Raw genomic sequence first — 57,671 nt, 5'->3', positions numbered from 1 at the left:
CTATTGGTCGGGAGGACGCACTTGGGGAGTCCCATCACGATTGTCACAGCGATATCACGCTGATCTTGCCACGGCGGATGCACGAGGGTTCAATGCAGCGTATCTGCGTTTTGTGGCGTCGGCTAAGATCAAGAGGTTGCAGCACTGGGACTGGATCGTGGCGCAGAATGAGTGGTTTGGGAAACGAGCCGCAGATCAGCTTGCCAGGCAGTGCCGGAAGGGTGATCGTCCCACTGTCGTGTTCGCCTACAGCTATGCGGCCAAGTCGATCTTTCAGCGGGCAAAGCGCGATGGTTGCATCACGCTGCTGGGACAGATTGATCCAGGTCCCGTCGAGATGCGATTGGTGAGGCAATTGCATGAGCGGGCGGGATGCGAGCCACTGCGAGAACCGCCGCAAAGTTACTGGGACAATTGGCGTGTGGAGTGTGATCTGGCCGATGGTATCATCGTTAATTCGCCGTGGTCACGTGATGCGATGATCCAAAGTGGAGTGTCAGCGGGCAAGATCCTCATCGTTCCACTTGCCTATGAACCCGAGAGGCGTCCAGTGGCGCGAGAGCGGGAGTATGCGGGGGAGTTCACTGAGACGAATCCACTGAGAATTCTGTTTTTGGGCCAGGTCAACCGTCGAAAAGGGGCCGCGGAACTACTCGGGGCTATTCAGGCCATGGAAGCGGACCCGGTTCAATGGACGATTGTTGGCCCCGGGGATGAAGACTTGCTCGCACAGTTTCGGCAGACGCCGCGGACGAATGTGGTGGGCCCGGTAACCCGGTCCCAGGCTGCCGAGTATTATCAGAAAGCCGATGTGTTCATTTTGCCCACCCATTCTGATGGGTATGCGTTGACGCAACTGGAAGCCGCTTCGTACGGGTTGCCATTGATCACATCGAGGTTTTGTGGTGAAGTGGTTACCGAGGGGCAAAACGGGATCTTGATCAATCGCATTCATGCCGAGGAGATTGTCAGGTCCGTGCAGTACTTACTTACGAACCCCGTGGAGCTGACTCGAATGGCGAGGAACCAGCTTCATTCGGAATTTCTGGCGATACCGGACCTGGTGGATCGAATGCGGGATGCGGCAGATCGAGCCTCTGAGATGGCTCGTCAATCCACGGAGGAGATTTCGTGACAACCTACATCGAAGCTCTTTTTCATCAAAGCTTTGCTTACTACGCGGTCGTAGCGTTGTTCGTGGTGCTGTTGGCGGAGGCCGCCTCGAAAAGCCGCGAGCTTCGTTGGCTCTATGCCTGCTTCGTGTATCTAACAATTTGTCTGTGGTACCTCATCGATCCGGTCTATCGCAGTGGAGAATACGCTTATGTTTCGAATGAGGACTTTACTCTCGCTTTCGTCCAGGTAGGGATTTTCCTGGTCGTCTTTCGGGGCTTGTTCGAGCTTGTGTTGCCGCCCACTCCGACGCGCAGTCTACGAGCTTTTGATCCACGGATGCTCGACCATGCCGGCGTCACGAAGGTAGTGGTCATCGCTTGGTTGGCACTGCTCGCTATCGGCATGTACCGTGTGAATTTTCAGTTTCGAGCCGCGCTCTTTCCCATTGAGGGACGACATATTTGGGGAACACACATGTGGGCTCGGCCTCGCATTGGAGGCGCGTTTAGCTTCCTCGTTTCCGTGGCCGACTATACGTACATGTTCATCTGTTCGATGTTTGGCATGATCGCTGTGGCGACGCTACGCCCGAACGTTCGCCGTTGGATGATTGCCCTGATGCTGTTGACCTGGCCGATGTTTGTACTGGAAGGAAGTCGGCACAAAGTGCTCATCGTTGCGATGCCAGCAGCGTTCTCGCTGCTGCTACTGAAGTCTTGGAGCCGGCAGAAACAAATCACATTCGTCGTGGTCTCCCTGTTGGTGGTCAATTTCTTGATGCTGATTGCGGTGACCTACCGCAATGTGGGTTACGCGGAATATTTCACGAGCGAACGTGATCGCAAGATGACCCACTTTGGATTGAACATGACTGAGGAGCTTATGTACTTGAATCGGTACCAGCAGCATGGCGCGATGGACGTAGAGTGGGGGTACAACTACTTCGCCAATGCTGTCAATCTCGTGCCGCGTGTGCTGTGGCCAGGGAAGCCTCAGGTGGGAATGAAATACGCTGCCTTGCGGGTGGGAATGTATCGGGGCCAAACAGCGGCAACGATCTCGCATGGAATTATAGGTCAAGGGGTAACGAATTTTGGCCGCTGGCTCGGGCCGGCGGCGCCAGCAATCATCTTGCTCGCTTTCGGTTATTGGGTATGTCGGCTTCCTGAACAAGGGATGCCGTTTCTACGAGCTTGCCTTGTGTTGGCTTGCTTTACAGCACTACCAAACTTCGGCCGCGATATTACCTTATTCACGTTCTGGCCGGTTATTTTCGGGACTTTGGGCATTTTTGCATATGAGCGATATTTTGCAGACCCAAGAGTATTCGCATCGCCCGTGGAGCATTCTAGAGAACACGTAGTTTGAAGAATAATCAAGGTTGAATCCGTGAAGATCACCGTACTATTTGAGCGTCTCGGTCCCTATCATGCGGCCCGCCTGAATGCCGCGGCCAGCTGTTGCCAGCTGACTGCGATCGAAGTTCAGCGGACCGATGAAATTTATGCGTGGGATGAGCTGGATCAGGTTGGCTTTTCCCGCGCGTCCATCTACAAGTCCTCAGGTGAACGACGTGGTTTTTCTGATTTGAGACAGCGAGTGGAAGAGAGCTTGGCTTTAACCAAACCTGACGCTGTCGCTATTCACGGATGGTCGGAGCCAGCCGCTCTGCTGGCGCTGCGTTGGTGCCGAGCCAACCGCGTTCCCGCAATCGTGATGTCAGAATCGAGCGAGCGAGATGCACCACGCAATCAGGTCGGTGAGTTGATCAAACGCCGGGTGGTTGGCCAGTTTTCTGCAGGTCTCGTCGGTGGTCATGAACATCAGGAGTATCTTAGCAAGCTGGGACTTCCGGTCAGGCAGTGTGTTCTGGGGTACGACGTGGTGGACAATGCCTACTTTGAATCAGAAGCGGCTCTGGCCCGCCGAGACGCTGAGCGGATACGCCATCAATTAAATCTACCTCGTCGCTACTTTCTCGCATCCTGTCGGTTTATCGAGAAGAAGAACGTAGAACGTCTGATCGGTGCCTATTCCCAGTATCATTCTGCATGTGGCGATGCTACGTGGGACTTAGTCATACTTGGTGATGGGCCGTTGTGCGATCGGATCCATGGGATGGTCGACACTTACGAACTTGCGGAATACGTCCACCTCCCTGGTTTTCGCCAATACGCGGAGTTGCCGGCTTACTACGCAATGGCTGGTGCATTCGTGCACGCTAGCACGATTGAACAGTGGGGGCTTGTTGTTAATGAAGCAATGGCATGTGGGTTGCCAGTCATTGTTTCCAATCGATGTGGTTGTTCAGACGAACTGGTAGATGGCTCCAATGGCTGGACGTTTGACCCCTTCGATGTTGAACAATTGTCTGCGTGTTTTAGGGAATTGACAGAACTGTCAGACCAGGAACTGAACCGGCTTGGAAACACCAGCTTTCGAAGAATCCAGAAGTGGTCGCCCATGCATTTTGCCAACGGGCTCACTGGGGCGGCGAGGATTGCAATCGGGCAAAGCCGGGAGGACTGGTCATGGAAAGATGACAGGGCACTGCTTGTACTGGCATGGAAGCGGCGAAATCAGTTGAAGAATCAAGTAGCCATCTAGAGGAGTGGATGTTATGAAAACCTGGAGTGCCGCTAATGACTAGTAGAGATCAATCAAGTGTCAGGGATCACTTCAATGAACGGGCGCCCACCTATGCAAATTTATTTGACACCAAAACGAAATCAGGAGCCTCATTTGGCTTCCAGAAGCGATCTGAGGTCGTAACTGAAATTGTGTCAGAGCGAACGGGCGCAATGATGGACTGCGCGACTGGGACCGGCGACATCACTGCCGCCGTTATGCAAGCATGTGATTTCAGTCGTGTTCACGTTAATGATTTCTCGCCAGACATGATGCGGCGAACCAAGAGCCGAATCGAGCAAGCAGACGGAGTCACGGCGTCCTGTTCAGACATATTCTCGATTCGCGATGAGATTGGCGATGAGAAGTTTGATGTTATACTATGCCTCGGATTGATTGCTCACACAGGGCGAGTTGAAGAGCTTCTCTCACTTTTGAAGTCTTGCGTGCAAAGGGATGGTGTTATTATATTGCAATCCAGCCTGCTAGACCACGTTGGGCTCAACGTAGTGAAATGGTCGACCAGTGCACGTCACGAACGCAGGTTTGGATATCGCCAATCGTTCTATCGACTTTCCGAACTGTTGTCGGCCGCTACTCAGGCGAATCTAAGAACTGTCAGTATAACGCGTTACAGTGTTGGTCTTCCGTTTGGGGATCGGCTGTTTCCTAGATTTAATCATTTTATCGAGCAGCAGGGACAGCGTCTCGCATCCTGGTGTGGTGCAGAGGCAATCATTGTGCTTGAGCGAGAAATCTAGAGCTGAGATGGTCAACTTCAAATAATGCGCGTCACCTTTCTTACACTCTCAGCTTCTCGGCGAGCAGGCGGATTATTTTTTAGTGTGAAGTCACTAGCGAAGTCGTTGCAGATTGGTGGCGTTGATACAAGCGTACTGGCCCCGAGGGATTCTGATACTACTGAGGATTTAAGCACATGGTCGCCGATTCGTGTTACTGCAGTGGATCCGATGGGACCCGTGTCATTCGGTTATTCATCTGATTTCTATTCTCAGCTGAATCTGCTCTCACCTGATCTTATGCACGTACACGGTTTGTGGATGCATCATTCGTGGGCCTGTCAATGGTATTCTCAATCAAGAGGAGTTCCTTACGTCGTTTCGCCGCGAGGCATGTTGGATCCTTGGGCTTTGCGGCAGGGGCGGTGGAAGAAGCGGGTCGCGGGTTGGTGGTTTGGCCAACGTGTGCTCGATCAGGCGGGGTGTTTGCACGCGCTTAATGAATCCGAGCTGCAGTCGATGCGGGCGTTCGGGTGTCGCAATCCCATCTGTGTGATCCCCAATGGGATCGATCTTCCTGAGCTTGATGGGGCGTTGTCGGTCAAACCTGCGAGTTGGCGAGAGCAGACAGCCGACCGCAAGGTGCTGCTCTATATCGGCCGAATCCATCCTAAGAAGGGATTGGAAAACCTGCTGCGAGCATGGGCGATGCTGGATCGTTCTTTGCGCGAGGCCTGGGTATTGCCGATCGTGGGATGGGACCAAGGCGGGCATGAAGCAGAACTTCGAGAGCTGGCCGAGACGCTCGGCGTGAGCGACAGTGTGTTGTTCCTGGGACCACGTTTCGGCGACGACAAGGATCGCTTACTCCGCGCAGCAGATGGTTTCGTGCATACATCATTTTCCGAAGGGTTGCCCATGGCCATTTTAGAAGCGTGGGCGTATCAGTTACCTGTTGTGATGACGCCTCAATGCAATCTGCCGATTGGTTTCGCACGCCAAGCAGCGATTTCTGTCACGACGGATGTGGATGCAGTCCGCGTCGGCATTGAGGAGTTGATGCGGATGACCGACCGTGGTCGCGAGTCGATGGGCGAGGCGGGGCGACGGTTGGTCGAAGAGGAATTTTCATGGCCGAAGATTGCTCGAGAGACGCAGTCGGTTTACCAATGGCTGTTGGGCGGCGACCGGCCCGATTGCGTGAGTGAAGTTTGACGATGTCGATTGAGCTTTCCAACTATCGAACAGATTTTGATCGCGGGGCAGGGCGAACGCGGCAGTTTGCTTGGCTGGTAGTTCAGTTTCTTTTCTTTTCTCTGCCGTGTCCGCTGCCCTCGCGCGTGCGGGTTTTGTTGTTGCGTTGTTTTGGTGCGGCGGTGGGACATGGCGTTGTGATCCGCTCCGGCGTGAAGGTTTCGTTCCCGTGGCGGTTGGAGGTCGGAGATCACACCTGGATCGGAGAGGATGTCATGATTCTATCCCTCGCTCAGGTAACGATTGGTTCGAGCTGCTGCATCTCCCAGCGTGCTTTTTTGTGTACGGGGTCGCATCGGTTCGATCGTCCAGGGTTTGACTTGGTAACCAAGCCAATTGAAATCTGTAATGGTTCCTGGGTCGCTGCTCAGGCATTTGTCGCCCCCGGGGTGACGGTTGGCAGAGATAGCATGTGTATGGCGGGCAGCATTGTGCTGAAGGATGTCATGCCTGGCACGGTTGTGTGCGGGAATCCGGCGACGGTCCGTTCTCGCGATTGAGTCGCCTAACCGAAAAGAGGGCTGACCCTTCGGAGGCGAGTCATTTAATTTGATCCACAACAGGCTCACCGGAGAGGGGCGGACCCCTGTTCGGATAGCCTTTCGGAGAAGCTGAGAAACGATGAAAATCTCCGTTATCACCGCGGTTTACAATCGCGCAGACACGATTGCTGGGGCTATCGATTCTGTGCTCGGGCAACAGAATGTTGACTTGGAGTACATCGTCGTCGATGGCAAGTCGACCGACTCGACAGCCGATGTTGTCGCAAGCTATGGAGGCCGCATCACGCGGTCGATTTGCGAACCGGATGCGGGGATCTACGATGCGTTAAACAAGGGCATTGCGGCTGCATCCGGGGACGCGATCGGGTTTTTGCATGCCGATGATTGCTTTGCCGACGATCAGGTGTTGAGTCGGGTGGTAGAGATGCTGGCCGACGAACGCATCGATGGCGTGTACGGGGACCTCGTGTACGTTGATGCCGGATCACTCGAGCGGGTGCGTCGCAAATGGGTATCCGGGCCGTACAAAGTCGCCAAGTTTCGTCGCGGTTGGATGCCACCCCATCCAACCGTTTATTTTCGCAAACAATGCTACGAACAGTTTGGCGTTTTCAATGATCATATGAAGACGGCAGCGGACTATGAATTGTTGGTGCGGATGATGGTCAAGCATCAGGTACCGATGGGGTATCTTCCTCAGGTTATGGTGAAGATGCGAGTCGGTGGTGCGAGCAACGCGAGTCTCCGCAACCGGATGCATGCCAATGCGGATGACCGGAACGCTTGGGTGATCAACGGGCTGCCTTCCCCGTGGGGGCTGCGCCTAACCAAGCCGTTGAGGAAGTTGCCTCAGTTTCTGCGATAGGGCGTTTCTTGCCGACTATTGGATTGTATCGACGGTTCGTCCGGTCGATTGGGGCCGAGCGGTCAGGACACGATACTCTGGACGGTTCCAATTCTCGTGGAAGGCCAGAGCAGACGTGTCATCTGGGTGCCAGACGAATACACCGGGGCCCCAGCTGCTCTGCCCCACGCCGGTGTATCCTTCCGAACGCAGGTGGGTGACGAGCCGCGTGGTGGGTTCGCCGTTGTAAGCCCCGCCCTGGACAGAAGCAAATAGCTCACCGCTCCGGTAGTTGTACTCGGTCGTCGCGGCGCAGAATGCGTTGAAGTCGGCGGACTGAATCGCGGGTAGAATCTGCGTCGTCAAAATATCGGCCAGGGCAGCTCGTTGGCCGGCGCCAACAGTGGGCAACGCGTCAAATTTGGCCTGCTCTTGGTCGCCACTGACCGTGCCTGTTTGGCCAGGATCGGCGACGGGCAACAACAGACTGACACGCCATGCCGGCGGCATTTCCAGCCGCGTGTCGAGCGTGTTGAGCAGTGAGTTGCCGCGTGAAGGTGTCAGTCCTTCTGCGATAAAACCGCCAGCAAGGTATCCGTGGGTACCGACTGCTGAGCGTCTGCCGCGGTCTGCGGCCCGCAGCCAGATTTCGCCATCAGCCAGCGATATGCCTGCCGTGTCGGCCACCCATTGCGGTGACGGTGTGTCCGGTGATACTCGCAGAATGGACTCGGCAATGGCCAGAGAGAGCTGTGTGCCACTGCCCAGGCCCGTGTGTGACGGTGCAGCATCCATGATTTCGACATGGACGGGCGGAAGTCGCGCCGGTGAGTCGATCTGATGGGCGATTCTCTGAGCGATCGCAGTGGCTCGCTGCAGATGACCCCGGCTTCCCTGCTCGCAGCCGTCCGCGCTCGCTGTGCACGAGAACTCGCTCGCCCTTCGCGCGGTGACAATCGTGTTCGGGCGGTCGATCATCACGCCGCAGCCACCAAAGGGTGCCGCGACATCGAGTAGCCCAAAATGCAAACGTGCGCCGGTCGTGATGCGAACGTGATTCGTCATCGTGGATTCTCGCCGGGAGCCGTCAGCTCTTGCTCGATGTAGTTCCGCACCAGTTCGAAGGCTGCGAACTCGTCCGGCCCAGCTGTCTTTTCAACGGGGGTGCGGAGCCGTTGCAGATCGTCTTGGATTTGTGACGGAGGGATCATGTGGATACGGGTCGCCAAAATTGCGGCTTCGATGACAGCATGTTTCGCACGATTGAAACCGAAGAAGGGACGGACCACTCCTTCGTCGATGCAGTCCGCGATCAGTTCATGTCGCGGTGGCGTGCCACCGTACTGATTGACCTCGATGGCGAACCAACGATGACAATCGAGCAGGCGGACGTGATTGGTCGAAACGCTCTCGATCGCGCAGGTAAGCCCTGCTGGGTCGACGTGACCTATCGCAGCCCGAGCGAGCAGCAAGACGTCATCGGTCACATGAATGACAGCTCTGCCTGTGGCTAACAAGTTTTGGCAGGTGCGCGAACCTTCGTAAGGACGAAGACAGAACGAGGGCAGAGTTTCGTTGGCTGCCGGTGGACGAACGATTGGCCCCATCGGAGCAATATTGACTTGGCCGTCGGGACCGATGGTGGTGACGATCGATTCCAGGATCACTGGGTTGCCTCACCGGTGCTCTGATGAGATCTCGCCGGCAAGGTGCGGGGACTGGCAATCGAAAGCGTCGGCAGGGGGGCCGGTTTGTTGGTGTCGTTTACCGTCGCAGAGTGTTTGTTCACGTCCGCCGCCCATTGGCGTTGGAAATAGCCCGAGGGCGACATCCAGGCAACCGGGCGACCGGTTCCGACGCTGGCACCGAGCACACGCCGGGCTCGCTCGTGGTGTCGATCGACCAAGCCAAAGAAGTTTCTAAACAGATCGTGTCCATGCTCAGTGAGCAACGATTCAGGATGGAACTGGACACCGTGAACGCAGCGAGCGTGGTCGGAGATTCCCATCACGATGGATGTGGATGCGTCCGCAGGGGTAGTTGTTGCGGTGATGTCGAGGGAAACGGGTAGCGTTGCCGCATCGACACACAGGGAATGATATCGCCCCACAGCCATGAGCTGTGGCAGGCCATGGAAGATGCCCGTCGAGTTGTGTTCGATGGAGGAGGCGATAGCGTGGACAGGTGGCGAGACAACCACATCGCCACCGTACGCCGCTGCGATCGTCTGGTGCCCTAAGCAGATGCCGAGGATGGGGATTTCGCCCGCCAGGGTGCGGACGACATCGAGGCAGCACCCCGCCTGCTCAGGCCGGTGAGGTCCCGGTGAGAGCACGATCGCTTCGGGTTGCAATTGGTAGCACTGATCCGCTGTGATTTCGTCGCTGCGGATCACTCGCGTTGCCTTGCCAGCGATCCGCAAGTACCGAGCGACATTGTGTACGAACGAGTCGTAGTTATCGAGAAGCAGGATCACAGCGATTTGCTCTCAGCGGCGTGGTTTGGCGAACTTGATCTTTTCGATCAGCTTGACGACTTGATCGCCGTCCTTGTAACCACTGACCGCTGTGATGGCGCGGATCACATACTCGTATCGCAGGTTGTAGTCCGTATCGATCTCGACCTCTGGTCCTTCACCCGCTTCTTCTGCAATGGGGCCTGCCGACGCCATTTGTCCAACGATGGTGCCGCGCAGTTTGTCAAAACCTTCCGGGCCGGTGCCCATTTGGATGTCATTGAGTTTCATCCCAGCGAGGTTTCCGGTGTCGTCAGCGAGGAGCCGCAGTTCCAAGGGCAAGTCCGTGGGGTCAATCGTCGCGTTGGACGTTCCCGCCAACGGCATCTTGATGCTGAAGTCACCTTCGAGTTCAACGACTTTGAACGTCATGACAAAGAAAATCAGGAGCAAGAACACGATATCAATCATGCTCGTCATGTTCAGTTCGCTCTTTTCGGGAGCGGGTGGGTTGCGGATTTTCATGACTTGTCCTCTTTCACGCGGAGTGCGAAGTTGACGAGCTTCGAGTCCTGGCAGACACGCACGATTTCCTGGATTTCGCCAGCCGCACAATCTTTGTGTCCCCGAATCACCACATTGGCATCGGCGGGTGTTTTGCCTTCGCCGCGAATGACCGCGAGTTCCCGATCGAGCCCCAGACGCAGCGTTTCGGCTGTGTAGTCATCTCCGCCGAGGTAGACACGACCATCGGCGGCAACGTGGAGGATAATCGGAGCCTCGAGAGGGGCTTCGGGCGGTTTGACCAATTGGCTGTTGGGCAGCACGACGTGATCATTGGCTTCGGTTTGGGCGAAGTTGATCAGCACCATGAAGAACGCAATGAGCTGGAACGTCATGTCGATCATCGGCGTCATGTCACCTTCGGCCATGTCGACCGGCTTTCGTTTGACCCGCACGCTTAACGTCCCCCGGTATTGGGTGTCGCATCTTCAAAACGACTCATCAGGTTCTCGCTTTCGACGCCCACCTCGAGCAATAGGCGTGCGACGCGGTTGCGAAGGATGTTGTAGGCAGCGATTGCCGGGATGGCGATGAACAAGCCGACGAGGGTCGTGAACAACGCCGTCGAAATCCCCTCGGCGAGCGCGGACGGCTCAGGGGTTGTTCCGCCGTTGGCAATCACTTGGAAAGACGCGATCATCCCCTGCACGGTACCGAACAAGCCGATCATGGGGCTGAGGTTGCCAATCAATGCCATGTAGCTGAGACGGTGCTCGAGCTTCATGCTTTCTTCTTCACCGACTTCTTGCATGGCCTCGATCGCCTTGGGATAGCCGCGGGAAAGTTTGGCGAGGCCTGCTGCGAGCACCTGTCCGAGTACCGATTCATCGTTCTTGGCAAGGTCATAGGCGCCTTGATTGTCGTTCTCATCGAGACGCTGACCAAACTCCTCGACCAAGTCGTGCGGGCACAGGGTGTCGCGGCGGGCGGCCAGCATATTCATGACGAATAGAGAAACGAGTGTCACCGAGAGGGCGAGAAAGACGATCACATAGGGGATACCCAGAGACTTGATGAACCAAGCGAGCAGGGATTGGTTTTTGTCCTGAGACGCCTCGGCATTGTTACCTCCAGCGGCTCCACCGGCGGCGCCCGGAGCGTTCCCTGCGCCAGCGTCATTGGCTGCGTCCGCGGCATCCTCAGCCGGTTCCTCAGCGGCCGGTGCGGGGGCTTCCGCATCGGCGTCACCGAATTCGGCCGCGGCGTCGTCTTGGGCGGTTGCGAGCGAGAGTGAGAGTGGACTGGTCAAGAACACGCCCATCGCCAAAACTACGAGCCAGGATCGGAGATTCCTGCTAGAGAAAGCGTCGCTAAATGTCGCGGAAATGAATTTCATCGAGAGGCCTTCAGGTGAACCGGTTGAAATCGAGGCATTGGATCGGTGATCCAGGATAAGCAGGGAGGGAAGTGGCGTCCGCTTTGTGGGGCCACTACTGATAGAATAATCGACAACATGCTCGCTGGCATCACCCTGGAGCAGGCATTTTCGGGACATCACCATGACACAGGACTGGCAGGACACGGACGAATGGGACGATGACGACTACGATGAGTTTATTCAACGTGAGTTCCCCGAGAGGGGTGACCCAAGCCACGGTCTACCCGCTATCTGGAAATGGACTGCTTGGATCCTATTGCTCGTGACAATTCTCTTCTGGGCGCTGTTGGGATGAACTGTCGGGATGATTGATGCCCAAGCGGGATTTGGATGGAGTGAGTTGACATGAGCAACAACGCAGAGAACCCGATAATGACTGAGTCGTCGGCAAACGAAACGCCCGCACATGTGGTTCTCTATCAACCGGAAATCCCCCAAAACACGGGCAACATTGGCCGTACCTGTGTGGCAGTCGGTGCCAAATTGTGGATCGTCCAACCCGCAGCTTTCTCATTCGAAGAGAAACGCTTGCGGCGAGCCGGGCTGGACTACTGGCAGCATCTCGATATCGAGATGGTGCCGGATTGGCAGGCACTGACCGAGCGGCTCGATCCGGCGCGTTTTTACTTTCTTTCCCGGTTCGCGAAACGAACCTTGTGGGATGCACCCCTGCAGCGGGGAGATGTCTTCGTCTTCGGTCGCGAGACGAGCGGATTACCCGACTGGATTCTCGATCCGGACGATGAGCGAGCCATTGGATTGCCCACCCGGCCGGTCGTCCGCAGTCTGAATCTTGCCACCACGGCCGGCATTGTGCTTTTTGAACATCAACGCCGATTGGCTGTCGGTAATTGAAAAATGCAAAATGCTGCGAAGCATTTTGCATTTCTCTATTTCAACTTTTCAACCCAATGCGGGCGCCCGTTCGTCAACGCTCGCCCATTAGGTAACCCTGGGAAGCATCTTCTGGAGAGCAAGACCCCCGCCGTTGGCTGATGTTGACTCTTTACTGCGTGGCAGCCTGGGAGAGTTTCTCCATGACGCCTTCGAGGTTGAAGCTCGCTGGCGGCTGACGCGGTGGGAAGTCCTTGAAGGTCTCCAAGAACGCTCCTGCATACTGCTGGGCCGGCACGATCAAGAACGCGTGATCGAGCAACCAGTCGTAGTAGGTATTGGAGGTAACGTCGGCGGACTCGTAGGGGTCGGCCCGGAGATCGAACATTTTGGGAAGTCGCAGTGGGGTGAACGGTTCGGACCAAATTCGCAGCGTCCCTCTGGCTCGTTGCTCGAGAAAGACCATTTTCCAGTTCTCAAAACGAATGCCAACAAGCTGGGTATCGTCATTGAAGTAGAAGAAGGAATTTCGTGGTGATTCATCGGCCTCGCCGGTGAGGTAGGGCAGGATATTGTAGCCATCCAAGTGAACCTTGAAGGTCTTGCCGTCGGCCTCGTGGCCCTTGAGCAATTGTTCCTTCACATCGGGGTTGCCAGCAGCCGAGACCAGGGTTGGCAGCCAGTCGAGGCCACTGACGATTTCATTGGAGACACTGCCGGCTTCGATCTTGCCGGGCCAGCGGATCATGCATGGCACACGGAAGGCACCTTCCCAGTTAGATGCCTTTTCATTGCGAAACGGGCTGTTCGCTGCATCGGGCCAGGTGTTTTTATGGGGGCCATTGTCGGTCGTGTAGATCACGATCGTGTTATCGTCGACCTTCAAATCCTCGAGTTTCTTGAGAATTGTTCCGACCAACGCATCGTGCTCGATCATGCCGTCGGCATATTCGGTGCGAGAAGTCAGTCCTGGTTCGTCGCGGTGCGAGTCTTTCACGTGCGTTCGGAAGTGCATCCGCGTCGAGTTGTACCAAACGAAGAACGGCTTTTCTGCTTTGACCTGGCGGTCCATGAAGTCCATGGCGGCCGAGGCGGTTTCCTCGTCGACCGTTTCCATGCGTTTCTTCGTCAGCGGACCGGTATCTTCAATTTTCCCATCGGCACTGGACTTGATGACGCCGCGCGGGCCAAATTTCTTGGCAAACTCAGGGTCCTTGGGATAGTTGCGGTTCTCAGGCTCTTCCTCAGCATTGAGGTGATAGAGGTTGCCGAGGAACTCATCGAACCCGTGATTGGTCGGAAGGAACTTGTCGAGGTCACCGAGGTGGTTCTTCCCGAATTGTCCGGTAGCGTAACCGAGAGGTTTGAGCAGTTGGGCAATGGTCGGGTCTTCGGCTTGCAAACCCACGTCGGAACCAGGCAAACCAACCTTGGACATCCCAGTGCGATAGGTGCATTGCCCGGTAATGAAGGTGGATCGTCCTGCCGTGCAGCTCTGCTCGGCATAATAATCGGTGAAGATCATTCCGTTGTTGGCGATGCTGTCGATATTCGGTGTCTGATAACCGACAAGACCTTTTGTGTATGCGGAAATGTTGGATTGGCCAATATCATCGCCGAAGATGACTAGGATATTGGGCTTGTCGGCCGCCTGAGCGACCGAAGTGGTGACCAAACTAAGAAGTATGGCCGGTAGTAGGTGACGAACCGTCATCCTAAGTCCTCCAAGAGAAGTGAAACCGAGAGTACGGCTCTCGCGAGAAGTAAAGGTGTGCCTTTAGCGAGAGCTTGCGGCCGATTGTAGTTCCATCCCCAGGGTGTTGCCACCAATCGAGCGAATCGCCTGGCATTCTTTTCCCAGATTCTGTCTTTCGCCAAGCCGATCGAACGATTTTGCAGTCATGGTTCGTCGCCGGGTGGATTCAGGGCCGCAAGTAGCAAGTAGGGCCGGTTCCTACCGGCCGCCGCCCGGGCGTGCACCGACCGACGAATGCTGAACGCCTCGATGTCGTCGTCGGCTTGAAGGAGTCGATCTGCGGGCGCATGTGGCCGGTGGGAAGATCCGTAGTCCGTAGGGCCGGTTCCTACCGGCCGTCTTCTGGGCGTGCACCGGCCGGGGAATGCTGAACGCCTCGCTGTCGTCGTCGGCTTGAAGGAGCCGGTCTGCGGGCGCATGTGGCCGGTGGGAACCGGCCCTACGATCGGTAGTCCGTCGGGCCGGTTCCTACCGGCCGTCTTCTGAGCGTGTACCGACCGAGGAATGCTGAACGCCTCGATGTCGTCGTCGGCTTGAAGGAGTCGATCTGCGGGCGCATGTGGCCGGTGGGAACCGGCCCTACGATTGGTAGTCCGTAGGGCCGGTTCCTACCGGCCGTCTTCTGGGCGTGAACCGGCCGACGCATGGTGAACGCCTCGATGTCGTCGTCGGCTTGTAGGAGTCGGTCTGCGGGCGCATGTGGCCGGTGGGAACCGGCCCTACGATCCGTAGTCCGTAGGGCCGGTTCCTACCGGCCGTCTTCTGGGCGTGAACCGGCCGACGCATGGTGAACGCCTCGCTGTCGTCGTCGGCTTGTAGGAGTCGGTCTGCGGGCGCATGTGGCCGGTGGGAACCGGCCCTACGATCCGTAGTCCGTAGGGCCGGTTCCTACCGGCCGTCTTCTGAGCGTGAACCGGCCGAGGAATGCTGAACGCCTTGATGTCGTCGGCGGCTTGAAGGAGTCGATCTGCGGGCGCGTGTGGCCGGTGGGAACCGGCCCTACGATTGGTAGTCCGTAGGGCCGGTTCCTACCGGCCGTCTTTTGGGCGTGAACCGGCCGACGGATGTTGAACGCCTCGCTGTCGTCGTCGGCTTGAAGGAGTCGATCTGTGGGCGCATGTGGCCGGTGGGAACCGGCCCTACGATTGGTAGTCCGTCGGGCCGGTTCCTACCGGCCGCCGCCTGGGCGTGCACCGGCCGACGCATGGTGAACGCCTTGATGTCGTCGGCGGCTTGTAGGAGCCGGTCTGCGGGCGCATGTGGCCGGTGGGAACCGGCCCTACGATTGAGGCATAAAAAAAACCGGCAGGCAGTCTCCATCGAGACGACCTACCGGTCCAATTCGGTCTCAGCCGCGCGGCGGCAAATGGAGCCGCTGGGAGAAACGCGTGAGTCTCGGCGTGCTACTGCACATGCCTTGGATTGACTCAGGCGTACCCTGAAAATGATCCCTCTGCCGATGTGATGGGCTGATCCCTGACAAGCCTCACAAGGCTTGCTAAGTGCATTTTAGGCATGTCGCCGTTTGCTGCAAGATTAATCGGGGGTTTTCCTGGTGCGAGTTGAGCGAAATTCAGACGGAATTCCAACTTCCAAACGATGCCTTCTCGTGTGACAAACACCCAAGTGTGTGGGGGCAGGTAGGTCAGATGCGGATCCGTTGACCGTTCTCGCTGCTCTGTTCGGCCGCTCGGAGGATTGCTGAGGCTTGAAAGGCTTCGTCGAGTCCACTCAGGTTTCGCACGAGGCTGGTGACGGCGCGGTGGAATTGGGCCAGCATTTTCTCGCCCAGCGGCGATTCGCTCTCGAGAGATTCTTGGTGGCGGCCGGCATCATCGAACCAGACCAGGGTGCCAGGCAGATCGACAAACGCGACCCCATGGTCGCAACAGACCTGCATCGCGGCTGGCGGCCGAAAACCGATCGCTTCCTGCCATTTCGCGGGGATGTAGTTCCCGCAGCTGACTTGCGCAGTCGCGGTGTGATCTTCCTCCTTCTGATCTGGCGACTGGCCCCGCGAAGGGTTTTGGAGGGGGCCCGTGAACCGCAGACTCAGGGCGCGGTAATCCCAGGGGCTGGTCGGATAGCAGTTGGCCGACATCACACTTTCAGCCTGACCGCCGACAACATAGGTACACCAATCGATCAGTTCGATGAGTTGGTTTCGCATCGTAGCCTCCGCTTCGACATGGCCATGCGATGCGTTTTGGCCGCGTTCGGAACCGCTGCGCTCGAGGTGCTGGCTGCGGACCGGTGCGGTGGGATCGCCTCGTCGAGAGAGGCGAGTTTGTTGCTCGTGAAGGCTGAGTCGTTTGTGGCAGAACAGCAGTCGGGGTGGTCCGAGGTGTGTCGCGATCAGTTCTTTCAGGCGGAGCGTTGCGGGAGCGAACCGGCGTGGAAAACTCGCCATGAACGCCACGCCTGAGTCCTCGATCGACTGCCGAAAGTCGGTGTCCGCATCCGGGTCAAAGTCCAGGCAGCCCGCCCAGTAGATGGCCTTGCCGTGGCGGCACGCGGCGAGTGCGGGAAGGTGTTTGAGCCAAGATTGTTCCAGCACCAAGACGGCGTCGATATCGTCCCGTCCGACCATCGCCTCATACCCATCGACTGGATCGGCCTGAAACTCCGTGACAGCGTTTTCGGCGAGTTTGGCCACGGAGCAGTAGATGGCGCGAACGTCAAACCGCTCGTGGAGCATTCGCAGGGCGGGTCGGTGAAGGGTTTGCCAATGATCACCGAGTCCGATTAGGCCGACACGAAGCTTCACGAATAGCGAGTCCTGAGATGAGAGAGGGCGCCCGACTGCATCGTCGGCCTGAACGGAAGTCGTCAGACCGCATTGGTCGTGAGGCGAGATATGAGCAGACGCCAATCATAGCAAATCAGGCAACCGAGCGGGTGTACGCGAGTCCTTTCGGTGTCCTCGCCCACTGCAGAGCATGTCAGATCTCCACGAAAAAACCTCGGCTGCTGCGGAGCAACCGAGGTTTCTGGGTCTTTATCTAAAATGGATCGCCACAAGATTACTCGCGAGGGCGAATTGCGCCGGTCAGGCCGCTGTAGTCCACGCGATCGGTGGTGTGCCACAGTGGCTGGCCACGTTCGACTCGGCGGCGGAGAACCTCGATTTTCTCGGGGCTGCCAGCGGGGGCGTCCGTGGCGGTGAAGTGTTCATCCTCTTGTGGACTGAAATCTTCATCGTGGCCATAACGAAGGATTGCTTCGAAGACGTTCTTACAATGAGTCATGCGTTTTCTGAGTTTCCAGAGAGACCGCGTTCCGTCCAGGAGATGCGCGGAGACAAAAATAGATTTGACGGTTCGCCAGTGAATTCAGTTTCGATGGCGGACATCACACGAGAGGATTATTGGCGAGATCGACCGCTAGTCAAGAAAATTTTTCTCCACGATCATGCTCAAAGTCGCTCGCCCCTGTCGCTGGCCGGGGCTGGTCCGTTGGCAACGAACAGGCAAACGGTAAGGCGAACCCGCGGGCCAAAACGCCAAGCAAAATGGAGTGGATTGTTCAAGGGGGCAGTATCTCACTTTGCCTCCGTTTTGATGGGGCCCTACCGGAGGTTGACAGAAGTGTATTGATTCTGTTGCAGGCGTCGTCAACGGTGTCCGCAGCGCAATTGCCGGAGTATTCGAGACAATCCGTCGGACCTCCGGTGAGGCAAAAAAAGTTTTCGTTTTTTTATCAAGTCTTCTTTTTTCGGGACATTTTCGATGATGATCTGGGCACAACACGACCTCAGGCTGCCCTCGCGGCGGCGTGGTTTCCATTTGATCACGCCCGCGATCGAGGCGGCCGTTCCCGAACTGACCCAGGTTCGCGTGGGGCTGCTGCACTGTTTTATTCAGCACACCAGCGCCTCGCTAACGATCAACGAGAACGCGGATCCCGACGTGCGGGTGGATATGGAAACGGCCATGAATCATGTCGTTCCTGAGAACCTTGCCTATGTTCACACGCTCGAGGGCCCCGATGACATGCCCGCCCACGTGAAAGCATCGATGATGGGCGCCTCCGTGTCGATTCCGGTGAGCGAGGGGCGCCTGCGACTGGGGACCTGGCAGGGCGTCTACCTCTGCGAGCATCGCGATCATGCCTCCTCACGCCAACTCGTACTGACACTGCAGGGAATGTCTGCGGATTGATCGTAGCCAGACGGCTCCGCCCGTTTGTGCTGGCGGTGTGGAGTTGGTGCTTGTTCTCGCGACGGTCGGAGCCGTCGGTCGACAGTGTAGCCAGACGGCTCCGTCCGTCTGTGCTGGTGGTGGGGAGTTGGTGCCTGTTCTCGCGACGGGCGGAGCCGTCGGTCGACAGTGTAGCCAGACGGCTCCGTCCGTCTGTGCTGGTGGTGTGGAGTTGGTGCCTGTTCTCGCGACGGACGGAGCCGTCGGTCGACAAAGTAGCCAGACGGCTCCGCCCGTCTGTGCTGGTGGTGTGGAGTTGGTGCCTGTTCTCGCGACGGACGGAGCCGTCGGTCGACAATGTAGCCAGACGGCTCCGTCCGTCTGTGCTGGTGGTGTGGAGTTGGTGCCTGTTCTCGCGACGGACGGAGCCGTCGGTCGACAAAGTAGCCAGACGGCTCCGTCCGTCTGTGCTGGCGGTGTGGAGTTGGTGCTTGTTCTCGCGACGGGCGGAGCCGTCGGTCGACAAAGTAGCCAGACGGCTCCGCCCGTCTGTGCTGGTGTGGTGGGGAGGTGGTGCTCGTTCTCGCGACGGTCGGAGCCGTCGGTCGACAATGTAGCCAGACGGCTCCGTCCGTTTGTGCTGGTGTGACACCGCGGCCAGACAGGGCAGGTTGGGTTCGTCGGCGTTGTCAGTCCAAGAGCTGGTCGATCTTGGCGGCGACTATGAAGTCATTCTTGCTCAATCCGCCGATCGCGTGAGTCGTCAAAACCACCTTGAGATGTCGATATCCGGTCACGTGCAAATCGGGATGGTGCTGTTCCCGCTCCGCCACAGCAGCGATGCGGTTGATCAATTCGATGACGTTGACAAACGTTCCGCGATTGAACTGGCGTGAAATGCTGCGTGAGGATTCGTCCAGTTCCCATTTCGCTACCGTTTCCAGGTACTGGCGTGCTGTTTCAGGCGGCATCACTTCGACGCCGCCTTCGCAGGCCGCGCAGTGTGCGTCCACCAACGAATTACGTCGTTGAGCGGGCGAACGAGGTCCTGGATCAGGCGTGGATGTGGGGTCAGAGCTGGAAGTCATTGTGTGGATCTCTTGTGAGAGAGGAATGTAGCCAGACGGCTCCGCCCGTCTGTGCTGGTGGTGTGGAGTTGGTGCTCGTTCTCGCGACGGTCGGAGCCGTCGGTCGACAAAGTAGCCAGACGGCTCCGCCCGTCTGTGCTGGTGTGGTGTGGAGTTGGTGCTCGTTCTCGCGACGGTCGGAGCCGTCGGTCGACAAAGTAGCCAGACGGCTCCGCCCGTCTGTGCTGGTGTGGTGTGGAGTTGGTGCTTGTTCTCGCGACGGACGGAGCCGTCGGTCGACAAAGTAGCCAGACGGCTCCGCCCGTCTGTGCTGGTGTGGTGTGGAGTTGGTGCTTGTTCTCGCGACGGTCGGAGCCGTCGGTCGACAGTGTAGCCAGACGGCTCCGCCCGTCTGTGCTGGTGGTGTGGAGTTGGTGCCTGTTCTCGCGACGGACGGAGCCGTCGGTCGACAATGTAGCCAGACGGCTCCGTCCGTCTGTGCTGGTGGTGTGGAGTTGGTGCCTGTTCTCGCGACGGACGGAGCCGTCGGTCGACAAAGTAGCCAGACGGCTCCGCCCGTCTGTGCTGGCGGTGTGGAGTTGGTGCTCGTTCTCGCGACGGACGGAGCCGTCGGTCGACAAAGTAGCCAGACGGCTCCGCCCGTCTGTGCTGGCGGTGTGGAGTTGGTGCTTGTTCTCGCGACGGACGGAGCCGTCGGTCGACTATGTCGGATCGTACGGACGCGATCGCCTGGTTAAACTGACGGGAATGAATGCCTCCCGATCTGAACCGGAGTCCACGCCCAACGCAACGGTACCCGATGCTGCGGAGGCCGCATTGATCGACGCGATTCAAGCGGGGGATGAGTCAGCGTGGCGGAGTCTAATCGACCAGTACGAAGGTCGGCTGCTCGCCTACGTTCTCCGCCGCCTGAACGATCGCAGTGTCAGTGAGGACATTGTCCAGGAGACGCTGGTCGGTTTCTTGGTATCGCTTCCCAACTACGATCGTCGCCGTCGATTGGAGAACTATTTGTTTTCGATCTGCGGCTACAAGCTCACCGATCATTTGCGCAAGACCGGTCGCCGGCCGACGCTGCCGCTCTACGGTCGCGGTGGCGGGACGGGGAGCGGGGGCAGCGAGTTGCCGATCCCGGGTCGGGCGCGAGGGGCGAGTTCGATTGCTCGAAGTGCCGAACGGATGGAACTCGAGCAGCGGGTGGTCTCTGCGGCGATCGCTGACCAGATCGATCACTGGCGAGAAAGCGGTAATTACACCAAACTGCAGGCGATCGAATTATTGTTTGTCGCTGGACGCGGCAACTCGGAGGTGGCGGAGCGGTTGGACTTGACCCAGCAGCAGGTGGCGAACCTGAAGAGCGATTTTCTCGCCCGCATCAAAGCGATCATTGCCCGCCAGGAACTCGACGCGGGCGTCTTCCCCGAACTCAATGAACCCTGCTGAATTTTGAGCCATGTTGATTGTCCTTTCGCCAGCCAAAACGCTTGATTTTGAAACCGAAGCACCGTCCTGCGAGTCGACCGAGCCTCGGTGGATCGACGATAGCCAGGAGTTAATAGGCTTGTTGAAGCAGCAGACGCCGGTTGATCTGCAAAACTTGATGGGAATTAGCGAATCGCTTGCTGAACTCAATCATGGGCGATACCAAGATTGGCACGCTCCCCACCCTCGTAACGGTTCCAAGCAAGCCATGTTTGCGTTCCAGGGTGATGTTTATCAGGGATTGCAGGCGGAAACGTTCACTGCCAAACAGATCCAACGGGCCCAAGGTCAATTGCGAATATTATCGGGGCTCTATGGTGTCCTGCGCCCCCTGGACCGGATTCTGCCGTACCGGCTGGAGATGGGGACGAAGCTCGCCAATTCGCGTGGCAAGGATTTGTACGCGTTCTGGGGTGACCGGATCACTGAGCAAATCGCCGACGCGATGCATGCAGACCGCTCCCGACTGCTGCTCAATTTGGCATCGAACGAGTATTTCCGTTCGCTCGACGCGTCCTCGCTGCCTGCTCCCGTGGTGGCGCCAGCGTTCAAGGAGTTCAAGAACGGTAGCTACAAGATGATCAGTTTTTTCGCCAAGAAAGCCCGGGGATCGATGGCGGCTTGGGTTATCCGTCACCGCGCCAGAACAATGGCGAAACTGACACAATTTGCCGAAGATGGATATCGCTACGATGCCGAATCCTCCACTGAACGTGTTCCGGTATTTTTGCGTGGCCCCGGTTGATCTTTGGCGTTGATCAACGATAGTCGTATCCGAAAAGGGGCGAACCTTCTTCCATGCGGCTCTTTCTTTCCTTTGCCCCACCCTTCGCGCAGACGACTTGATGACCGAAAAGAACCTATCTCCGGCGACCGACGACCTCCGTATTGGTGCGATGAAACCTCTTATGCCGCCGCGAGAGCTAATGAACGAAATTCCTGTCTCGCCACCGATTGCCGAGACAGTGAGCGCTGCCCGCGAGGGGATTCGCCGCGTGCTCTCCGAGGAAGACGATCGTTTGGTCGTTGTCGTCGGACCATGCTCGATCCACGATCCAGAAGCAGCGATGGAATACGCGAATTTGCTGGCAGCCGAGCAGAAGAAGCACGCCGGTGAATTGCTGATCGTGATGCGAGTCTATTTTGAGAAGCCACGCACCACCGTCGGCTGGAAGGGGCTGATCAACGACCCCGGGCTCGACAATAGCTTTGAAATCAACCGAGGTTTGCGCACCGCACGCGGTCTACTGCGTGACATCAATGCACTCGGCCTCCCCACGGGAACCGAATTCTTAGATTTGATTAGCCCCCAGTATGTTGCTGACCTTGTCGGTTGGGGCGCGATCGGGGCGCGGACGACCGAGAGCCAAGGCCACCGCGAGTTGGCCTCGGGGCTGTCCTGTCCGGTGGGTTTCAAGAACGGCACGAGCGGCAACGTCCAGATCGCTGTCGATGCGATTTGCTCCGCCCAGCGTCCGCACCATTTCTTGTCCGTGACCAAAGAGGGCACCTCAGCCATTTTCGCGACCACAGGTAACAGCGATTGCCATGTGATCATGCGTGGCGGTACGCACACGAATTACGACGCTGCCAGTATCGATGCCGCTTCGGAGCTACTCGCCAAAGCGAACCTGCCCGCGCGGATCATGATCGATACCAGCCACGCTAACAGCCGCAAAAAGCATACGCGTCAACGCTACGTCTGCCGCGACATCTGTAGCCAAGTCAGCGACGGAGATTTGCGAATCATGGGCGTGATGATCGAGAGCAATCTCGTTGCCGGCAACCAAAGTCTCGGCAAGGGTGAACTCGTCCGCGGTCAAAGCATCACGGACGCGTGCATCGATTGGGACGAGACCCAACTCATTCTGCAGGATCTTGGCAACGCCGTCGCTGCCCGCCGCGGTGCATAGGCAGCGGTCTTTCACAAGCCGACAGGGAACCATGATCGGTCACGCGACGCTTCACCGGCAGGCGTGACGCCCCGCCCCTGACCTAGGGGATCTCCAACACGACCGGGGCATTTTCTTCGAAGACCGAGCTGCCCTTTTTGCCGTCGATGCGATACTCGATCGTCAGCCGTTTGGGTTTGCCCGGGGCGGGATCGCCACCGAAATTGGAGTTGTAGTTGGGATTGGCCAGGCGGATGATGGGTAGGTTGCCCACCTGTTTTTGCAGCCGCTCGGTCACGTCGACTTCTTCGCCGGGTGCACCGTACCTCGCCCGAACGATCTCGACCTTCACCTCTTGGATGTCGAGATCATTGAGTAGATCGGTAACTCGATCCGACGGTTCAAGGTCGCGTGCGATGGCCATGCCGACGGCCTGAGCCTCGTTCTGAAGCGATGAGTTTTCGCCGATCTGCACGGTCAGTTCGAGCATTTTGAGGCTGGGGTAGCGGCCGGCCGCGTCCAGGAGCAACCGTTTTTCTTCATCTCGCGTGGACAAGGACATGGCCGTTTCCGCCATGCTGTCCCGTCGGGCGGGTGGCATGGGGAACTGACGAAGCAACCGCAGGTAACCACGGGCTGCACGAATGCGGTAAGGGTGATCGCGTTTTGCTGCGACTTTTTCTAGGACGTTGGCGGCGTCCACGGTCATCCAGCCCCCGAGTAGCCTCGTGGCAGCATTTTGCAGGGCGTATGAGTTACCGAGAGCGGATTTCTCAATCGCCAGCAGTGCTTCGGGGCCACCCATCGCAGCCAAGATCTCGAGAATCTCGATTTGGGACGCGGGGTCCGCGTCCTTCATCGCGGCTTCGAGTTGGTCGACACAGGCGGCCTTGTCCGCCATTCGCACGCAGGCGGCACGAACGGCTTTGAGGGCGGTGGCATGAACGCCACTGTCCTGGTCCTCGGAGTTGGAAAACGCGCGTTTGCTGAGAATAGGCAGTTCGTCGAGCGTAGCGACGTCACCGAGTGCTGTCAGGGCAGCGGTTTGAATCCCCGTATCATCTCGTTCGGCCGCGTCGACGAGCAACTCGATGGCATCGATACGACGTGCTCCGATCACCTGCAGCCAGGTTTCCAGTGCGTCCCCTTCGGCTTCGCGTGCGCGTTCGATGATCACGGTGTTCATCTCGTCATCACCGACGTTCTGCAAGGCCGTGCGACCCGCCGCGGCGATCACATCGTTGTCGTCGGTTGCCGCTGCAATTAACGCGTCGAGGCAGGATGGATCTCCGATCCGCTGCACGACACCAATGGCAGCAGTTTTGATATCGACGTCGGTATCGGATTGCACGGGCTGTTCGATCGTTTCCAACATGGCGGGCAGCATCGAGGCGTCGCCGCGGTCACCGAGGGCGACCAAGAACAATGCGGCTTGTGATGACGGTACATCGGATCGAGCCGCGAGCAAGCCTTCGGGGACACCATCTCCGCTGAGTTCGCGAGCTGTCGTCAGCGCGATGTAGCGAATTCGTTGATTGTCCGATTTCAAACTTTCGACGAGCAGGTCAATGCCAGCTTTGCCACGTGCCAGAATCGCGCCGCGGGTCGCTTCCACTTTCCGTGGCAGCGGAAGTTCCGTGTCGAGTACGAGATCGTACAATTCAATCGCTTGATCGGATGGCACCTGCTCAGCGCAGCGAATCAGCCCTTCAGCAGCAGCCGAGCGAATATTCATTCGCGATTCCTTCAACCCCTCATCCAACGCAGCGGTTGCCTCGGGTCCGCCCACTTTCCCCAGCGACATCGCCGACGCCTGCGCAACCAGGTCGTCGTCGCTACCTAGGTTCTCAGAGAGCAAATCAACAGCAGCTTCGGCACGTTTAACGCCGAGGGAGTTAATCACGCCCACCAAGGGAAGTCCCTCGAGTGTCGTGGCTGCCTCGATCAGTGCCGCTTCCGCTGCGGGATCCTCGATGGCTTCGAGCGTGATACGGGCCCACGAATTAAGTTCGGGGTCCGACAACAATGCAGCGACGCTCGGGATGCAATCGGCGGATCCGAATACAGCGAGCTGTTTGCAGGTGATCGCTTTGTCCGCCGGAGGGGCGTCCGCAGACGTCAACGTTGCGATCATTTCCGTTTCGGTCGGGATCTCGTCGGCGCCCCTAGCATTGGCGGGGACCAGCCAGACGAGTGCGAGCAACAGAAGGAAGGTTTGTTTGGTAGGCATGGTGGTTTGATAGAGAGTCATGGTGAATTGGATCGACGGAGGAGTGGCGCAGAGGCGTTGGTCTCTCAGATTTGCCAAGGTTCTCGGAAAGCTTCGCCCCGCAAGCGATTGGCTTCCGGATCGTCGATGAAGTCATAAGTGTTTGTATCGAGTTGAACGTCGCGGCCTAAAAACGCCGCCACGTTGGCAGCATGGCAGGTGATGTGGGCATAGCAGGCGGCTTCCGCGTTAGCACGCGGCTGGCTGCGGGTCTTCACGCAGTCGAGGAAATCGCGGACGTGGAAGGTGGCGGGGTACCCGCCGATCTCAGCCACTTCCCGCCCAGCGAGCAGTTCCGGTGAGCTGAGCACAAACTTGCCGCTGTCACCGGTCTCGATCCAGCCATCGTCACCTTCGAACCGCACCGGGCACGAACCGAGCGGCAGCCATCCATCGTCGCGTATCACCAGCTTCACACCGCTGGGGTACTCGGCCACAATTCGTTTGTCTTTGGGGGCGTGGTAGACAGCGGCAGCAGTGGTGTCGGCACCGGCGGCCCATTGGCAGAGGTCGACGCAGTGTGATCCCCACTCCAGTACGCCGCCACCGGTCAACCCGCCGCCTTTTTCGAAGTTGAATCCATCCAGCCAGGCCTTGTTGTAGGGGCGATAAGCCGCCGGGCCGAGGTACATGTTCCAGTCGACTTCTTCGATCGGCGGCAGGTCCTGCTCGGGCAACCAACCGCTCATCTTCGTTTTCATCCCAGCCGGCTGTGCGTGCACGGTTCGCAGCGTTCCTAAACGGCCGGTGCGAGCGAGCATGCAGGCGAATTCAAAATGCGGGAGGTTGCGACGCTGCGTACCGGCTTGGAATACGACGCCGCTGCGGCGCATCGTCTCTGCCAACTGCAAACTTTGAGCGATGTTCTTCGTGCAGGGTTTTTCGCAGTAGATGTCCTTGCCCGCGCGGGCAGCGGTACACGCAGCGGTCGCGTGCCAGTTCGGGCCGGTCGCAATCAGCACAGAGTCAATATCCTCGCGAGCGAGCAGTTCTCGGAAATCGCGATACGTGTCGCAGTCCGTGTTGTTGTGATGTGCGTTAACACGTTCCTTCACGGCCGTTCGCTGTGTCTGCTTAATGTCGGCAACCGCGATAAACTGCACGTCGGATTGCTCGAGAAAGCATCCCAGGTCATAGGTTCCCCGGCGGCCGATTCCGATGCCCCCTACCGTAATGCGATCACTTGGGGCCACCGCTCCCCCCAGACCGATTGTGGAGGCGCGAACAAAACGCGGGATGGCGAGCGTGCTTGCCGCCGCACTTGCGGCGGCAATGGAACGGCCCATGAAGTGACGCCGTGACGGCGCGGGAGTGATGTGCGTTTTCTGGGGTGAGCTCATGAGTCAATACCTTGTTCACATTGATAGACATCCGGACGATAGCCTCAGTCTACACGAGGTGTATCCGATGTTGTGGATTAGCTGATAGTTTCCTGGTGCTGGCAATCGGAGCCGGGGCGACGAGCTGCTGATTACCCTCAAGGAAACGTCGCGAAATGCAGCAGTCAATCCCGAATGAGGTGGAAGATCATTTACGACGAGGTCTGTGTCTCTAAAATCCCTGGGGACGTTGATTTCATGATCGCAGCATTCTATCTATTGCTGAAAATAGCTCATGATAACGCCCCAACGAAACAGTCCTACGACAGCCCCAGGCAACGCCTGGAGTTTCAGACTGACCATGTCGTGGGGTTAGGTGGCACCGTCTTCGGGAAGTGCCAACGGATCTTCGGGTGCAGGCTCTGGTTCTGCAGCCGGTGCGGGGAGTTCGAAGACATCATTTGCCTCCTTGCTGTCATCCTGATCCGTTGCCGCCTTGGGCTGGCTATCGCTGCTGCTCGGCGCTGCCGGTGAGGAGGGGGCACTGCCAAAGAAATTGCCCAAGGCCGCACCGACGCCATTGAGCAACTGACTGCTCGCATCGGATGGGGCGTCATCCGCGTCGGGTGTGCCGCCAGTCGGAGCTGCGGGGGTCGACGGCGGAGCCGAATTGGCGGCGGCAACGCCGCTGGCGGGGCGGATGGGGTTCCCATCGGCATTGCCCATCTCCATGGGAAGTTCACGCATCTCTTCGCCACGAACAATACCAAGGGAGACGGTGTCGCCGGGCTGGGTGAGGGCGAGTTCTCGGATCAGCCCGGAGGTGTCGCGAATGAGTCGTCCCGCTGCCGAAACGATTCGATCGTCGACGCGCAGCCCACCGCTCTGGCCCGCGGATCCGTCGGTGACAGCGATCACGATCACGCCTCGCTGCGGGGTGGCGTCGCGGACACTGACACCGAGCGAGGCTCGTGGTCTCGCCAGCGTGGGGTTTGTCGGTTGGGGAGCGGTCGGAGAGGTGTCGGCGGAAGAACTTTGGTAACGGCCTGTCTCAATAGGCGAACTCAGAATCGAGGAGTCCTCCATCGGCGGCTTGGCGGAGAATCGCGTGGGCGATTCAGCTTGGCGGGGCGCAGTCGCAGCGATCGAATCGGAACCGGCACCCGCTGCGTCGATAGCCTGCCAGGCCGGTAAGCGAACCTGGTAGAGCCGCCCGCTTCGCACGATCTGCATGCTGGCACGCTGACCGGGCTCGATCTGTCGTCGCGCAGCCACAATTGCTGACGTTGAATCCGTTCGGGTGCCGTCAATGGAAACGATCACGTCACCGCGGCGGATACCGACCTCAGGTAATTGCGAGCCGGGCAGGAATCGGCGGACTTCGAGGCCTCGATCTGTACCCACGACAACCGGGACGACTTCCACGCCGAAGGTATTGTCAGCTGTTTCGCGGGCGCCGACGTCTGCAGGGAGTCTCGTTGGCGATGGACTCAGCCGCTCTGCTGGAGGGCGAGGAGTGGGGGTTGCCAGCACGCGGGGACGCCGGGCGGATGGTGCAGGCGTGGCCTCCGGGCTGCCAACGGGTTGGCGATATCCCCGGAAACCAGGTGGGGCGACTGGCGGTCGCGGTGGTAGCGGGGGCACGCCCATCCGCGCCTCGACTCGCGCCCGGATGCGGTTGAATAGGCCCTGGGCAGCAACGGGTTGGCTGAGCACGCACGGCGAAGTCATCAGCATCAGGCTGGCGAATAACGTGCCGACCAAACGCTGTTTGTTGCTTGAAATGAACTCTGTCATGGTTCTCACCCAGGTGATGTTGTTTCGGGTAGGCTCTTATTCTGACGTGATTCTCTATTCTATCTCTCCTGCGACGCTGGTGGCCTGGACCGGTTCACCGACGTCGGTAAGTAGATTCGCCTTCATGACTCGCGAGTCAATCTCCTCATCTCCTTCCAGCCTATCAGCGGCGGCGGCGGAAATCCACGATGAGTTGGATGATTCGGTGCAGGTTTGGGAGCTTGCTGTGGAGGAGATCGCACGCGTTCTGCCGCAAACATTCAGTCGCCTGTCCCCTGCGCGGGCGAGTATGCTCACGGACCAGATTCGGGAGATATTGCCGGCGGGGTCGCCCCAGCGGTTGGTCTGTGTGGCGGGGGCCGTGGGCCCGCCGCGGCTGGCCGAGAGCGTGGTCGCGATGGCCGTCCTGACACCGGGCTGCGATACCGCGAACATACTGCATCTGGACTGGGCCTTCCCTGGTCTAGCGAGCGAGCGAACCCGCTCGACAGTTGGGCACGAATCTTCGGCTGGCGTCCCTGGATGTGTCTCGAATGCTCACGCAGCGGCAATCTGGCGTCGCTTGGCGGCGATCTTCAGGCGATCTGGAGTGTGTTTTGTGCAGTGGACCACCGACCCGATTGCCAAATCGCCTCCCGACGGCGATGCCGCCGGGGAGCCGCAGGCTTGCCCCGAGCCGTTCCCCAAAGCCGCGCACGGGCCCGCTGCGATGCAGTTCACACCCATCGGAACGCTCGAGTATTTGTCGTTGGATCGTGATCGGGAGGGGCGGTGGCGTGTCTCCGTTCCCGCAGGAGAGGCCGCGAAGCAATCGGGGCCACAGCAATCGAGTCCACGGCGTTGTCCGCCGGTCAGGCTGACACCACTCGGCTCCGGAGACGCGATGGCCGCGTCCGATTGGGAGCAACTCGTCGCGCGGACATATCTCCAATCGCTTGACTGCCCGCCTCTGACGCGGTTCCGCACTGCCGGCGAGATCCTGGCGAGCTATCGGCAGGCTGCTTCGTATGCTCCGGATCTCTGGTACCGTGTGGAGGCGTTGGACGAATCCCTCGAAGCCCCTGTCACGATCGGATGTGTCCTTTTGGCCCGACACCCGGGGCGTTCCGCTGGTGCATCCGCGCCGATCGATCGAGCTTGCGTTCTCGAATTGGTTTACATGGGCATCGTTCCCGAACATCGGGGCCGGGATTATGGTCAGGCCCTCCTGGGCGCAATCGTGGAAATCTGCCAACAACAGCAGGCTGAACGCTTGGTTCTCGCGGTGGATCAGGACAACGACCCAGCGATGGCGGCCTACCGTCGATTGGGCATGCTGCGATTGTTTCGTGAAACGGTCTGGGCCCGGGCCGTTGAGGATGCCGAAAACGGATAGGGGCGGGGCGTCTGTCGGGCTAGAATGATCCTCAACATCCACTTTCACTTGAACATTCGATTCGCATGATCCATCTCGAAGGCTTCGGCAAAGACTATGGCGAGTTCACGGCTGTCGAGAGTATCGATTTGGACATCGAGGCCGGGGAAACCTTCGGGTTTATCGGCCCCAATGGTGCAGGCAAGAGTACCACGATTCGATTTTTGGCGACGTTGTTGAAGGCGTCACGCGGACGCGGAGAGGTCGCTGGGTTCGATGTGATGGGCGACCCCATGGGGGTCCGCCGCTCGATCGGCTACATGCCTGACAACTTTGGCGTCTACGATGGCATGAAAGTCTGGGAATTCCTCGATTTTTTCGCGGTGGCATATGGGATTGATCGGGCAGCGCGGGGGCCGATTATTGACAATGTCCTGGAGTTGCTCGATCTCGGTCATAAACGCAATGACTACGTCAACGGACTCTCGCGAGGCATGAAGCAGCGGCTGTGTCTGGCGAAAACCCTCGTCCACGATCCGCCTGTCCTGATTCTCGATGAACCCGCCAGTGGCCTCGATCCACGAGCTCGAGTGGAGGTCAAAGCGTTGCTCAAAGAACTGCGAAAGATGGGCAAGACAATCCTGATCAGCAGCCACATCCTGACGGAACTCGCCGATTGCTGCACGTCGATCGGAATCATCGAACGCGGGCAGTTGCTGATGCACGGACCGATTGCCGAGGTGTACCGGAAAATTCGCCGCAACCGCATGGTGGAGATTGCTTTCACTAAGAATGAGGAAGCGGGCATCTCGATTCTACGCAGCAGCCCCGCCTTGCGAGACCTGGAGATTCGCCCCGACCGGGTGATCGCTGAACTCGAGACCGATGACGCGGGGCTCGCCGAGCTGCTCGACTACCTGGTTTCCCAGGGGGTGAAGATTCGCTCGTTCAACGACCGCGACCCCACTCTCGAAGATGTCTTCATGTCCGTCACCCAAGGCCTGGTCAGCTGATCAGCTAGCCGATGGGCCGCTAGTGGTCGCCAGCGACTCAAAGTCTTAAACTGGGAGTCGGTCGACGTCCCTGATCAAGCAAGATTTGCAACGATTTGCGTATGGCTTCGAGAGCGGCAGGACGCTCTCGATTTCCGATTCCCTCTTTCCCTGAGCTGCACCATGTCCCTCGAACCAGCACCTTCCGAATCACTGCGAGTCCAAACCGCCTTGGCCGCCGTCGAACATGCCTGCCAAGAAGGGAAGATCACGGCTGGGGCGGTGGAGAATATCCGCGCTTGGTTGACGGAGAATCGCTATCGCGAATACCGCGATAGTGTGCTGCAGCACATTTCCGATGCCCAGTGGCAAAAACTCGACGACGTGTTTTGGACAGTGATTCCCTTCGGCACTGGCGGCCGGCGGGGCCGGATGTACGAGATCGGCTCCAACGCGATCAATGACCGCACGATCGGTGAAAGTGCTCAGGGGTTGGCTGACTATGTCGTGAAGTATCACGGCGGCGAGAAACCACTTTCCTGTGCGATCGCCTACGACACGCGTCACCGCTCGCGTCACTTCACCGAGCTATGTGCCGAGGTCATGGTGGCCGCTGGGATCAAGGTCTACCTGCTCGATGACTACCGAGCCACTCCGCAGCTGTCTTTTGCCGTCCGCCACCTGCAGTGCGATTGTGGCATCATGGTCACGGCCAGCCACAATCCACCGAGTGACAACGCAGTCAAGGTGTACTGGTCCAGTGGTGCCCAGGTCCTACCGCCACACGACAAGGCGATTATCCAAGGCGTGATGAATTGCCAGGAGATTAAACGCGCGAACTTTCAACAGGCGCTCGCCGATGGTCAGGTCGAGATCGTCACCGAACAAGTCGACGCAGCGTACTTCGATGCGGCGGTCCAGTGCCAATTCGCCGGGCCGCGTGATGTGCGGATTCTGTACTCTCCGCTGCACGGTGTTGGCGAAGCAGCCGTGGTGCCATTGTTGCACCGTGACGGGTTCGAGGACGTGACCGTTTACGAGCCGCATCGGCAACCCAGCGGCGACTTCCCCAATGTTCCTGGGCACGTATCGAATCCTGAGAACAAGGCCGTTTTCGAAAAGCCGATCGAACAGGCACGCAGCGAAGGATTCGATCTCATCATGGCTACCGACCCGGATTGCGATCGGCTCGGCGTTGCAGCACCCTTGACGACAGATTCCGCAGGACCGTGGGGGACATTCACCGGCAACCAAATCGCCGCGCTGCTTGCCAATTTTATTCTCGACAAAGCCGTCGCAGCAGGAATAACCAACCCGCAGTCCTACGTCGTCAAAACGCTTGTTACGAGCGAGTTGGTCCGCCGGATCGCGGCCGGGCACGGTGTCCGCTGCGTCGGCGATCTATTGGTCGGCTTCAAATACATCGCCGAAACGATGGATCAGGAAGGACCAGATGACTTCTTGTACGGCTGCGAAGAATCACATGGCTATCTCGTCGGTTCCTACGCCCGAGACAAGGACGGTGCGGTCGCTTGTATGTTGATCAGTGAGCTGGCGGCGGAGTTGAAAGCGAAGGGCCAGTCGATGCACGACTATCTCGGGGAACTGTACCGCGAGCATGGTCTGCACCGCGAAGATCTGATCAATGTCTTCATGGAAGGCAGCGAAGGCATGGCCGCGATGACATCCCTGATGAAAGCGTTCCGTGAGAACCCACCTCAGAGCCTCGGGGGAATGACGGTGCGGCACGTCCGCGATTATGGCAGTAATACCGTGACGACACTCGGTGAATCACCCAATACTCAGCCGTTGGCGGGGCCGACTGGAAATCTCGTCATCATGGACATGATCGAGGAAGGCAACTATGTCGCTGTGCGGCCGAGTGGTACCGAACCGAAAGTGAAATTTTATATCTTCACACGGCTCGAGGCGAACAAGTCTCAGAACCTCGAGGCCGCCGATACCAAATTGGTCGACCGCATCGCCGCGATTGAAACAGACGTGCGAGACTTTGCGCGAGTGAGCGTCTAACAAATCGGCACGTATTTTGGGATGTCACCGCCGGCGTCTGGCGGTGTCGCAAAAGCAGAACAGGTTTTGCTATCGCACGTTCACATCGACAGGCGGGATGCCCGCTCAATTCAACCTACCGCCGCTCCGAGAGACACTACCGATGAAGATTTTGCTTGCCGTTGACGGATCAGCTCACTCGCTCGCTGCCTGCAGGTATCTAGCTGCGTTTCCATTGGGGAAACCGACCGAAGTGGAGATCTTGACCGTCGTCAATCCACCCGACGTTGTGCTGACGGGGCAAACGGAGTTGTGGTATCCCCAGTTCATCGAGCACCAAGAAGAGCGGGCTCGGCAGGTGACCGAGACGGCACGTGACGCGATCAGCCATCTCGACGCTTCGGTAACCTCGCACCAAATGACGGGACATATTGGGCACTGTATCGTTGAGCGTGCCAAGGAAAATCAGGCCGACGTTGTCGTAGTCGCCGCGAAAGGGCACTCCGCCTTCGAACGAGTCTTGCTCGGAAGCGTCAGTGACTACGTCGCCACCCACGCCGCCTGCAGCGTGCTTGTCGTACGCCCGGAGATTGGCGAGGACGGGCAACCCGTCCAGGACGTCCCCGAAGGGCGTATCGGGCACGCGACGATTGCTGTGGATAATCGCGAAGTCTCTACCAAACTCATGGACGAGCTGTGCCAGTTCGCGTGGACCGACCAGCACCATCTCGTCGCGATAACGGCATCGGTCAAGTTGGAGGTCTTCCGCGAAGACATTTTGGCCACGACCATGGAAGAGGCTGCTCGCCGCCGCACCGAAGCCCGGCGCTGCGCCGATGCCGCTTCCGAGCGACTGTTGGAGTGTGGAGCCCGGTCGGAAGGATACAGCATCGAAGTAGAGCATGTGGGGGAAGGGCTAGTAGATTTTGCCGAATCCAATCACAGTGATCTGATCGTCCTCGGTGACACCGGCCGCAGCGCCCTCTCACGATTCTTCCTCGGCAGCACCTCCCGATACGTCCTGCATCACGTCCACTGCAGCGTGCTGATTATACGCTGAAGCCTGCCTGCAGTAATGTGAGCAATACTGCTACCATCTACAGCAATTGCAGGAGCTTGACTCCCGAGAACACCTCTTGATTTTAACCTTACCAACTTCTTTTGCTGGATCGATTGTCGTGAAAATTTGTGCATTCTTCTTGGCCCCTGTCACTCTTGTTCTTCTGGGGGTCACTGCTTCGGCGCATGAGGGTCACTCCCATCATGTTCAGGGCGAGAAAACTGTCGCTGGCGACCAGCGCACCTTCACGACCGTACTGCTCGAAACCTTGCCAGACAATTCGTTCAGCATGAATGAGAAAACATACACCTGGAAGCACCGTGACGACCTCGGGGGCCAAAGCGAAGCGATGTCGAAGGCGGCGATCGGAGGATTGCACAACAATGCTGACGAGGATCCAGAGACTCAAGAAGTCGTCACGGTGGTTGCTAACCACGGTTTGGTCACGCTCCAAGCTGATCTAAAAGAGTGGACCTTGCTGGAGAATCAGGATCCGTACTTCGCGAAAGGAATGAACGCTCACGGAACAGACTGCTTCCAGTTCGATGATGAGGTGCTGTGGGCATTTTCATCAACGAATACGCGTGAAGTCGTGATCGCCAAACGCGGAGAGATTCTAGCAAGATTGCCAAAACCCACCGGTGATGAATTCGAGAATGAAGTGGTGAATCAGTACTATCGCGACGGTGGTGCGTTCTCCCCGTGTGATGTGGTTTGGTTGCCCAAAGCTGAGAGTCTGGTGGTCGTGACGGGATACACGCCGGGCGACTATGCCTTGACGGCGAAATTCATCGATGGTCAGTGGAAATGGTCGGGTCCCGCTTGGGGTGGCAAGGTTGGCAAGGGAGGTCCCTTCCAGACGGCTCATGGCGTCGAAGTGGCAACCATTGACGGGAAAGAAACGGTGATCGTGGCGTCACGAGGTCATGGTCGAATCTACGGCTTTGACGCCAATGGCGATGCCGTGTCGTTGCCCGGGGCGAACGAACAGAAGTTCATCGCGTTGCCCGAAGGATCCAACCCGTGCAACGTTTCGCTAACGAACGACTCTGCGTTCTTACCCTTACTGAATTCGCTCTCGACGACCAATGGTGTCGCTCCCGTGCTGGTCATGGTCGACGGGAGCGTGGTCGGGAATCTCATCCCTGCGTCGTACGATGGACTCGAGTACATGCATCACATGCACGGCGTCTGCACTGTGACGCGAGATGGCGAGCTATTTGCAATTGCCTTGTCTTGGCCCAACGGCGGAGAGAACAGAAACGGAAAGCGAAACGATGGCCAGACGGCTGTATTCCAAGCCGTCGAAGTCGTTGAGCACTAATCCGCAATCAAGCGGATCCGGACGGAGGACCGGCACGGTTTCAAATTCGATGGTGCACCTCAGTCGAGTGCTCGCATATCGAGTATGCAAGGTCGTTACAGGCGACCGCTGAGTTCTTGGATCTCTTGATTGAGGATCCGGTCGTTGTCGGAGTAGTCGACAGGGACATCGATCAGGTGGACACCGCCTCTATCAAATGCATGATGGATGCTGGGTAAGAGTTGGTCGGTCGATGTCACCTGGTGACCTACCGCTCCATAGGATTCGGCATATTTCACGAAATCGGGATTGTGGAAGGTGAGTCCGTAATCACTGAAACCCATGTCCTCTTGTTTCCACTGGATCATGCCGAGAGCATCATCACGCAATAGCAGCACGACAAGATTCAACCCGAGGCGAACGGCGGTCTCCAACTCGGCGGAGTTCATCATGAATCCACCGTCCCCGCAGACGGCTATCACGCGCTGGTCGGGGTTCACCATCGCGGCCATGATCGCCGAAGGCAATCCCGCTCCCATGGAGGCCAATGCGTTGTCGAGCAACGCTGTATTGGTCGTGTAGGCAGGATAGTTTCGTGCGAACCAAAGCTTATACATGCCGTTGTCCAACGCAACGATGCCATCACGCGGCATCGCACGGCGGACATCGGCAACCAATCGCTGCGGCAGAACTGGGAACTGGTCGGCGTCCGCGTCGCGCCCAATATGCATCGAGAGTGCAGTTCGAACTTTGTCAAAGAATGTCGTATCCCACTGAAGCGGCTCAGGTAGCCGCTCGCTGATCTCATGGACGCTATCGGCGATGTCCCCAATCACTTCGAGTTGTGGGAAGTAAACGGGGTCGACCTCCGCCGAGGTGAAGTTGACATGGATCACCGTGCAACCATCCTTCTCCATGAAAAACGGCGGCTTTTCAACGACATCGTGCCCGACATTCATAATCACATCGGCGGTGTCGAACGCTCGGTGCACGAAGTCACCTGACGACAATGCGGCATTGCCAAGGAAGCAGGGATGGTCTTCACTGACCACGCCTTTGCCCATCTGCGTTGCGACACATCGTATACGCGTCTTATCCACAAATTTGTGTAGCATCTGACTGGTCCGCTTTCGGTTCGCTCCCGCACCGATCAACAACAACGGCCGTTTGGCCTTGGTCAGCACCTCAACGGCCCGTGCGATCGCCTTCTGTTCGGCGACCGGCCGGCGAATGAAGCTAGGAGGGATGATGCTCGCGTCTGTATCCTCTTGAGCGATATCCTCCGGTAGTTCCAGATGGACGGCTCCAGGGCGTTCCTCCTCGGCCCGCCGGAACGCTTCACGGACACTCGCGGGTACGAGATCTCCACTTCCAATCCGCCGCGAAAATTTCGTCAGCGGCTGCATCATGTCGACGACGTCGACGATCTGGAATTGACCTTGCTTGCTCGACTTGATCGGTTTCTGGCCAGTCAGCATCACCATTGGCATCGCGCCCAGGTTCGCATAGGCTGCCGCCGTCATAAGATTCGTCGCACCGGGACCGAGTGTCGATAGGCAAACTCCGGCCTTACCAGTTAGCCGCCCATGCGTGGCGGCCATGAATCCTGCCGCCTGTTCATGTCGGGTCAGCACCATTTCGATCGGACTGCGAGACAGCGAGTCAAGGAAATCGAGATTCTCTTCTCCCGGAACCCCAAAGATTCGCTCGACGCCCTCGTTGACCAACGCTTCGACAAATAGATCAGACGCTTTCATGGTACTTCCAATAACACTTTGGGTGAGAGGCGGCGATGGCTCTTATTTCGGCTCATCCGACGGAAGCGTGCGCCCGAGGTTTTCAAGGCATGGCTCCCGTATCGAAGGATTTATTTATAGGATGTGATTATCAATGTTCGACTGGCACTGCCGGGAGAAACGGAGCCGAGCTTTGCAGAGGTGCTGGCTTGGCAAGGGATATCTCGGTCGCCAGCGTTTCCCTGCAAAAGCGGTACGCCAATGGTGTTGTCGGTCCCTGGCGAGCGTTTGTTCGTCAGGGACGCATTTTTGAACGATCATTCGATACGAGAGCCATGCTTCAAAAAACCTTCCGCTGTGCTCTGCGCACACTTCCGTCGGATGAACCCTTATTTCTTGGCCGGTCCGAGGTGAATGAGCTTCTTGTTGACGAACTCGAGGATCCCGAGGTGCGAGAGTTCTCGTCCGTAGCCAGAATTCTTGATGCCGCCGAACGGCAACTCTGCTTGCGAGTTCGTCGGTTGGTTGACGAACACCATGCCGGTTTCAATCTGCTCGGCCACCCGCTGCCCACGCTCGGTGTCCTTCGTGTAAACGCTGCCACCGAGGCCGTAGGAGGAGCGATTGGCGAGTTCAATTGCGGCTGCTTCGTCCTTGACCACATAAACCGTCGCGACCGGACCGAAGAGTTCTTGGTCGAAGGTCGGCATGTCGGGTGTGACGCCGGTCAAGATTGTTGCGTTGAAGTACGCTCCTTCGCGATCAGGACGATCGCCGCCGAGCAGCACGGTCGCTCCTGCATCAACCGAGGATTGGACCTGCTCTTGCAATTTGACCGCCGCGTCTTCGGTTGACAGCGGCGAGAGAGTCGTGTCCTCGTCCATGGGGTCGCCAATCTGAAGGGCCGACATCGCTTCCTTGAATCCATCGAGGAATTCATTGGCGACGGGTTCCACCACAATGAATCGCTTGGCAGCGACGCAGGATTGGCCCGCGTTGACCATGCGTCCCTTAACCGCCAATTCGACGGTCTCCTTCAAGTCAGCATCTTCAAGCACGATGAACGGGTCGTTTCCGCCCAGCTCCAACACGGAGCGTTTGAGGTTCTCGCCTGCCGCAGCGGCTACGGCGGCACCGGCTTTCTCACTGCCCGTCAGTGACACGCCCTGCACCCGCGAATCTGCGATGATCGATTCAACGAACTCAGAGGGGATGAACAGGTTCGTGTACACGTCATCGGGCAACCCGCACTCGGTAAACAGCCGGGAGATGGCGTCGGCACACTGGGGCACGTTACTGGCATGCTTCACCATCACCGCATTGCCCGCCATGATGTTTGGCATCGCAAAGCGAGTGACCTGGTAGAAGGGAAAGTTCCACGGCATGACACCCATCAACACACCGATGGGTTCGTAGTGGATGTAGGCATCCGCATCGACATTCTCCATCGGTTGATCGGCAAGAAATGTCTCGGCACCGTTGGCGTAGAACTCCGCGATCTCTGCACAAAATTCGATTTCTCTGCGGCTCTCGCTGATTCGCTTGCCCATGTCAAGCGTGATCAGGCGAGCGAACTCATCGGTCCGCTCGCGAAGCTTCTCGACAAAGGTGAGGATGACTTTCTTACGCTCAGCGAAGGATGTTTTCCGCCAACTCTGATAGGCCTCGTCGGACCTCGCGACGGCCTCTAACGTCGCGTCCTTGGACAGTGGAGTGAAGGCTTTCAATTCTTCATTGGTGGCGGGATTGATGCTGGTAATACTCATGATTGGCTCCTCGGATGGGTGACTTTCGTGAAGCGACTGGGGCGTCGAAATGGGGCGTCGGGACAGGCAGTCGTGTTGTCAGGGGGATTGGGGATGGGCATGCACAGGGCAATTCCTGTCCCGACTAGTCCGGGCCCTGCTAGAACGAGCCTCGCACCGGCTTGCTTAACGGCTACAGGTCGCGGTCGCCGTGGCGAAAGTGCCGCCCTGTCAGCACGCTGAGCACAACGGAAGTTGCAAACGCTGTGCCAGGTTCTGAGGCGGTTTTCCCGCTCCCACATCGCGTGAAACTCGAACGGCTGTGAACGATCTGGACGCGTGCTTCTCGGACGTGCTACGTTCGAACTTGAGACGAACTTTCTAATTCGAGCCTATCCGAGAAGGGGTCTGACCCTTTCCAGGCGAATCATTTGACTTGGTTTTTAACAGCCATACCGGAGAGGGTCAGACCCTTCTTCGGTTAGGCGTTTTTGAGGACAAAGGACGGTCCATGCAGTCGTTGATGCGCTATCGAGATCTGGTGCTGCCTCTGGGCATCATTGGTTGCCTCGTCGTCATCTTGATACCGCTGCCGCCGCTGGTGATGGATCTGTTATTGGCAGCCAATATCACCGTTGGGGTGATCGTGCTGTTGACGACGGTGTACGTCAAAACGCCGCTCGAATTCAGCATTTTTCCGTCTCTTCTGTTGGCCACGACGCTTGCCCGGCTCGTGCTCAACGTGGCCACGACTCGGTTGATTCTCACCAGTACGGAATCGGGAGATAGCGGTGCTGTGGGGGGCGTGATCCAGAGTTTCGGCGAGTTCGTCGCTGGAGACCGGATCGAGGTGGGGATCATCATTTTTGTGATCATTGTGCTGATCCAGTTCATCGTGATCACCAAAGGGGCAACACGGATTAGCGAGGTGGCGGCGCGGTTTGCTCTCGATGGCATGCCAGGCAAGCAAATGGCGATCGATGCAGACCTCAACGCTGGCAATATCGACGAGAAAACGGCCCAGCAGCGGCGTGAGGACGTCGGCGCCCAAGCTGACTTCTATGGGGCCATGGACGGTGCGAGCAAGTTTGTTCGCGGCGATGCGATCGCCGGAATCGTGATCACGTTGGTGAATGTGGCTGGTGGTCTGTACATCGGCGTGATGCGGTACGGAATGACCGTTTCCGAAGCCGTTGAGCTGTTTACTAAGCTGACCATCGGCGACGGATTGGTTAGCCAATTGCCGGCACTCTTGATTTCGCTTGCCGCCGGATTGCTGGTCACGCGAAGTGCGAACAAGGCGAATCTGCCTGAGCAATTCCTGCAGCAGGTCTTCAGCAATCCCAAAGCACTGGCCGTGGCGGGCGGTTTTTTGTGCCTCTTGATCATGACCAGTTTGCCGACCGTGCCGATGGCGACCCTGGGCGCCGGATGCTTGGGTTTGGCGGTCGTGCTGCGGCGACAGAACGAACAAGACCTCATCGAAGACCAGGCCGCAGAAGATGCCAAGATGGCTGCGGAGTCGGTGCCACAAAAGCGGGTGGAAGACTATCTCGCAGTCGACCCGATGGAATTGTCCATCGGTGTCGGTCTGCTGTCATTGGCGGACCCCGATCGCGGCGGTGATCTGATGCAGCGAATCACGGGGGTGCGCAACTCGATGGCCGGTGATATTGGCATCGTGCTGCCGAAAGTCCGCATCCGCGATGACTTGAGACTTGAGGAAAACCAGTACGAAATCCGAATCGCGGGGAACCCGATCGTGACCGAGCGAGTGCAGCCCGACCGCGTGTTGGCAATCGATAGCGGTCATACCACTGGCGCGATCGAGGGCGAGCCGACCCAGGATCCCGCCTTCGGTGATCCGGCGGTGTGGATCGAGCCATTCCAGCGAGAGCAAGCAGCGATCTACGGCTACACGCCTGTCGAACCGGCCGCTGTGCTGGCGACGCACCTCCAGGAAATTGCTCGCGGCCATGCCGATGAGTTACTGACCCGCGACGCTACCAAACACCTGATCGACGAACTCAAGGAAGCCGCTCCGGCAGTGGTCGAGGAGCTAATCCCCGGCTTGCTCCACGTCGGCGATGTCCAGCAGGTACTGCAGATTCTGTTGCGGGAAGACGTTCCTATCCGGCAATTGGCCATGATTTTGGAAACGCTCGGTGATCACGCTGGCACGACAAAAGATCCGGTGCTCTTGAGTGAGCACGTGCGTCAGCGGTTGGCTCGCACGATCAGCACGCGGTATCGAGATGAAAACGGCCAAATTCACGTGATCGCGATCGATCCTGCGATGGAAGATCGGATTGCTGCGGGGATAGAGCATAACGAGAGCGGACTTTTTGTGCGGATGAGCCCATCTGCTGTCGACTCGACTTGCGAGAAAATCTCCGTTGGTGCTAAGAAATTGATAGCGCTGGGGCATCGCCCGGTCGTTTTGGTGAGTCCACGGATCCGTCCGGGACTGCACAAGATCGTCGCCGCTTCGATGCCCCGCGTGCGGATCCTTTCCTACAACGAGATCACGCAAGATACGCAAATCCGATCGCATGGCGTGGTGAGTGATTGATGTCCATAAAAACGTTTAAAGCAGCAAACCTGCAAGCCGCACTGGCCGACATCCGGGAACAAATGGGACCGGACGCCTCGGTGCTGCATACACGCCAGGTCCGAGATGGCTGGCTCGGTTGGCTCGGCCGTACTCAGGTCGAGGTGGTCGCGGGATTGCGCGGCGCCAATAACCTCCCTTCGAGCGCCCCAGCTGAAGATGAAGGTCACTCGCATTTTGAATTTCCGGCGGCATCGAATGACGTTGCATCAGAACGGTTCTCACGTCTTTCCTTGAGTGGATCACCACCGGTAAATTCGATCGAGTTCCCACAATCCCCCCACGCCGCCGACGTTGATCCACTCAGTATCGACCCCCTGGTGGTGCCCCTGCGGCAAGCCGGTGTGCCCGAACCCGTGATCCGACGTTGGCTGGCCTCCGCACAAAGCTTTGCAGCCAATCTGAATGAAAACGACGGAATTCCCTACGACGTGAGTGGACGACTTGAACACCTGCAACGGGCGGTCGCTCGCGAGCTGAATCTTTGCGGGCCGATCCGAACTCAGCCCGGAGAGCGGCATGTGGTCGCTTTGGTGGGTCCGACCGGAGTCGGCAAAACCACCACGGTTGCCAAACTCGCCGCTGGATTCCGGATCGAGGCGCGGCGGCGCGTCGGGCTATTGACGATCGACACCTATCGCATTGCCGCGGTGCAACAGCTCCAGGCGTATGCGGAGATCATGGACCTGCCCATGCAGGTCGTTGAAAAACCGGAACAAATGCAAGTTGCCATGGATCAACTCGGCGATGTGGACTTGGTGCTCATCGACACGGCAGGGCGCAGCCCGCGCAGCGACGCGCGAATCGATCAATTAGCCGAGTTCCTCCGCGCCGCGAAACCCGACGAAACTCATCTCGTGCTCAGCGCGACGAGTTCGAGCGAAAACATCCTATCGACTCTGAGCGGCTTCACACCGGTCCGAGCGACCTCAGTGATCTTGACCAAACTCGATGAGACACCACACACCGCCGGGGTGCTCTCAGCACTGACGGCGAGCGAACGCTACCTATCGACACCCCTCAGCTACGTGACGCACGGCCAACAGGTACCTGATGATATTGCCGTCGCCGACGCACCCCATCTCGTGGATTCCCTATTGCCGATGACGCCCTTGACGGTCCCGTTCGGCGAAGCTGCGTGACCAAACAGGTCGCAATCGGGCGAGAGGCTCTTTCGCTACTCGCTAATACCGCAAAACATTTTGGTTCATCCGACGGAAGCGTGCGCAGAGCACAGCGGAAGGTTTTTTGAGGCATGGCTCTCGTATCCCATGATCGTCCAAAATGCGTCCCTGACGAACAAACGCTCGCCAGGGACCGACAACACCATTGGCGTACCGCTTTTGCAGGGAAACGCTGGCGACCGAGATATCCCTTGCCAAGCCCGCACCTCTGCAGAGCTCGGCTCCGTTATCTCCCGGCAGTGCCACCTAACATTCACTATCTCCTCCGACAAATAAATCCGTGGATACTGGAGCCATGCCTTGAAAACCTCGGGCGCACGCTTCCGTCGGATGAGCCAACATTTTCCCGTTTTTTACCTCAAGAACTTAAACGACCCAAGCCGATAACGAGAACTGTTGCGGAACGTGAATAGCAAAGCTCACTTGAGAGAAATTTCACGATGCCGATTAATCAATTTGGGAGACGCGACACAACCGAGATCAAAATCAGTCACCGGTGATGTGAAAAGAACCGGAGTTGACTTTGGACTCGGATGCGAGTTATCTCGCAGAGATCGTTTGCCATGGGACGACTGTCCCCGGCGACGAGATCGGCGAGTGCCCAAACGAGAAGTAGGCAATGGAACTTTGGCAAGGACGCCGGAATTCATTTCCAACCGCTTCAAGCTAACAATTTAAGTAGAAACATTTCATTGTCAGGCCGATTGACTTGCCCTTCCCGGCATTTCAAGAATCTGGCGATCAGTGATCATCATGGAGGATTCGATGCCCGCCGCTGCCCCCGTCGACGAAGAAATCGCCCAAGTCTGGGATTCATTCAAAGCCATTACCAAAGACCATCCCGACTACGAAAGTTTGCGAAATCAACTCGTCGAACGCTTCATGCCCTTGGTGAGATACAACGGTGAGCGTATTTGGCAGCGGCTCCCCGATGGCGTCGAACTCGATGACCTGATCAGCGCCGGCATCTTTGGTTTGATGGACGCGATCGATGCCTACGATCGCGACCGCGGTGTCAAGTTTGAGACCTACTGCGTGCCACGAATTCGTGGTGCCATGCTCGACGAACTGCGGACAATGGACTGGGTGCCCCGGCTCGTCCGTAGCAAAGCCAGCAAACTCGGCGCCGCTACGAAGCATCTCGAAACGCGGCTGGGACGGACTCCCACTGTTGCCGAGATTGCCGATCATATGGAACTCGATGTTCGTGAAGTCGAGAAGATGCAGACCGAAGCCAATGCCGTCGGTGTCGTTTCTCTGAATAAAAAATGGTATGAGACGGACAGCTATAAAGACGTCCGTGAAATCGACATTCTCGAAGATAAAAAGGGTGAAGACCCCACCCGACGCGTTCAGAAAACCGATCTGATGCGATTGGTTACCAAGGGGCTCAATCGCAACGAGCGTCTGATCATCATCCTCTACTATTATGAAGAGCTGACGATGAAGGAAATCGGTGCCACGCTCGATCTCTCGGAATCGCGGGTCAGCCAGATGCACACCTCGATCGTCACCCGACTGCAACAGCAACTCGGTGTCCGACGACTCGAATTCGGTGCCTGAGCATGCGGGTCGCCCATGTGATCACGCGGATGATCATCGGCGGTGCACAGGAAAATACGCTGTTGAACTGCCAGGACTTGATCACCGAGCACGGTGACGAGGTCTTGCTCATCTGTGGACCAGAAACCGGTCCCGAAGGCGATCTGCTAGGCCGACAGCAGTCATCGGGGCAGGGCAGGGCAGGGCGGACGGGCTCCGCAAACGTGCCCGTTGAAATCATCGATCCGCTCCGCCGAGCGATACACCCAACACGAGATTGGCAGGCATCCCGCCGACTCGCTCGCGTTCTCGGTGAATTCGCTCCCGACGTCGTTCACACGCACAGTGCCAAGGCCGGGTTGCTCGGTCGCCAGGTCGCCTGGAAACAGTTCCTGTCGTCGCCAGATCGTCGCCCAGCGGTTATTCATACGGTTCATGGAGCCCCCTTTCATGAGTATCAATCGGCTCGCGCGAAGCAGTTCTTTATCGCCTGTGAACGTTGGGCCGCTCGTCGTTGTCATCACCTCATTAGCGTCGCCGATGCGATGACCGACCGGATGGTGTCCGCAGGCGTTGCCCCGCGGGAGAAGTTCACCACGATCAGCAGCGGCATGAACGTCGAGCCCTTCCTGGCGGCAAATGAACATCGGGAGCGAGTTCGGCATCACTACGGGATCGGACAAGAACAGGTCGTGATTGGAAAGATCGCTCGATTGTTCCATCTCAAGGGGCATGCTGATTTGATCGGCGCGGCGAGAAAAGTGGTCGATGCCTGCCCGCAAGCCCGCTTTCTGCTAGTCGGTGACGGTGTGCTACGGGAACCTCTGCAAGCTCAAATCGCCGAGCTTGGATTGACCGACCACTTCATTCTGACGGGGTTGGTTCCGCCGAGCGAAGTGCCTGCCATGATCGGAGCTATGGACCTGCTCGTCCACACGTCCTACCGCGAAGGGCTCGCCCGGGCGCTCCCGCAGGCATTGATTGCGGGAAAACCTGTAGTCAGCTACGACATCGATGGCGCTCGCGAAGTCGTGATCGATCATGAAACGGGATACTTAGTGCCGCCCGCCGATCATCGAATGCTCGCCGATCGCTTGATCGAATTGGCCCGGAATCCCGAGCTTCGATTCCAGCAGGGCAGGGCAGGGCAGCTCCGCTTCACCGACCAGTTCCGTCACCAGACGATGACGCGGAACATCCGGCAACTGTATCGCCAACTTCTTGCCGAGCAGCCGACCAAGCGAGATACCGGGCAACGCTGACCGGGTGTGCTGTGGCGCCGTCGGATCAGCCGTTTCGGCATCGCTGGGTGGCGTTTTACTTCGCTTCAGTCGGAAGTTATCTCTGTGAAGCCTTCCGATAGCTGACGACCGTGTCCCAAGAGATTGTCGGAAATTTGGTTTCCCTGCCCGCCGCGGGCTCGAATGGATACCGATTGATCGGCTGCATCGTCGCGGTGGTCGATGAGGCAATCCGATACCCGACTGCGGGAAACGTCGTCTAGCAAAATTCCACAACTCCCACAGTCGACGATCGTGCAGTCAGTGACATTGAAACGATGGCTGTTTCGGATCACCAATGCTGCGCCCCCATCGCCATCTCCCCCTACGGCCCCATCGATGTGGTTTGCATTGATCGTGCAGCCATTGCACTGGTCAAATATGATCGCCTGCTTTGCCGCCGCACCATCACCATAGGAGTAACGCGGGTTGCGATCGAAGACGTTGTCAGACATCACGATGCTTCGCGAGTTGGCGACACGCACGTTTGCCGTATACCCCTTCCAGATGGTGTTTCCGGTAATCGTCACGCCGCGGGCGTTCTTGATGTCAACATTGTACTGGACATCAGACAGGATGTTATTAGCGATCGTGATATTGCCATGGCGGCGTTCGGGTGTGAATTCTCGCAATTTGGAATGGGCGTCGATGCGAATATTTGCCGAATCGGGAGCCCCGTGAGTGTGTTGGATCGTGCAGCCGACGATGGCCACCTCACCAATGGAACCTTCTTCAGAGACCAACAGCACATTGGCGGCTGGCTGAGATTCCTTGCCGCCCATGTTGCCTTCGATATCGCAGGTACCAATATGGACGTTCCGGACATCACCACCGCGAATCACCACGCCGCCTTGTTCATTGTAGCTGATATGACACCCGACAATGTTCGATTGATGTAGGTTGACGTTGTCGTAGAACACACCCGCCCCACGATTCTCGTACAGGTGACAGTCCGATAGCACGACGTTCCGGTTGCGATTGACGAGATGGATGCCATGCCATGCTTTCCGAACAACGACGCGAGTGATGGTCAATTGCATCGTGCCATCCGCTTCGATCCCACAAGCAAGATCGTGGGCACCGACAATCTCAATTCCGTCGATCATCGGGGTACGCTGGTTCTCCCAAACGTTGTCCTTGACGGTATGCGGCGCCGCTGTACCGCTATGGGTGCCGACCAGTCGGAACGCCGGGCCAGCGCCCTCCATGATGACCTGCGGCGTTCCATCTCCGACCAACGAGGTTGGCCCGACGAGATCGAGATCGACGACAATGGTCTTCGTGATGCGGTACTTTCCTTTGGGAAAACGGACTGAGCCGATCCGTGAGTCCACCGCTCTTTGAATTGCATCCGTCTCGTCAGCAACACCGTCGCCGATGGCACCAAAATCTCGAATCGTCTTCCTATCCGAGTTGACCTGTTGCCGGGCAGGCTGCTCAGCGTTCGCGATGTAACTGAAGTGAAGCAGCAGCATCATACCGGCCAATAAGAACACGCTCGCATCTCGTAGTGCGTCTCGTAGGTAGACCATAGGATATCTTTGTTCTTGGGTAGGAGCAGTGTGCAGATTTTACGACTCGAATTGAGTTGACATGATCACCCATTCAATACCATCACCGTCGCCGCCCACTTCCTCGTGGGTCGCGATATTGACGGCCAATGGAAGGCAATCGTGGCCGTCACCAAGCCATTTGGTATCGCGCAAGGTATTGCCAGCCGCGGTTAAGTCCTGTTGCAGACTTGGCCATTCATTCCCGCCAAAAAGCATTACGCCATTGTATGCCAAGAGCCCGCCGAGAAACTCGATGTCCTGAACTCCCACGTCATCGTATCGAACGCGAATCCACGAGCCATCGGTTTCGTGCTCGAAGTCGTCTTCGGTCTCGAAGTGGGACTGAGGCGGTGGGAAAGCGTCTCGCATTCGTTCACGGACTGCCGAGCGTGACATGCCAAAGTGAATCGCGAGCGCACCACGTTCAATTCCCCTCTGCGGCTTCAGTGTCCATTCAGTCATTGGTCTCGTCTGTCCAACGGAAGGTTTGTACGAAGCCGGTTCTGATCGAAGCGGTTAACGTCGCATACCAAACATTGTACCAACAGAACGGACGCTGCCAAAGATCGCAGGCGTTCGCGGGCTGGCACCAGCGGGAACGTGACCGAAGCGATTGACTTTGCCCACCGAGAGATTCTCCAACGACGACAGCCGTGACTTTGCGTAAAAACCATGTCATGTGCCTACCCAGCATCACTTTTGATGTCGCCGAAATCGCGGTCCGCAAGTTTCGCGGACTCGATGAACACCATTAGTTTGTCGCCGTCGTGCCAGCACCAATCGAATTCGTCGAAGGAGTGAGTGGTAAGAAATGAAATCCAGTCGCCCGCGGGAGTTGGGTCGTATGCAAGTGAAGTGAAAAGCGAATGCCCGTCAATGGTTGGCCAAGAGAATCCGAGAACATAACCCTCGTGGCCCTAGAAAACCTCGCCGTCCTCGTCAAACGCGTAGAAGAGGGAAAGCAGGCCAGAATCCGGAAGCGAATCGGGGCGATCTGTTATTTCGGAGAAGTCGATTTGACCGAGGAATCGGTATTCGCCAACGTCATGGGCCGGCCAAGCAAAGTCGGCGGGCAGGAAGGGGGGCCACCGAAACGGCTACCCGCGTCAGTGCCAGTTTCGTCCGCGAGGGTGATGTTCGCACAGGGTTTGGCGAGTGCAAGAATGTAGTCAGCGTGTTCAGAAACGGCTTTCAGTTTGGAATCGGTTTGCGTGAGTGTTTCGAGGTTCAACGTTGGCCAACCCAAAGATTCCGCAATGACGAAGTCGCGGCAGCGCGGCGAAACCATGTTGGGCGACTATGCGTCGGATCCCGGAAAGGACTCAAGGTAGATCTCCGAACTCGTGGGGACAAGCGATATCGCGTTTGCCGTCAGTTCGACATCTCGACCGTTGTAGTCAATCAATGCGACGGTAACCGGCCCACCGATATCCAGTGGGAAAGGGACGCAGTTGTCATATCGGTCGCTACGAACGGTGATGGATCCGCCCTGCAACTTGGTCGGAAGCTCAGTAAACGGTTCGCGAAATGCGCCGTGCCGAAGCACGACATCAAGGTCAAGCATGAAAACATCGCCCGCCTCGAAACCGGGGCTCGTTGGAGCACGATGTAGCAGTGCAGGCGAAAGGCGGAGCACGAGGTCACCGTCGCGCTGCCCGCAGTGCGTCACGATGGTGTCGTGAAGTTCGATTGCAGAAAGCATCTGTTGCCCCACGGAAGGTTTCGCGACGCCGCCCTAAACGAAGCGAACGACGCCTGAATTACGTGAAATTGTACCAAGGCCAGCCAGCGCAAAAACCATGTTATCGGACCCGGTGAATCGCCAAGACGGCTGGTCATCTCAGAGGGCTTCAGTGACGGCCCGCACGATATTGGTAGCATCACAGGCGTAGAGATCAGCGCCACCAAAGGGGTTGAGTTCGAGTAGTTGCAATTCGCCGTCACATTCGCAAACGTCAAGAATGTAGGCGTCAGCAGGTGCCGGAATAGCATTGGCAACCACCTGCGCGAAGGTCCAAGCCTCGCTCTGGGGTTGGTCCGGAGCAGCCGAACGCGTCGGAGCGTCGTAAGCGGAGCCAGCAACAACCGAATTACGAACAATGACGAATCGCCATTCTCGCCCTACTTTGCGAATCGGCGCGGCAATGATCGGCAGTGATTCGTCATCGAAGTAGAAACCGTGATCCAATGCTTTGAGCGTTACCACAGCCACGTCAAGTACGCGACCACTGAACGGTTTCAAGGGGCTGTTGGGGCGAACGAAAATGCGATCGGTGCAGCCGATTGCTGCGGCAACGTCAGCGGCAGACGCGACGAAGTCATTGGCGGGCATCAAACGCCAATCGGCGTGAAGCAACCAATCGCGAGCAGATTCGTACCACGCCGAGCAGCAGAACGAAGCGGTGTTGCAGAATGATCCCGGCGACCAGTCGAGCTCGTCGTGGATACGAGCGGCGTTACCAAGCGAGCCATGGAAAAACGTGTGAGTGCCGCCAAGATCGGGCGGTAGCCCATCGGACCACCAAGCGTCGCTCCAATCGACGAGACGATGCCCCGCATCACGGACAGCCGCGCGAAGAGGCGAGTGTGAATCGGGGAAAACGTCGGATTCAAGGACCCACGTTGCAGGAGTCATTTAAGCTAGGGTCCGCTAACGGAAGGTTTTTACGACACCGCCCTGAACGAAGCGAGCGAGTCTGAATTGCGAGAAATTGTACCAAGGCCAACGCCCGTTGCCAAAGAGCGAAGGTGTGCCGAAGGCCCATGCGTAAAAACCATGTTAGGTGACGCGGGGATTTTCGAGATAGTGATGCTCAACGTGTCCACTCTCAAGGTTCACGATATCAGAAGTTGGATTGACGTAGATTTGGTGGAGCATGTACCCAGCGGACGAGAACGCCCAGCGAAACCAATCGGCCCCACGATGGTTGTCGGGAAGAAAGTCGGCGATCGGGGAGGTGTAGAAAACGGGCGGCAAGTCGTTGATGGCGCAACCAATGCCCCCGTACAGTCGGTTGGGTAACGCCAAAATCTCGGCGTGAGTCAGATCGAATAGCGGCAAGACATCGGGGAGTGAGGAAGCAGCGCCAGATTCACGAACCAATCGCGAATACGTGTCCCAGTCGGATGGACGAATAGAGACCGGTTGGTAGTAGACGTCGATCCGGTGGGCGTCAACGAATGATTGCAGGTCACGGAACCCATCGAGAATCACGTAGTCGCGAACGGTTGCGTGCGTGACGTTGAGGGCAATGCGCGAGTTGTCAGCAAGTTCGAGTTCGCAGCCGGATGCAGCGTCGTGGATGGCAACGAGTTTGGATGGCACGGTCTGCCCCTGAGTAGACTAGCGTCACCTAACGGAAGGTTTTTACGACACCGCCCTGAACGAAGCGAACGATGTCTGAACTGCGGAAATTCTACCAAAGCTATCGCCCGTTGCCAAAGAGCGAAGGTGTGCCGAAGGCCTAGCGTAAAAACCATGTTGTACGCCGTTAGCGCAATCGCACGGTCTCATCTGGTTGAAGCTCGAAGGACAGTTCTGAACCGGGGCGATCCGGTACCCAGCCCGCATCGACAGCAGCGGCCATGATGGTACGGACAAGTGACGGCGTTATCGCGTCGTAGTGAAAGTCGGGCGGAGGCGGGCCGCCCATGTTGAGATAGCGGTCGCGGTGCGGGACAGTGACGACAATGCGTTGTCCATTGTCAACCGATTGCACAACCAAGAGTACGTATTCGGGCGAGGACAACGTGCGCGCAGAAACCGCCCAACGGTAGTCGATGCCGTCAACGTGGATTGGTGAACTGCGTTTGCGTGCGAGCGTCACAAGTCGAATACCTGAGGCGTACAACGGAAGGATTTTACGACACCGCCCTGAACGAAGCGAACGATGTCTGAACTACGAGAGATTGTACCAATGCCAGCGAGCGTGACCAACCAAGGAAGGTGTGCCGAAGGCCTAGCGTAAAAACCATGTTACACGACCGTTGCGCTACGTTGGGGTCTGCCATTCCGATTGATCCACAACAATCACGCTATCACGGAACGGCACGTAAGTTCGCGGGGCACGGAAATACGGTTTCATCACCAGCCAGAAGTCGCCAGTTAGCAGTTCGCTCGCGGCCTGTACAATGTCACGTCCAAGCGGCGGTACGCACGGGTAATTGTAGGAGTTTAAGGTGAGTCGTCCATCAGCGGAAAGCGAATAGTGCGCGATGTACCCGCGAGCGATGGCGGAGTTGCGAACACGATTGTCGGGAAGATTCGGTGGCGACGAATGCGGGTATGGTTCGCCCCATCCATGGTTGGTCGCGATGTCACCGGTGATGACGCGGTAAAGACGAAGCGGGCCGAAGTCAACATCGGGGTGATCGTTGTCGAGACGTTCGGATGCTTGGTCGGTCACGGTTACCTGAGGTCGTTTAACATGTTTATAGGCGACACCCTGTCGCAATAAACGCAAGGTGTCGGAAAGTGGGTTATTTTGGCGGTTTGGGTGGAGGGATGCAAGGATGTTTTTTTCTTTCCTCGAGTTTTCGAAGAATTTGCATGATTTTTTTCTTGATCGGTGAACACAGAGCGTTAGATTCGAAGTTGGTGTTTCAGCTTTCGAGCTGGGGGGGCGGCCTGGCGGATCTAGCTGTTGGGAGACTCGCGGCGGCTGGCTGTGTTGAGGGGAGCAATGCCATGGACCCGAATGAATTGTTCAATGAGGCGGCGAAGATCACTTCGCGAAACACTATCTCGGCGGCCTACGACGAGCACCGCTCTCATGTGGGCAAATCTGCCGAAGCCAGACGGCCGGACGAGGATTCTCGAGAGACATCAGGGTTGGTCACAGGGGATCAGCAGGAACGCATTGAGAAACCGGTTCGGGATCCGATTCACCGCTATCGCGACGCGACTGCGTATCGTGCTGCGATCGGACGCGACGCGCCTCGCGATCAAGTGATCGACACACGGGATTTTCGCAGTGAGATGGCTGCCATCGATTTGAGAACACAGCGTCCGTCTCAAAGAGAGTTCGTCAGACTGATGTACCGTGAGATGAAGATTCGGAATTTTAAAACGAAGACGATCAAAGCCTATATCGGCGCACTCAAATCGATTCTGCGTTGGTCGGGTCGACTCCCGCACGAAATGGATCGAGAGACAGTCAAGGAGTACCTGCTATACCTCGTGGAGACAGACCGCGGTTTTTCTCATGTGGGTGTTCATCTGTCGGGGATCCGGGATGCCTTCGATAAATTCTGCTTTCTCGATATCACGCTGGGGATCGAGACGCCCAAGCGAGACAAGAAGAAGCCAATTGTGTTGAGCAAGGACGAGGTCCGGCGGTTGATTGAGGCTGCCGTGACGCTGCGCGACAAACTGCTTTTGGGACTTATGTATGCGACAGGGATGCGGGTCAGCGAGGTCGTTCGAGTTCGCTGGCGCGATGTTGACTTGGATCGCAATGTCATTGCGATCGTGCAAGGCAAAGGCAACGTCGATCGCCAAGTCATGTTACCCGAGGCGTACCGCTCGCTATTTCGTTCGCTAAAAGAGGAGTGTGGTGGCGACTCGTATTTGTTCCCGAGCGAGTCTGCGACGAGGCAAACGTCCAACGCCGTACGGTATCTGAATCCTCGTACTGTCCAGCGAGTGATGAAGCGAGCGGTCGCTGTCGCCGAGATCGCCAAGCCTGCCACACCACACAGCTTGCGTCACTCTTTCGCCACCCACAGTTTTGAGGACGGTTGTGATATTCGCCGCATCCAGAAAGTGCTTGGTCATGTGAGGTTAGAAACGACGACCATCTATGTACACGTGGCAAAGCCTGCCGATCCGGCGCAGATGCCCAGTCCGTTGGACCGGATGGCAGGCAGCGTTCTTCCGTCAGAGAAGTCTCATGACGCGGTGGCTGACAAGCCGGGCGATACGACTCCCGAAGTAGAGCGGCTGAACGGTTTTGATACGTTGCCTCAGATTCATGTCAAACAATTCGAGGGCGAAGAGTCTGTGCGAGTGACGATTGAGATTAACCGCGTTGGACAGCGAGTGTTTTTGACAGGCACCCGTGCGACTGAGTCACGCCCCGGTTTCTGGACCTTGGCGATTCCACCATTGGAGGCGTGGCGAGAGGAGATCCAAATGCTTGACCCGGGGCAACGGCGGGCGATCGGCGAAGTGGAGTTTTACGAGTTCTTGCGAAAATCGATCGGCCAGCGACTTGCTCATGGTGGCGGTCGCGCGGAATCGTCCAGTCCAGCGCCGAAGCGAACTCGCTCAAAATCTCTCGAAGAATCGCTTTCTCGAACCGCGCGAGAGACCGGAGCGGATTACCGTGCCGCACACAGGCCTGGGGAACGGGTTGCATAGGATGGCCGCATCGCCCTGTAGTATCTGTCGCCCCGCTGGGGCTTTGGGATTCGTCTCCCGTCCAAATCCACGGGCTCCCGCCCGTGGCTACAACCTGTCGTCCCATTCGGGACTAACAAAATCGACATCCCTCGCGGTTGCAGAGCAGGCCATACGAACGCCAATACGGGTAGTCACGCCAAGCGATGGATCGTCGGGTGTCAGCTCTACAATCCGGCGAGCTGTTGCTCAGCATCCCCGAATCGGTCGAGCTTCACGCCCATGCGGTCCATGATCGAGAGGTACATGCTGCATAATTTGCGATCATCGTCGTCCTTGCCTATATAATCCAGCACGCGACCGGTTTCTAAGGTTCCCGACAAACCGCCCGTTAACAACACCGGCACCTTGCTCGAGTCGTGTGCGTTACCCGACCACATGCTCGAGATGAATAGCAGGCACGAATGATCCAGGACCGTGGAGTCGCCTTCGGGCATCGCATCGAGCTTGCTCGCCAGGTACGCGTACTGCGAACAGTAGTAGCGAGAGATCCGTTCATATTCGTCCGAGCGATCGTTGTGCGATGCCGAGTGATGCGTGTTGGTGACATCGAGGAATGGATAGAACAGCCCCGAGAGGTCACGGTTGAGCAGCAACGTTGCTACCCGCGACTTGTCGGTTTGGAAACCGATGGCGACGAGGTCGCACATCAATCGCATGTGTTCGCGGATGTCTTCGGGCAGCCCGTCATCGGGTCGTTTCATCTTCGCCATGTCCTGGCCGCGATCCTGGGCACGCGCGGCCGCCTTGGACTGCGCCGCGCGCATCGACGCGGCTCGCTTTTCGACTTCGCGGACGCTGCTCAGGTACTCGTCGATCTTTGTGCGGTCGGATCGACTGACCCGGCGGCTCAGCGACGCGGCGTCTTCTTGGACGCGGTCCAGGATGCTCTCCATCCGTCGGCTGCCGTGATTATCAAAGAGCGAATCAAAGGCGAGCGAGGGGTAGACTTCCATCGGCACGGGCGAGGTCGCATTCTGCCACGAGATGTGCGAACTGTAGGCCATCGAGAAATTCGTTTCGTGATACCCCGTGACCGGTTGCTCACAGCCCAACACGAGGCTGGGGGCAACCGTTTGATTGGCGAAGTGATTGGCGAGCACTTGATCCATGCTGATATCACCGCGCAGTTCCGAGCCCTTTTTGAGCGATGCGCCCGAGAGGATGTTTCCGGTTTGGCCGGGATGGATCCCGACATCGGTCGCGTTCTCATTGAACAAGCCGGTGATGAAATTCATCTTGTGCTTGATCGCTTCCATCGGCGCGAGACTTTTGCCGAGCTCCATATCGGTGCCACTGCCCTTGGCCCACCAATGGTCTTGGTTGATTCCACAGCCCATGAATACGGCGGCGAAGCGTTGCGGCGAGGCAAGCGTCTCCGCAGCGGCAGACTGCTCACCACCCCAGACGGGAATGGATTCGAGCCATGGTAGGGCCATCGCCACGCCTGTGCCGCGCAGCAACGTGCGGCGCGAAACGGCTCGGTTGAATCGATTCGATGACGAGCTTGCAGGTTTCATGGGATTGCTACCGTCTCTTGAAGAGGAATATGGACACGCTTGTTCAAAAACGCAGGGCTCGCCACGATCACGTCGATCATCGAGCTGAATCGATAGTCATTGTCGGCGAGATTTTGTTTCATGTCGGAAATGACGGATTCATCGGACAACTGCAGCGTTCGACCGAGTCCAAAGGCCAAGAGTTTGCGGCATAGATTGTCGACAAAGTCATCCTGCCGCGAGCTGCGAATGTAGTCGAGCACGCCGGCCAGGCCGTGGCCTTCACTGTCATCGGGGAAGACGGCTGAATCATCGATCGCTCGTCCACCTAAATCGGCATCGCGGAGTTCACCGATCGGGCCATAGCCTTCAAAGACCAACCCCATCGAGTCGATGCGATTGTGACAGCCCGCGCAGGCGACGTCCTGGCGGTGCCGCGCCAGCGTTTCGCGGAGCGTGAAATCGCCGAGCTTCGATTCGTCGCTGGGTAGGTCCGGCACCGTCGCAGGCGGGGCGGGCACCTTCTCGCCAAGCATTCGCTTGATCAACCAGTTGCCGCGTTGGACAGGACTGGTTCGTAACCCCGACGAGTTGTGCGTGAGGAAGACCGCCATCGGCAACAAACCACCTCGCCCGTGCTGAGCGGCATGGTCCCAGCGAACCCACTGGTCGTTGGTGTCGCCCAACCGGTCGGATTCGACGCCATAATGCTGTCCCAAGACAGGATTCACAAAGGTGTGATCCGCGTAGAGAAAATCCAGTACCGAGCCATCTCGCTCGATCAGATCGCGACAGAACCGGATTGGTTCGTCCGCCATGGCTTGCCGCAGTTCATCAGTGAAAACGGGGAACCGCTCGCGATCGACACCGTTGTGCTCAGTAAACCGGCGGAAGTCCAGCCAATTACCAGCGAACTCGGTGACGAAGCCGTCGGCCCGCTCGTCGGCGAGCAGTCGGCGCGACTGGGCCACCATCACGGCTGGCTCATGCAGGCGATTGTCGGCGGCTAGTTGCAAAAGCTCTTCATCGGGCATACTCGACCACAGGAAATAACTCAGGCGGCTGGCCAGAGAGTAGTCACTCAGTGGCTGGATCGCTGGCGACGTCGACGTCGCGTTTGTTGTGGAGGTGGATACGTCATTCAGACTGGCTGCGACATCGACGCGGTAACAGAAATGAGGTGACATCAACACCGCGACCACGCCGTCTCGAATCGCTTCCTCGTGGCTGAGTCCTTCGTCTTGACGCATGGACTCGTAGAACGATCGAATCGAATCCTTTTCAGCGTCGGTCAATGGGCGTCGATAGGCACGTGCGGCAAAATCGACGAGCGCGTCGAAGTGGCGAGGTTGTGACTCGATCGTGATCTTTTCCAGACGCCGAAATGTCTTGGACATGTCTTGGAAGTAAAAGCGAATCGCTCGGAGGGCTTGGTCACTGGCTCCGACCCGCTCAGCCTTTTCGCAATACGCATCCGCCAACCCGGCCACCTTCTCAGCCGACGTGCAATCTTTATCCTCGGCGCGGTACCGATCGAACACACGATCTCGCATGAACCGGGAGTCGGTGCGATCGAACCAAATAAACCCAGAGTACTGGCGCATCGGAGCCGACGTCACAAAATCCAGCTCCAACCACAAGCGATCGAGTTCCTCTCGGGCGGCCTTATCGAGCATCAAGTCGTAGAGCGGTGCGTCGTCGCGAAAGTATCCCATCTGGCTGTGGAATCCAGCACTCAGATATCGCCCCTTGAGCTTCTTTTCCTTTTTCTGGTCGAGGTACACGCGGGCGCGTTCGGAAACGTAGAACTGGTCCGGGAAAATATCGCAGAACTCAGTCAACGATTCGCGGTAAGCCGCCGTGTCGGTATTCTCGGTCACCTCCATGAACTGGGCCGCTCGACTCCCCGCTTCCAGCCCAAAGTCGTCTTGGGGAAGGTCGTCTTCGACATAGCGTCGTCGATTGGCGACGAACTGGCGGTTCTTCCAAAGCACGAGAGACTGCGACCCGTTGTTCATCTGCGGCGAGGTCAGGTTGGGGACATGGGGAACCAACGATTCACGCAGTCCGGCGACGAACGCAGCCATCCTTTGGCATCCGGCCTCGGCGGCGGCCCTGTTCTGCGGCGTCGCGGCATCAGGTAGCTCACTCAGCAAGATCCGCAGCGCCGCGATCGGCCCAACGGTTTCTCTGTCGTCGGTGTGTTCGGTGTCGTCACTGAGCACCTCCCACAGTGTTTGACAGTACCGCTCACTGATACCCTCTTCGCTGGCGAGTTGCGCGAGCGTCGCACCCGCTCTGCCGAGACTTTCACGGTGTTGATACCGCCATAGCACGGTAAAGTAGTCCGCGTAATCGGTTCGCTGGCGTCGATAGAAATCGATGATCCGGTTCACACAGAACTTGTCGCGGTCGGTGAAGGTCATCACCGGGTGAGGAGCGAACTCAAACCCACTCGGTGTTAATGCCAAATGCTCCGACACCATCCGCGCCGCAGCAAGATATTTCTTGAGCAGGGCAGGGGACATGGCTAGCGATTCACCCGAGTTGTCAAAGCCAGCTTCGTTGGCAGGGTCGACTGGGAACGAAGCGGCCGGTTGAATGTCCTCGCCGATGAGATCGCGAATCGTGTAGTTGTACTCGTTGCTGCTGAGCCGGTGCGGTAGCACCACACCGGGATCACCTTGGGTGCGCTTCGCTTCGGCGACCTTGACCTGTTCGATCCAGGCGATCACGGCAGCCCGTTCGGACTCCGTCGGCTGATGATCGGCATCCTCGGGCGGCATTTCGCCCGCCTCGAGACGATCCAGAACGCTCGCCCAACGCCGAAAGTTCTTCACCACCGCCGGCACGTCACTATCGGAATCTAAATCCAGACCACCTTCGGTGACGTCCTCGTTGTGGCATTCGAGACAATTCGACAGCAGGAACGGTCGCACCGTTTCGTCGAATGTCGACTGCAGCGATTCGGCTTGAACAGACCGACCGGCAACCAGCACGAGCAACAACGGGAGGGTCAAACGGATCGCAAGCATCAGGTAGCCCGAAACTGCAGGGTAGGGGGAGGATGGTCTGCCGATCGTGTCGGCGGCGGGGCCCCTATTCTACGCGAAAAGGTATTGCGAAACTACCGAGAATTTTGAATTGGGGTTCTCCGGAACTAACGCGAGGTTGGAACCACGGAAGACACCAATCACACGAAAGGTCGGTGTCAGTTCAGCGATTCCCGGCGGCGTTAAAAACACCGTGTTTTGCGGGGTCGGCATTTGCTAGCACTTCGCCATGATTTCGATGGGACGTGGGCTGCCGAAATTTCGCGGATTTCCTATCATGGGAACTCCAAA

Annotated in this window: 48 protein-coding genes (1 of these 48 cut by a window edge); 23 read left to right on the top strand and 25 right to left on the bottom strand. The window is 57.7% G+C overall.

Annotated elements, in window-relative coordinates:
- The 7 genes from CA85_RS06605 to CA85_RS06575 all read left to right on the top strand — a co-directional run.
- Positions 1 to 1,135 carry the 3' portion of a glycosyltransferase family 4 protein gene (locus CA85_RS06605; protein WP_146390538.1) on the top strand. 110 nt of this gene lie to the left of the window's left edge, so only the last 1,135 of its 1,245 coding nucleotides appear in the window; the start codon falls outside the window, past its left edge; the stop codon is at positions 1,133 to 1,135.
- Complete coding sequence (locus CA85_RS06600) at positions 1,132 to 2,484, top strand: hypothetical protein (protein ID WP_146390537.1); 1,353 nt, start codon at positions 1,132 to 1,134, stop codon at positions 2,482 to 2,484. The genes CA85_RS06605 and CA85_RS06600 overlap by 4 nt, the downstream gene beginning before the upstream one ends.
- A 21-nt stretch (positions 2,485 to 2,505) precedes the next feature.
- Positions 2,506 to 3,723 carry a glycosyltransferase gene (locus tag CA85_RS06595; protein ID WP_146390536.1) on the top strand — a complete coding sequence of 406 codons (1,218 nt, stop codon included), beginning with the start codon at positions 2,506 to 2,508 and terminating at the stop codon, positions 3,721 to 3,723.
- Between the two features lie 35 nt (positions 3,724 to 3,758).
- Positions 3,759 to 4,505, top strand: a complete 747-nt coding sequence (locus CA85_RS06590; RefSeq protein ID WP_146390535.1) for a class I SAM-dependent methyltransferase — start codon at positions 3,759 to 3,761, stop codon at positions 4,503 to 4,505.
- Positions 4,506 to 4,529: 24 nt separating this feature from the next.
- Entirely contained in the window at positions 4,530 to 5,699 is a 1,170-nt protein-coding gene (locus tag CA85_RS06585; RefSeq protein WP_146390534.1) for a glycosyltransferase, read from the top strand.
- 2 nt (positions 5,700 to 5,701) lie between these two features.
- Complete coding sequence (locus CA85_RS06580) at positions 5,702 to 6,238, top strand: WcaF family extracellular polysaccharide biosynthesis acetyltransferase (RefSeq protein ID WP_146390533.1); 537 nt, start codon at positions 5,702 to 5,704, stop codon at positions 6,236 to 6,238.
- Positions 6,239 to 6,359: 121 nt separating this feature from the next.
- Positions 6,360 to 7,106: a glycosyltransferase family 2 protein gene (locus CA85_RS06575; protein ID WP_146390532.1), complete on the top strand. Its 747-nt coding sequence runs from the start codon at positions 6,360 to 6,362 to the stop codon at positions 7,104 to 7,106.
- Positions 7,107 to 7,121: 15 nt separating this feature from the next.
- Here the strand turns inward: CA85_RS06575 and CA85_RS06570 are convergent, their stop codons facing one another.
- Genes CA85_RS06570 through CA85_RS06545 form a run of 6 tightly spaced genes read right to left on the bottom strand, consistent with a single transcriptional unit; the run spans position 7,122 to position 11,440 of the window.
- Complete coding sequence (locus CA85_RS06570) at positions 7,122 to 8,150, bottom strand: beta-ribofuranosylaminobenzene 5'-phosphate synthase (RefSeq protein WP_146390531.1); 1,029 nt, start codon at positions 8,148 to 8,150, stop codon at positions 7,122 to 7,124.
- Entirely contained in the window at positions 8,147 to 8,752 is a 606-nt protein-coding gene (locus CA85_RS06565; RefSeq protein ID WP_146390530.1) for a DUF447 domain-containing protein, read from the bottom strand. The genes CA85_RS06570 and CA85_RS06565 overlap by 4 nt, the downstream gene beginning before the upstream one ends.
- Positions 8,749 to 9,561 carry an anthranilate synthase component II gene (locus CA85_RS06560; RefSeq protein WP_146390529.1) on the bottom strand — a complete coding sequence of 271 codons (813 nt, stop codon included), beginning with the start codon at positions 9,559 to 9,561 and terminating at the stop codon, positions 8,749 to 8,751. The genes CA85_RS06565 and CA85_RS06560 overlap by 4 nt, the downstream gene beginning before the upstream one ends.
- 12 nt (positions 9,562 to 9,573) lie before the next feature.
- The gene (locus tag CA85_RS06555; protein WP_146390528.1) at positions 9,574 to 10,065 is read right to left on the bottom strand and encodes an ExbD/TolR family protein; all 492 of its coding nucleotides are present in this window, start codon (positions 10,063 to 10,065) and stop codon (positions 9,574 to 9,576) included.
- Positions 10,062 to 10,499 carry an ExbD/TolR family protein gene (locus tag CA85_RS06550; RefSeq protein ID WP_146390527.1) on the bottom strand — a complete coding sequence of 146 codons (438 nt, stop codon included), beginning with the start codon at positions 10,497 to 10,499 and terminating at the stop codon, positions 10,062 to 10,064. The genes CA85_RS06555 and CA85_RS06550 overlap by 4 nt, the downstream gene beginning before the upstream one ends.
- Positions 10,500 to 10,501: 2 nt before the next feature.
- Positions 10,502 to 11,440, bottom strand: coding sequence for a MotA/TolQ/ExbB proton channel family protein (locus tag CA85_RS06545; RefSeq protein WP_146390526.1), 939 nt, complete (start codon positions 11,438 to 11,440; stop codon positions 10,502 to 10,504).
- A 163-nt stretch (positions 11,441 to 11,603) separates the two neighbouring features.
- Between CA85_RS06545 and CA85_RS24770 the strand changes: the two genes are divergently transcribed.
- Positions 11,604 to 11,777 (top strand): hypothetical protein, encoded by a 174-nt coding sequence (locus CA85_RS24770; protein WP_186774789.1) that lies wholly within the window; start codon positions 11,604 to 11,606, stop codon positions 11,775 to 11,777.
- Positions 11,778 to 11,827: 50 nt separating this feature from the next.
- Positions 11,828 to 12,337 carry a tRNA (cytidine(34)-2'-O)-methyltransferase gene (locus CA85_RS06540; protein WP_146390525.1) on the top strand — a complete coding sequence of 170 codons (510 nt, stop codon included), beginning with the start codon at positions 11,828 to 11,830 and terminating at the stop codon, positions 12,335 to 12,337.
- A 151-nt stretch (positions 12,338 to 12,488) separates the two neighbouring features.
- Here CA85_RS06540 and CA85_RS06535 read toward each other — a convergent pair whose 3' ends face one another.
- From CA85_RS06535 to CA85_RS06525, 3 genes are all read right to left on the bottom strand, one after another.
- The gene (locus CA85_RS06535; protein ID WP_146390524.1) at positions 12,489 to 14,030 is read right to left on the bottom strand and encodes an arylsulfatase; all 1,542 of its coding nucleotides are present in this window, start codon (positions 14,028 to 14,030) and stop codon (positions 12,489 to 12,491) included.
- 1,687 nt (positions 14,031 to 15,717) lie between these two features.
- The gene (locus tag CA85_RS06530; protein ID WP_146390523.1) at positions 15,718 to 16,839 is read right to left on the bottom strand and encodes a Gfo/Idh/MocA family protein; all 1,122 of its coding nucleotides are present in this window, start codon (positions 16,837 to 16,839) and stop codon (positions 15,718 to 15,720) included.
- Between the two features lie 256 nt (positions 16,840 to 17,095).
- Positions 17,096 to 17,320: a hypothetical protein gene (locus tag CA85_RS06525; RefSeq protein WP_146390522.1), complete on the bottom strand. Its 225-nt coding sequence runs from the start codon at positions 17,318 to 17,320 to the stop codon at positions 17,096 to 17,098.
- 483 nt (positions 17,321 to 17,803) lie between these two features.
- Between CA85_RS06525 and CA85_RS06520 the strand changes: the two genes are divergently transcribed.
- Entirely contained in the window at positions 17,804 to 18,232 is a 429-nt protein-coding gene (locus CA85_RS06520; RefSeq protein WP_391564845.1) for a secondary thiamine-phosphate synthase enzyme YjbQ, read from the top strand.
- 668 nt (positions 18,233 to 18,900) lie between these two features.
- Here CA85_RS06520 and CA85_RS06515 read toward each other — a convergent pair.
- Positions 18,901 to 19,299: a 4a-hydroxytetrahydrobiopterin dehydratase gene (locus CA85_RS06515; RefSeq protein ID WP_146390520.1), complete on the bottom strand. Its 399-nt coding sequence runs from the start codon at positions 19,297 to 19,299 to the stop codon at positions 18,901 to 18,903.
- Positions 19,300 to 20,046: 747 nt separating this feature from the next.
- Here CA85_RS06515 and CA85_RS06510 point away from each other — a divergent pair.
- The 3 genes from CA85_RS06510 to CA85_RS06500 all read left to right on the top strand — a co-directional run bounded on the left by CA85_RS06510 (position 20,047) and on the right by CA85_RS06500 (position 22,694).
- Complete coding sequence (locus CA85_RS06510; protein WP_146390519.1) at positions 20,047 to 20,742, top strand: RNA polymerase sigma factor; 696 nt, start codon at positions 20,047 to 20,049, stop codon at positions 20,740 to 20,742.
- 10 nt (positions 20,743 to 20,752) lie between these two features.
- A complete protein-coding gene (gene yaaA / locus CA85_RS06505) occupies positions 20,753 to 21,526 on the top strand; it encodes a peroxide stress protein YaaA (protein ID WP_146390518.1) in 774 nt (257 codons plus the stop codon).
- A gap of 100 nt (positions 21,527 to 21,626) precedes the next feature.
- Positions 21,627 to 22,694 carry a 3-deoxy-7-phosphoheptulonate synthase gene (locus CA85_RS06500; RefSeq protein WP_146390517.1) on the top strand — a complete coding sequence of 356 codons (1,068 nt, stop codon included), beginning with the start codon at positions 21,627 to 21,629 and terminating at the stop codon, positions 22,692 to 22,694.
- 82 nt (positions 22,695 to 22,776) lie between these two features.
- On the opposite strand, the gene CA85_RS06495 is transcribed toward CA85_RS06500, so the two are convergent.
- The 3 genes from CA85_RS06495 to CA85_RS06485 all read right to left on the bottom strand — a co-directional run bounded on the left by CA85_RS06495 (position 22,777) and on the right by CA85_RS06485 (position 28,058).
- On the bottom strand, positions 22,777 to 24,903 hold the full coding sequence (locus tag CA85_RS06495) for a HEAT repeat domain-containing protein (RefSeq protein WP_146390516.1): 2,127 nt from the start codon (positions 24,901 to 24,903) through the stop codon (positions 22,777 to 22,779).
- 65 nt (positions 24,904 to 24,968) lie between these two features.
- Complete coding sequence (locus CA85_RS06490) at positions 24,969 to 26,282, bottom strand: Gfo/Idh/MocA family protein (protein WP_146390515.1); 1,314 nt, start codon at positions 26,280 to 26,282, stop codon at positions 24,969 to 24,971.
- Between the two features lie 351 nt (positions 26,283 to 26,633).
- Positions 26,634 to 28,058 carry a PDZ domain-containing protein gene (locus CA85_RS06485; protein WP_146390514.1) on the bottom strand — a complete coding sequence of 475 codons (1,425 nt, stop codon included), beginning with the start codon at positions 28,056 to 28,058 and terminating at the stop codon, positions 26,634 to 26,636.
- Positions 28,059 to 28,182: 124 nt separating this feature from the next.
- Between CA85_RS06485 and CA85_RS06480 the strand changes: the two genes are divergently transcribed.
- The 5 genes from CA85_RS06480 (at position 28,183) to CA85_RS06460 (ending at position 34,798) form a co-directional block, all read left to right on the top strand.
- Complete coding sequence (locus CA85_RS06480; RefSeq protein WP_186774788.1) at positions 28,183 to 29,433, top strand: GNAT family N-acetyltransferase; 1,251 nt, start codon at positions 28,183 to 28,185, stop codon at positions 29,431 to 29,433.
- Between the two features lie 65 nt (positions 29,434 to 29,498).
- A complete protein-coding gene (locus CA85_RS06475) occupies positions 29,499 to 30,425 on the top strand; it encodes an ABC transporter ATP-binding protein (RefSeq protein WP_146390513.1) in 927 nt (308 codons plus the stop codon).
- Positions 30,426 to 30,587: 162 nt separating this feature from the next.
- Positions 30,588 to 32,435, top strand: a complete 1,848-nt coding sequence (locus CA85_RS06470; RefSeq protein WP_146390512.1) for a phospho-sugar mutase — start codon at positions 30,588 to 30,590, stop codon at positions 32,433 to 32,435.
- Between the two features lie 97 nt (positions 32,436 to 32,532).
- On the top strand, positions 32,533 to 33,474 hold the full coding sequence (locus tag CA85_RS06465; RefSeq protein ID WP_146390511.1) for a universal stress protein: 942 nt from the start codon (positions 32,533 to 32,535) through the stop codon (positions 33,472 to 33,474).
- A gap of 118 nt (positions 33,475 to 33,592) precedes the next feature.
- Positions 33,593 to 34,798: an NHL repeat-containing protein gene (locus CA85_RS06460; RefSeq protein ID WP_146390510.1), complete on the top strand. Its 1,206-nt coding sequence runs from the start codon at positions 33,593 to 33,595 to the stop codon at positions 34,796 to 34,798.
- Between the two features lie 95 nt (positions 34,799 to 34,893).
- Here CA85_RS06460 and CA85_RS06455 read toward each other — a convergent pair whose 3' ends face one another.
- The gene (locus CA85_RS06455; protein WP_146390509.1) at positions 34,894 to 36,534 is read right to left on the bottom strand and encodes an acetolactate synthase large subunit; all 1,641 of its coding nucleotides are present in this window, start codon (positions 36,532 to 36,534) and stop codon (positions 34,894 to 34,896) included.
- Between the two features lie 368 nt (positions 36,535 to 36,902).
- Entirely contained in the window at positions 36,903 to 38,279 is a 1,377-nt protein-coding gene (locus CA85_RS06450) for an NAD-dependent succinate-semialdehyde dehydrogenase (RefSeq protein ID WP_146390508.1), read from the bottom strand.
- A gap of 502 nt (positions 38,280 to 38,781) precedes the next feature.
- Between CA85_RS06450 and flhA the strand changes: the two genes are divergently transcribed.
- The 4 genes from flhA (at position 38,782) to CA85_RS06430 (ending at position 44,857) form a co-directional block, all read left to right on the top strand.
- Entirely contained in the window at positions 38,782 to 40,830 is a 2,049-nt protein-coding gene (gene flhA / locus CA85_RS06445; protein WP_146390956.1) for a flagellar biosynthesis protein FlhA, read from the top strand.
- The gene (locus CA85_RS06440) at positions 40,830 to 42,011 is read left to right on the top strand and encodes a flagellar biosynthesis protein FlhF (protein WP_146390507.1); all 1,182 of its coding nucleotides are present in this window, start codon (positions 40,830 to 40,832) and stop codon (positions 42,009 to 42,011) included. Before flhA ends, CA85_RS06440 begins: the two co-directional genes overlap by 1 nt.
- A 786-nt stretch (positions 42,012 to 42,797) precedes the next feature.
- On the top strand, positions 42,798 to 43,616 hold the full coding sequence (locus tag CA85_RS06435; protein WP_146390506.1) for a FliA/WhiG family RNA polymerase sigma factor: 819 nt from the start codon (positions 42,798 to 42,800) through the stop codon (positions 43,614 to 43,616).
- A 2-nt stretch (positions 43,617 to 43,618) separates the two neighbouring features.
- Entirely contained in the window at positions 43,619 to 44,857 is a 1,239-nt protein-coding gene (locus CA85_RS06430) for a glycosyltransferase family 4 protein (RefSeq protein WP_146390505.1), read from the top strand.
- 65 nt (positions 44,858 to 44,922) lie between these two features.
- Here CA85_RS06430 and CA85_RS06425 read toward each other — a convergent pair whose 3' ends face one another.
- The 8 genes from CA85_RS06425 to CA85_RS06385 all read right to left on the bottom strand — a co-directional run bounded on the left by CA85_RS06425 (position 44,923) and on the right by CA85_RS06385 (position 50,834).
- Positions 44,923 to 46,407, bottom strand: coding sequence for a right-handed parallel beta-helix repeat-containing protein (locus tag CA85_RS06425; RefSeq protein WP_222435413.1), 1,485 nt, complete (start codon positions 46,405 to 46,407; stop codon positions 44,923 to 44,925).
- A 39-nt stretch (positions 46,408 to 46,446) separates the two neighbouring features.
- Positions 46,447 to 46,890: a hypothetical protein gene (locus CA85_RS06420; protein WP_146390504.1), complete on the bottom strand. Its 444-nt coding sequence runs from the start codon at positions 46,888 to 46,890 to the stop codon at positions 46,447 to 46,449.
- A gap of 455 nt (positions 46,891 to 47,345) precedes the next feature.
- A complete protein-coding gene (locus tag CA85_RS26085) occupies positions 47,346 to 47,504 on the bottom strand; it encodes a DUF1963 domain-containing protein (RefSeq protein WP_146390953.1) in 159 nt (52 codons plus the stop codon).
- Between the two features lie 221 nt (positions 47,505 to 47,725).
- Entirely contained in the window at positions 47,726 to 48,130 is a 405-nt protein-coding gene (locus CA85_RS06405; protein ID WP_146390503.1) for a hypothetical protein, read from the bottom strand.
- Between the two features lie 138 nt (positions 48,131 to 48,268).
- Positions 48,269 to 49,063: an ATP-grasp domain-containing protein gene (locus CA85_RS06400; protein WP_146390502.1), complete on the bottom strand. Its 795-nt coding sequence runs from the start codon at positions 49,061 to 49,063 to the stop codon at positions 48,269 to 48,271.
- Positions 49,064 to 49,207: 144 nt separating this feature from the next.
- Positions 49,208 to 49,753: a hypothetical protein gene (locus CA85_RS06395; RefSeq protein ID WP_146390501.1), complete on the bottom strand. Its 546-nt coding sequence runs from the start codon at positions 49,751 to 49,753 to the stop codon at positions 49,208 to 49,210.
- A 166-nt stretch (positions 49,754 to 49,919) separates the two neighbouring features.
- A complete protein-coding gene (locus CA85_RS06390; RefSeq protein ID WP_146390500.1) occupies positions 49,920 to 50,255 on the bottom strand; it encodes a hypothetical protein in 336 nt (111 codons plus the stop codon).
- Positions 50,256 to 50,420: 165 nt separating this feature from the next.
- Positions 50,421 to 50,834 (bottom strand): hypothetical protein, encoded by a 414-nt coding sequence (locus CA85_RS06385; RefSeq protein ID WP_186774787.1) that lies wholly within the window; start codon positions 50,832 to 50,834, stop codon positions 50,421 to 50,423.
- 281 nt (positions 50,835 to 51,115) lie between these two features.
- Here CA85_RS06385 and CA85_RS06380 point away from each other — a divergent pair, with 281 nt between their 5' ends.
- Positions 51,116 to 52,789, top strand: coding sequence for a tyrosine-type recombinase/integrase (locus tag CA85_RS06380; protein WP_186774786.1), 1,674 nt, complete (start codon positions 51,116 to 51,118; stop codon positions 52,787 to 52,789).
- A 206-nt stretch (positions 52,790 to 52,995) separates the two neighbouring features.
- Here CA85_RS06380 and CA85_RS06375 read toward each other — a convergent pair whose 3' ends face one another.
- Both CA85_RS06375 and CA85_RS06370 read right to left on the bottom strand, forming a co-directional pair.
- Positions 52,996 to 54,348, bottom strand: a complete 1,353-nt coding sequence (locus tag CA85_RS06375) for a DUF1552 domain-containing protein (protein ID WP_146390497.1) — start codon at positions 54,346 to 54,348, stop codon at positions 52,996 to 52,998.
- Positions 54,345 to 57,362 (bottom strand): DUF1592 domain-containing protein, encoded by a 3,018-nt coding sequence (locus CA85_RS06370; protein WP_146390496.1) that lies wholly within the window; start codon positions 57,360 to 57,362, stop codon positions 54,345 to 54,347. The genes CA85_RS06375 and CA85_RS06370 overlap by 4 nt, the downstream gene beginning before the upstream one ends.
- Between the last annotated feature and the right edge of the window lie 309 nt (positions 57,363 to 57,671).

This window comes from Allorhodopirellula solitaria, assembly GCF_007859855.1.
GTDB lineage: Bacteria > Planctomycetota > Planctomycetia > Pirellulales > Pirellulaceae > Rhodopirellula > Rhodopirellula solitaria.
The sequence above is the reverse complement of the archived record's forward strand: the minus strand, read 5'-3'. Positions and strand labels throughout refer to the sequence as shown.

What these genes read in the sequence shown, in the direction of transcription:
- CA85_RS06405 (WP_146390503.1), bottom strand. Translation starts at nt 48,130, where the DNA reads ATGCTTTCTGCAATCGAACTTCACGACACCATCGTGACGCACTGCGGG.
- CA85_RS24770 (WP_186774789.1), top strand. Translation starts at nt 11,604, where the DNA reads ATGACACAGGACTGGCAGGACACGGACGAATGGGACGATGACGACTAC.
- flhA (WP_146390956.1), top strand. Translation starts at nt 38,782, where the DNA reads ATGCGCTATCGAGATCTGGTGCTGCCTCTGGGCATCATTGGTTGCCTC.
- CA85_RS06430 (WP_146390505.1), top strand. Translation starts at nt 43,619, where the DNA reads ATGCGGGTCGCCCATGTGATCACGCGGATGATCATCGGCGGTGCACAG.
- CA85_RS06570 (WP_146390531.1), bottom strand. Translation starts at nt 8,150, where the DNA reads ATGACGAATCACGTTCGCATCACGACCGGCGCACGTTTGCATTTTGGG.
- CA85_RS06510 (WP_146390519.1), top strand. Translation starts at nt 20,047, where the DNA reads ATGAATGCCTCCCGATCTGAACCGGAGTCCACGCCCAACGCAACGGTA.
- CA85_RS06495 (WP_146390516.1), bottom strand. Translation starts at nt 24,903, where the DNA reads ATGCCTACCAAACAAACCTTCCTTCTGTTGCTCGCACTCGTCTGGCTG.
- CA85_RS06580 (WP_146390533.1), top strand. Translation starts at nt 5,702, where the DNA reads ATGTCGATTGAGCTTTCCAACTATCGAACAGATTTTGATCGCGGGGCA.
- CA85_RS06475 (WP_146390513.1), top strand. Translation starts at nt 29,499, where the DNA reads ATGATCCATCTCGAAGGCTTCGGCAAAGACTATGGCGAGTTCACGGCT.
- CA85_RS06555 (WP_146390528.1), bottom strand. Translation starts at nt 10,065, where the DNA reads ATGAAAATCCGCAACCCACCCGCTCCCGAAAAGAGCGAACTGAACATG.
- CA85_RS06490 (WP_146390515.1), bottom strand. Translation starts at nt 26,282, where the DNA reads ATGAGCTCACCCCAGAAAACGCACATCACTCCCGCGCCGTCACGGCGT.
- CA85_RS06480 (WP_186774788.1), top strand. Translation starts at nt 28,183, where the DNA reads ATGACTCGCGAGTCAATCTCCTCATCTCCTTCCAGCCTATCAGCGGCG.
- CA85_RS06535 (WP_146390524.1), bottom strand. Translation starts at nt 14,030, where the DNA reads ATGACGGTTCGTCACCTACTACCGGCCATACTTCTTAGTTTGGTCACC.
- CA85_RS06540 (WP_146390525.1), top strand. Translation starts at nt 11,828, where the DNA reads ATGAGCAACAACGCAGAGAACCCGATAATGACTGAGTCGTCGGCAAAC.
- CA85_RS06515 (WP_146390520.1), bottom strand. Translation starts at nt 19,299, where the DNA reads ATGACTTCCAGCTCTGACCCCACATCCACGCCTGATCCAGGACCTCGT.
- CA85_RS06545 (WP_146390526.1), bottom strand. Translation starts at nt 11,440, where the DNA reads ATGAAATTCATTTCCGCGACATTTAGCGACGCTTTCTCTAGCAGGAAT.
- CA85_RS06425 (WP_222435413.1), bottom strand. Translation starts at nt 46,407, where the DNA reads ATGGTCTACCTACGAGACGCACTACGAGATGCGAGCGTGTTCTTATTG.
- CA85_RS06375 (WP_146390497.1), bottom strand. Translation starts at nt 54,348, where the DNA reads ATGAAACCTGCAAGCTCGTCATCGAATCGATTCAACCGAGCCGTTTCG.
- yaaA (WP_146390518.1), top strand. Translation starts at nt 20,753, where the DNA reads ATGTTGATTGTCCTTTCGCCAGCCAAAACGCTTGATTTTGAAACCGAA.
- CA85_RS06520 (WP_391564845.1), top strand. Translation starts at nt 17,804, where the DNA reads ATGATCTGGGCACAACACGACCTCAGGCTGCCCTCGCGGCGGCGTGGT.
- CA85_RS06440 (WP_146390507.1), top strand. Translation starts at nt 40,830, where the DNA reads ATGTCCATAAAAACGTTTAAAGCAGCAAACCTGCAAGCCGCACTGGCC.
- CA85_RS06590 (WP_146390535.1), top strand. Translation starts at nt 3,759, where the DNA reads ATGACTAGTAGAGATCAATCAAGTGTCAGGGATCACTTCAATGAACGG.
- CA85_RS06470 (WP_146390512.1), top strand. Translation starts at nt 30,588, where the DNA reads ATGTCCCTCGAACCAGCACCTTCCGAATCACTGCGAGTCCAAACCGCC.
- CA85_RS06465 (WP_146390511.1), top strand. Translation starts at nt 32,533, where the DNA reads ATGCCCGCTCAATTCAACCTACCGCCGCTCCGAGAGACACTACCGATG.
- CA85_RS06485 (WP_146390514.1), bottom strand. Translation starts at nt 28,058, where the DNA reads ATGACAGAGTTCATTTCAAGCAACAAACAGCGTTTGGTCGGCACGTTA.
- CA85_RS06585 (WP_146390534.1), top strand. Translation starts at nt 4,530, where the DNA reads ATGCGCGTCACCTTTCTTACACTCTCAGCTTCTCGGCGAGCAGGCGGA.
- CA85_RS06575 (WP_146390532.1), top strand. Translation starts at nt 6,360, where the DNA reads ATGAAAATCTCCGTTATCACCGCGGTTTACAATCGCGCAGACACGATT.
- CA85_RS06455 (WP_146390509.1), bottom strand. Translation starts at nt 36,534, where the DNA reads ATGAAAGCGTCTGATCTATTTGTCGAAGCGTTGGTCAACGAGGGCGTC.
- CA85_RS06500 (WP_146390517.1), top strand. Translation starts at nt 21,627, where the DNA reads ATGACCGAAAAGAACCTATCTCCGGCGACCGACGACCTCCGTATTGGT.
- CA85_RS06420 (WP_146390504.1), bottom strand. Translation starts at nt 46,890, where the DNA reads ATGACTGAATGGACACTGAAGCCGCAGAGGGGAATTGAACGTGGTGCG.
- CA85_RS06450 (WP_146390508.1), bottom strand. Translation starts at nt 38,279, where the DNA reads ATGAGTATTACCAGCATCAATCCCGCCACCAATGAAGAATTGAAAGCC.
- CA85_RS06525 (WP_146390522.1), bottom strand. Translation starts at nt 17,320, where the DNA reads ATGACTCATTGTAAGAACGTCTTCGAAGCAATCCTTCGTTATGGCCAC.
- CA85_RS06400 (WP_146390502.1), bottom strand. Translation starts at nt 49,063, where the DNA reads ATGACTCCTGCAACGTGGGTCCTTGAATCCGACGTTTTCCCCGATTCA.
- CA85_RS06370 (WP_146390496.1), bottom strand. Translation starts at nt 57,362, where the DNA reads ATGCTTGCGATCCGTTTGACCCTCCCGTTGTTGCTCGTGCTGGTTGCC.
- CA85_RS06380 (WP_186774786.1), top strand. Translation starts at nt 51,116, where the DNA reads ATGGACCCGAATGAATTGTTCAATGAGGCGGCGAAGATCACTTCGCGA.